A 56,166-nucleotide genomic window follows, 5' to 3' on the forward strand; every position below is an offset into this window, starting at 1 on the left:
AGCCTTACCTACTATTGTCTTTTCCAATCATTCAAAGAACGTGTGCTTTCTTCCTATCGAAGAAAACCGTGTGCCTGTGTTACCAGGCCAAGTGTTTCGTTTGCTCAGCTTCCGTTCGAAGCGGGTTGCAAAGGTAACACCGTTTTGTTGTTTCGCAAGCAACAGAAGAAAACTTTTTTTCGAAGTGTCTTTCCCTTGTCGTGCGCTGCTCGCTTCCGGTTGAAGCGGGGTGCAAAGGTAACAACTCGTTTTGCACTTTCCAAGTTCCGAAGCAAAAAAACTTTTTCGTTGTTTTCGCTGCTCCTGTGCTTAGAACCCTGTTTCTATGGAAGAACCGGGCTGCAAAGATACGTTACCGAAGTTGACTTTTGCAAGGATCTAGAAAAGTTTTCTTTTCCGTTTCCGGCCCCTTCCTCTCGAAGCGGGGTGCAAAGGTAGCACCCTTTTTCTGATAGAAGCAAGACGTGCTGTCAACTTTTTTTCAGCCGTGTCTTTCTTAAAAGAAAGCTGGGGGCTGAACCCCTGCCGCGTTCCGGTTTGGGAGTGCAAAAGTGCACGGTCGAAAGTTAACTTCCAAACCTACGTTCCATCTTTTTCGTTTAAGGCCGCTCAACATTTTTGAGCAGGCTACTTAGACATCAGTTTGGCAAACACTTAGCCTCCAAAAAAATGTTCCAGTGGAAACAAAAAAAGACTCCTGCTACAGGCAGGAGTCTTCGGTATTGCTCATAAACCTAGTTTAGGGCCTGTATGACTCTACATACTGCTGTACTTCCCGAATGCTTGAAGTATACTGCAAGGCTTCATAGACACGGTAGAAGTTCTGGCGGTCAGCAACGCGGGAATACATGAACTTGGCTAGCTCAATCTTATTCCGATCAAAGGCAATGGTAGAAACTAAACGGCGAGCATCATCAGCGGGGAGGCTGGTTTCACGCAATGCTTCGCGGATAATAGCCAGTTTGCCATCATCGAACGATTGGCGCTGAACCGCCTGGAGGAGTCCTTCTACATCGCGAGGCGACATTACATAGGAGTCGGCTGGATAGGCAGGCTCAACATCATATACTCCCTGGTTGGGGTAAGGGGCATCATAGACGGGAGCGGGCGGAGGCGAAACGGGCGGATAGTTTCCGCGGGGGCCGTTGCCGTAGCCGGAGCCATATCCTCCTCGAGGCAGTGGAGACGCCGACACTTTGCGTAATACAGGAGGGTAGCCATTGCGGGTCACTAACACGAAGTTCGTTTCGAGGCCACCATCTAGGAAAACCCGGGTGCGGTAATTGATGCTTCGGCCGTATCCGGTAGGAATTAGAAACTGGGCTGAATGGTAACCGGGGGCTAGGCGGTCGAGGTAGACTTGGCGAGCACCATTGCGGGTGAGAGCCCGGCCATCGAACACCAACTGGAAGATTACTCCACGCTCAGACGTGAAGGTGGCATTGGCGGGAGCAGCCTGAACTTGGCCGGCTAGCAGCAAGAAGAACCCAGCGCAAAGAAGTAGAGCCTTTTTCATGGCGGTAGTAGATAAGACGCCGGTCATCCGACGGCTGAGATGCTAAAGCCAAGGATTGTGCCAATTCTATATTTACTCCTCTCCTACTCTATATAGAGTAAGCGCTTACGCGACACGTATACTATGAGCGCTCTACTTACTAGGTAGGAGTAGGGGCCAAACCGACGTGAGTGGGGTGCCCACTACCCTACTGAAAAGCAAAAACCCAGGCTATGCTAGGCACAACCTGGGTTTTACTAGTGCAAGAGCACTTACTCAGCAATCTTGGTCACTTTGAATTCAGTGCGGCGGTTGCGCTGATAATCTTCTTCGGTCTTGGCTCCTTTTATGACGGGGCGAGACTCACCGTAGCCTTTAGCTGTAATGCGCGACTTGTTGATGCCTTTCGAGACAATGTACGCTACTGCCGACTCCGCCCGACGCTGCGAAAGGGCCATGTTGTAGGCGTCTTTACCGCGGGAGTCGGTATGGGAGCTAAGCTCAATGGTGATTTGCGGATTGTCGTTGAGGGTTTGCACGAGTTTATCCAGCTCTAGGGCTGCATCCGGTCGAATGTTCGCCTTATCGTAATCGTAGAAGATGTTGTCCACGACGATAGCCTTGTTCTTCACGATTTTGGTGAGCGTAAGGGTTACGGGTACCCGAACGTCATTCATAAAATCGGGCAGGGCCTCCTGGGGCGGACGACGCCCGATGGTGCTTAGGGAATTGCGCGCCGTGAAGTAGCCGGCACGGTTTGCAATGAGAGAATAGGCTGCCGTGGCCGTATCGAGCTTGAAGCTGAACTTGCCATCGGGGCCGGAAGTGGTTTCCTGCAGCTTCTGACCGGTGCTGCTGAAGAGCGTTACTAGCTCACTGCCGACGGGAGACGTCTGGCCGGTTTTGTCGTTGCGCTCTACTAGCGTGCCATCGGCGTAGAAGGTCACGAACTTGTGCGGCCGCTCACGGAACAGGTACAGGTCGTCGGAGCCTTTGCCGCCGGCGCGGTTAGAAGCAAACACGCCCATCTGTGGGCCCGTGAAGAATGGGGCAAAGTCGTCGCCGTTACTATTAATAGGAGCGGCTAGGTTAACTACTTTTCCTTTCTGCACCTTAAAGATGTCTAGCTTGCCTAGGCCCGGGTGCCCGTCAGAAGAAAAATACAGGGTGCCATCGGGGGCAATAGCCGGGAAGTTTTCGTTGCCGGGCGTATTGATTTGGTCGCCTAGGTTCTCCGGAGCCGCAAACCGACCGGGGCTTTCCATGGTGGCTTTGTACAGGTCGTTGCCGCCTAGGCCACCCTTACGGGTAGAGGTGAAATACAGCGTCTGGCCATCGGGCGAGAAGACTGGCGAAAACTCATCGGCTGTACTGCTGTTCACGCCGCGCAGAATTTCGGGCTCCGTCCAGGCGCCGTTCCGGAAGTACGATACCCATAGGTCAACGCTGAGGTAGCCTTTCTTGGAGCCGTCGTTGGAGCGGGCAAACACCATCATCTTGCCATCGGGCGAGTAGGTAGCGCTGGCTTCGTGACGGTTTTCGGAGTTGAAAATGGGCTCCAGCTTCCGAACGGTGCCGCCGGTCAGCTTCTGCTCGTCCTCAAATTTGATAGCGTACAGGTCGTTGAACCCTTCGCCGTTGCCGGAAAACACCTTGCCTTCGCGGCCGGAAGCAAATACAAGCTCCTTGGTGTCGGGCATACGGGTGGCGCTGAACTCGGCGGCCGGCGTATTAATCTGGTCGAGGGGCGTTACCTCGTCGTTGGTGCGCAGAGTGAGTAGCGCCGTGGAGGCCTTGGCCGTTTTGGCTTCAAACTCGGCTTGGTCGGCTAGGGTACGGTTGCTCCCCGCTTGGGCGTAGGCTTCAAACTGGGTAGCGGCTTCATCTGTCTTACCGGCGGCGCGTAGTGCCTGAGCGTAGCGGAAAGCCGCATCCGTGCTTTTTACTTTTCCATCCAGCGCCGCTTTATAGTACGACTCGGCCTGATCTAGTCGATTGGAAAGCCGAAATGACTCTCCGATGCGGTAATTGGCTTGGGCTATATCCTTGCCTTTGGCCACATCCTTCTTATATAAGGCTATTGCTTCTTCGTATTCGCCTTGCGTAAATCGTTTATCAGCCTTGCTTAGTTTGCCTGATGTAGCACAACCGCTCAGCAGAACGGTTGAGCCAGCAAGGGCACCTAGTAGTATATAGGTTTTCATGGAGAGCAGGAATGGATGGGTGCAATACCAAAACGAATAACGAACATTTTGGCATCAAGTATATCAAGATAAAACGGCTCGGTGAATTTGCCGCCCTAGGAAGCTACCACTTTGAAGTACTTAGCCAGCCATGTTGAGCTAGCCGGCGCCGGACAGGCCGTGCGCAGTTGCCCCACAGTACCAATGGTGTTATCGAAATACAGAGTTTCCGGAAGCAGCGTGCCGGCTGCTACGGCCGCCCGCAGCTCTAAGCGGTCGAGCAGCTTCACTTCGTCATTGATCAGAAATGCTAGCTTGGCTTTTTCAAGCAACTGCACGCCTAGGTGTTGCTCTACTTCGCGCACAAACCGAACGGAAGCATCAATGGAGCAGCCGCTGGCATCGGCTACGGCTTCATCCAGCCCAATTACCAAAAACTGCTGGTGTCGTATTTCTGCTGAGGCCGCCAGGGTGCGGCCGTGGCTGGTCCAGTCAGTGGCGAACTGGCGAAGGGCGGGTTGCAGCGCAGTTACCTCAGCTTCGGTGAGCGGGCGTTCGGCTTGGTAAATCCAGAGGCGAGCTGAGTCAGGCAGTTGGGAGAAGGGAACGTACATACAGGTCAGAAGAGGAACGGGAAAGCTAGCACATTGCTTCGCAGACGAAGCTAGTGACTACGTATTATCTACAAAGAAACAGCCCCACCCGGAAGTTCCGGCGGGGCTGTTTCAGTTGTTACTTTTAAACGCTGTGGCAGGCTAGGCATTCAAGCCTTCGGCGGAGGCGATCAGCTCGGCCAGGTCAAACACCTGCACGTCAGATTCGCGCTCTTTGTTTTTCACGCCGTCGGCCATCATGGTCATGCAGAACGGGCAGGCTACGGCAATAACGCTACCGCCGCGGTTAGAGCCAGCCGGCATAGGCGGCGCGGTGCTTTCCACTCCCTGTAGATTCAAGAGCACATCGGCTTCGCCATCGAGAGTAGCTAGGGCTTCTTCGGCGCGCTCAATGTTAATGTCTTTTTTGCCGGGCTCGGGCTCTTTCCACATTTGGGCGCCGCCAGCACCACAGCACAAGCCGTTGGTTTTGCAGCGTTTCATCTCCAACAGGTCGGCGTCCAGCACTTCCAGCACGGCGCGGGGTGCCTCATAGATGTTATTAGCGCGACCCAGGTAGCAGGAATCGTGGAAGGTAATGCGACGCCCTTTGAACGACTCCCCACCCTCGGCCTTCACTTTGCCCTCATTGATGAGCTGCTGCAGGAAGGTGCTGTGGTGGATTACCTCGTACTCGCCTCCTAGGGCCGGGTATTCGTTCTTAATGGTGTTAAAGCAATGCGGGCAAGCCGTTACTACCTTCTTGATGCCGTAGCCATTGAGGGTGGTAATGTTCTGCATGGCCTGCATCTGAAACAGGAACTCATTGCCGGCCCGCTTGGCCGGGTCGCCAGTGCAGCTTTCTTCCATGCCTAGTACGGCATAGTTTACACCTACGTGCTCCAGAATCCGGACGAACGCCCGCGTTACGCGCTTGTACCGGTCATCGAAGGCACCGGCGCAGCCTACCCAGAACAGTATTTCCGGCGTTTCGCCCCGAGCAGCCAGGTCGGCCATCATCGGAACATTTACTTGGCGCTTGGCAGTTTGCTCAGCCATTATATCAGTCGACAAAAGTCAGTTAGAATTGAAAGTTGCTAGGGTACTGCCGGGCTTGAACCGCTTTGCCCCCTAGCCAGCTTAAGCTACAGTGGCCGTGGCTTTATCCGCCACGAACAAATCATCAGCCCAATTGAAGCGGTCGGAAGGCGAGAAAGCCCACGGTGCTCCGTTATTTTCGATGTTGCTGAACATAACATTCAGCGAGTTGGGAGCAGCCGATTCTTCCAGTACCAGGAAGCGGCGCATTTCTACAATGCTCTCTAACGGGTTAATGTTCACGGGGCACGCCTCTACGCAGGCATTGCAGGTGGTGCAGGCCCACAGCTCCTCGGGCGTTACGTAGCCACGCAGCAGGGTATGGTTTTCTTTATCCAGCTGCTCCTGCTCGCTATGCTTGGCTTCCTTACCGTACAGGTTAGGATTGAAAATCAGTGGGGAGTTATACTTCTCCTCTACCCTGTCGCGGGTATCCATGATGATTTTACGGGGCGAAAGCAGCTTGCCGGTAAGGTTAGCCGGACAAACGGAGGTGCAGCGGCCGCACTCAGTGCAAGAGTACGCATTCAGCAGGTTCGTCCAGGCCAAATCATCCACGTCTTTGGCTCCAAAGGGGGTAGGCGCCATAGCGGAACCATCGGGCTCGGTGGCCGGAGCTGGTACCTGGTAGCTAGGGTCCATCATAGCTTTCACCTCGTGGGTGATGCTTTCCACGTTCGAGAACTGTCCCTGCGGTACCAGCCGCGAGTAGTACACGTTCGGGAACGCCATGATGATGTGGAAGTGCTTGGAGCTGGGCAGGTAGTTCAGGAACAGCAGGATACCCACAATGTGCGCCCACCAGCCAATACGCTCCAGCACGTGCAGTGCCGCGGGGCTATCGGGCAATAGGCCCGTCAGGAACTGGCTAACCGGAAAAGCGCCGGGTAGGCTGTCTCCATGCAACTTCAGGTCGGCCGCATTCATCGTGAACAAGGCTACCATCAGAATCACCTCTACATACAGAATGATGTTGGCATCGAGCCTAGGCCATGCCCGCAGCTCAGGCCCCGTGAAGCGGCGAATGGTGTTCACGTTGCGGCGCCACCAAAAGGCTACAACGGCTAGGACTACCAAGGCACCTAGTACCTCGTTGGTGGCGGTAAGCGCTGAGTACAACGGCCCGAGAAACTGCAGAAACCGGTGCGTACCAAACAGGCCATCGACCATGATTTCAATGACTTCAATGTTGATGACAATGAAGCCCACGTAAACGATGAGGTGCAGAAAAGCCGGTGTCAGGCGCTTAAACATTTTCTGCTGTCCGAAGGCAACTAGCAACGTCTTCCACAGACGCTCGTTCACGTTGCCGCTCATATCCCGGTCGCGCCCGACGAGAATATTAGCCCGGATCTTCCGCGCTTGCCAGATGAACAGGCCGAAGCCCGCCACTGCCACTAGCAGGAAGAGGAGGTTTTGAATAGAGAAGTGCACGGGAATTGGGTAGGTTTGGGGTTTAGGCCGAAATATAGTCGTTATGCATAACAAATTTTACTTTTTGCGCTGCTATGTTTCCGGCCGAAAGATTTTTTTGAGATACGTCTTGCAGGTTGAAAATGGTTTATTACTTTTGTGCTCCCCAACGGACAAAGCGCCCAAGGGAACCAAGAGCTGGTAATGTAGCTCAGTTGGTAGAGCACAGCACTGAAAATGCTGGTGTCGTTGGTTCGATTCCAATCATTACCACAGAAAAGCCCCTCAGTAACACACTGAGGGGCTTTTTGTTGTTTTAGGGTTTTGGTGGCGCAGTGGGCTAGTAAGCACAGTCGTGGTTGGCAGTAGTAGCATGAGGCAAAGACACTACGCCGCCTCGCTTCCGAAAGAAGGCCTCAACCGCTTGCTGCAAATTGGCAAAGTCATCGGTTTCTAGCTCCGCTACTAGCTGCCCCATCTGAGCAATGTGCTGTTCCGTGCTAAGCAAATAGCCCGGCTCCTGCACCCAAGAGTAGGCATACAGGTATGCGCCATCAGGAGCCTGCTGCTCATGCTGATAACGGACATCTACAATAGGCGTGAAAGCAGCTTCGGCGGTATTGAGAGGATAATCCCAGGAACGATAAGAAGCTAAACGGATAAAGCCAAGCTGCCGTAGGTAGGCATCTTTTACATCAGAGGGAAGCATAATAAAGCAGCATAGGCACCGAGAGGAATGAGCCCTGACAGCGCCTGCAAGTTCGGTTACTGTTGAGCATGCGACAAGGAAGGAACAGCCCGATTTGTGACTCGCCTATACCAGACCGTGCACGCTAAAACAAGGCCCTACTACACGGAAACACCGAAACTCCGGCAACTGCTCCTTCCTTTTGTGACTTATCGCCGGACTCCTTTGGGTAGGTCAACTGGCATAGGCCTGCTGCAAGCGACAGGAAGCAGCGCTAGTAAAGCATAGGCTGCATGAGCTGCACTACCCAGTATCAGCTAGGGGCGGCAGGTAGTATCCCGGGCGGCTTCGGCAAACCGATACCCCTGCACCACGGCCCGCCGGAAAAACTCGCAGGCCTCTTGGCGACTTCCCTCTTGCTGCGCCACCCGGCCTAGTAAAAAGTAAACCCTAGCCTGATTTGGGTAAATAGCCAGCACCTGCCAGTAGTCGGCGCGGGCGGCACGATAGTCCTGTTCCTTGAAGTTAACTAGGCCCCGATAGAGCAGCAACCGAGCGATGATGAAGGAGGGGAAAGCTCGAGCATGGCGCAAGCCCGCTTCAAACTCGCGGTGCGCCGGGGCATATTGATTGCTAAAAAGCAGTGTTTCGCCCTTAAGCAACCGCGCCTGCGCCTGTGTAGAGTCTAGCACTAGTGCTTGCTGTATTGCCTGCTGGGCCAACTCCGGGCGTTGCATCGCTTGATAGCACAAACCTATTCGGACCAGCAAGTTGGCGCGTTGCTTAGGCAGAGCGGTTTCGGCTAAGGCATCTATATAATCCGTAACGGCAGCCTGAGGCCGCTGATACCCTAGTTCCTCTACCTCACCGCGCCGCCAAAACGCCTGCGTATATCCGGAGCGCAGCCGGATAGCCTCCGAAAAAAAGCTGTGTGCGGCGCTCCACTCCCGACGAGCGTAGGCGCCTAGTCCGCTCTGATAAGCTCGGCTGGCGGCCATTCGGTCAAGCCCTAGCTTCACTACCCAGCCAAACAGTAGCATAGTCAGCACAATGAGAGCAATGAGCTGAAAGTCGCGGCGGGTAAACCGGGCCCGTTGGCGCGGAATAGTGCGGTAGTGCCGCTCGTGGGAGCCGGCCGGCCGGCGGGTTCGGAGCGGTGCGGGCGGCGGCATAGGCACTCCGTATACCCGCTGGCCCTGCTGCCGAAACTCCTGCTGGCGCCGTACTTCTGCTGCCCGCCGCACTGCCACTTGTAGTTGAAAGTCGTACTGGGCCCTACGGCCTGGGTCGCTGAGTACGCGGTACGCAGCGGCTACTGCCTTGAACAGTTCTTCGTGAAGCGCACTGCCGCCGTGCTTATCCGGATGGTACTGCACGGCCAGCCGCTTGTAGGCTTGCTTTATCTCGCGGGCAGTTGCGGCAGCGGATACCCCTAGTACCTGGTAATGATTCTGACTCAAGATATGGCCGTGTGAAGTAAAAGTAAGGCAAATTTCAGACACGATGTCGCCTTTTCCGTAAGAAAGGGCTACCTCAAAAATTAACGCTACCGCAGTTTCATTACTTGCGAACCTGTAACATTGTTCCCTGCAAAAACTCTCCCCTATGGGCCTGTTCTCCACTGAAGACGACGCAACTAAAACGCCTGCTTCCGATTCTCTCATCGGAAATCTGAAAGGCTACCTTGACACGCGCCTGGACCTAGTGCGTCTGGAAGTCCAGGAGAAAGCCAAAACTGCTTTCGTCGGGACCCTGCACGGCGTTACACTGGCCACCATTGGCCTGATGTTCTTCCTGTTTTTGAACATCTTCCTGGGACTCCTGCTCAACGATGTACTTGACAGTAGCTACTGGGGCTTTGGCATTGTGGCTGGCTTTTATCTGGTGCTGCTTATCATCTTCCTTGTGGGAGTTGATAAGAAGCTGTTCCAGGGCCTGGCTGATAAGATGCTGAACAATACCATCTATAAATCCGACAAACGTCAAGCCTAACCGTTATATGGCCGATCTGCATAACCCGCTGTTTGAAGACGAGAAAGAGTTTCTGGAGCACCAGAAACTGGAATATGAACGCGCCTTGCTCGGCGACGTCGAGGAAATCAAAGCCAAAACTCAGGAAGTTGGCAAGTACGTAGCCATTGGTGCCAGTGTACTAGGTGGCATCTGGTTGCTTTCGAAAGCCTTCGGCGGGAAAAAAAAACACGCCCTTAACAACGACCAGGAGTACCAACGCCACCTAGCGCCTAGCCCTAGCCGCCCCCGGCGCCCTACCGTCCCAACGGGTGTGGATACTGCCGTAGCAGATGACCTGGGCTTTGGCACCGGACACTTCTCGCGGATGGAGCGCCGTCCCAAGAGCAAACGCGCTGACATTGCCCCCGACGTATACCACACCGACGCGGATCCGTTTCAGCCGCTAGGTTATGAGGCTTCCACAGGACAGCATCCGGTTCAAGCCTATCAGGCTGCTGGCCAGCCACAATCCGACGCTTCTTCTATTGTAGCCTCGGCCTTCCGGGCGTTTCTGCAGTCAGATACCGGCAAAATGCTGGTGGCACAGGTTTCGGCAGTGTTAATGGCTTATGTAGCAAAGAAGGCCAGCGAGTATTTGCCAATGCTTAAAAATCCCGACCTTGCATCTTCGGCCGCAGTTCATACTGAGCCCGAGACCAAGGATATCGAGTTTACTTATCACCACGACGACGCGGATGCGCCTCACCAGCCTGTATGATGCCCTGAGCAAACGCCGGACGCACGGCCAGAAGTCTCTGGCTGTATTGCTAGATCCCGATACTATCGATGAGGCCAGCTGCCGGCACTTGCTTGGGTTAAGTGAGCAACACGCAGTAGATTACTTTTTTGTGGGCGGCAGCTTGGTGATGAATACGCGCCAAGCTGCCCTCATTCGTTTTATCAAGAGCCACTCCAAGATTCCGGTGTTGCTTTTCCCTAGCCATAGCCTGCATTTAGATGACCAGGCCGATGGAATTTTGCTGTTGTCCTTGATTTCCGGCCGCAACCCCGACTTCCTGATTGGCCAGCACGTTATTGCGGCTCCGTTGCTACGCCAAAGCAACCTCCAGATTTTGCCCACCGGCTATATGTTGGTAGACACGGGCCGGCAAACCACGGCCAGCTACATGAGTGGCACTACCCCCCTCCCCTACGACAAACCGGCCATAGCCGCCTGCACGGCCATGGCCGGCGAGCAGCTGGGCCTACGCCTAATGTACCTGGATGGCGGTAGTGGCGCTATGTACCCAGTAGCGCCCGCCATGATTAAGGCCGTTCGCCAAGCCGTAGAAGTGCCCCTCATTGTAGGCGGCGGCATCAACACCACTGAAAAAGCACAGGCTGCCCTTACCGCTGGCGCCGATGTTATTGTAGTAGGTAACCAGATTGAGAAAGCGCCGGAGTTCTTGGCTGAAATGTCGAAGGTCGTGAGCAGCTTCAACAGCGTGCTACTTACCGAATAACAATTACTACCCCTACACCAACAGAAAAGGCCACCTGAGTAGGTGGCCTTTTCTGTTGGTGTAGCTGAGCGGTTTGCGAGAAAACGGCCCCTAGTCTTTGTATCTCCTTACAAGATTAGATATTCATGGCAGACTCCCGACGGCGCATTTTGCCAGCCGGAATACCAAACATCATCTTAAAGCGACGGCAGAAATACGCAGTGTCTTTGTAACCCACTTCTTTCCCAATGTCGCGGATGCTCTTTTTGGTGGTGCGCAGCAAGAACACGGCGCGCTCCATGCGCTGGTACTCGATGTAGTCTTGGGGGTTAATGCCAGTCAGCATCTTAAAGTACTGGCCTACGTAGTCTTCGCTCACATTAGCCACGCCCGACAGCACCTTGTTTGAGAGGTCGCCGCCAATGTTCTCCTTGATGTAGTTGAACAGATCAATGAGGCGTGGATCTTTGAAGTACGTGCTGTTGGTGGCCAGTTGCTCCACAAACATCTTGTTTTTCAAGATGTAGCGCACGATTTCCACCACAATGTTTTCGGTGTAAATCGTGATAAGCCGCTCACGGCCGGGCAGTTCCTGCAGGCTTTCCTCAACCACCTTAATGACCAGGTTAGCTAGCTTAGAGTTACCGGTGATTAAGAAAGCCGGCACATCCAGAGAAGCAAAGAAGTTCACCGAGTCGAACACCTTGGCCTCAAAGCTCACGAAGGAGTGGCTCTCCTCGGCATCTCCAATCAGGTCTAGGTCAGAGTTCGAATGGAAGAACTTGTCCTTATTCGTGATAAGGTCATCGTTGGTGATGCTCTTATTGGAGGTTTCGCCGTAGGTTACTTTAGTAGCCCGACCACCTGGAATGAAGAGCATTTCGCCTTCTTCAACTACCTGATCTTCATCGCCAAACGAAATACGCCCTTTGTGGAGCAGGATAAGGTTATTGCCTACGTCATAGGAATTGCGAACCGTAAACGGCTGTTGCAATACTAGGTTCTTTGCCTTGATGTACCGGACACCCAGGGACTCTATCACTTTATTATAATCTTCCATCTTCGGCGGGCGGTTAGCTAGTACGAGTGTTGCCGGGAAATGGTACCCCGGACTTATCTAATGCAAAATAACATATAAAAATTCACACAAACACAAAACCCAACCTAAAAAAGGCTGGGTTTTGTGCAATACTTCTGACTTTTAGGCAATTCGTTATTTATTTCAGGATTTCCCGCGAGATTACAATTTTCTGAATCTCGGAAGTTCCCTCATAAATCTGCGTGATTTTGGCATCACGCATGAAGCGTTCCACATGGAATTCTTTCACGAAACCATAGCCTCCATGGATTTGAACGGCCTCTACAGAGGCGTCCATGGCTGTTTTGGAAGCGAACAGCTTGGCCATTGCGCCTGACTTGGCGTAATCGGCGTGTGCATCTTTATCGGCAGCAGCCTGCAAGCACAGCAGACGAGCCGCATCAATGTTAGTAGCCATATCAGCCAGCTTAAACTGAATGGCCTGATGCTGAGCAATTGGAACACCAAATGCCTTACGCTCTTTCGAGTACTTCAGTGACAGCTCGTAGGCGCCTGAAGCAATGCCCAGCGCTTGCGCCGCAATACCAATGCGGCCGCCGGCCAGCACCTGCATGGCAAACTTGAAGCCGAAACCGTCCTCGCCGATGCGGTTTTCCTTGGGCACTTTCACGTCGTTGAACATCAGGGAGTGCGTATCAGAACCCCGAATGCCCAGCTTATTTTCCTTCAGGCCTACTTGAAAACCAGGAGTATCCTTGTCCACGATGATGGCGTTGATCCCGCGGTGCTTCAGCTCTGGGTTAGTTTGCGCAATAACGATGTATACCGAGGCCGAAGAGCCATTGGTAATCCAGTTTTTGGTGCCGTTGATGAGGTAATGGTCGCCTTTGTCCTCGGCAGTGGTGCGCTGCATGGTAGCATCGGAGCCGGCTTCGGGCTCAGAGAGGCAAAAGGCGCCGATGATTTCACCGGAGGTTAGGCGGGGCAGGTACTTGCGCTTCTGCTCCTCGCTGCCATATTGCTCTAGGCCCCAGCATACCAGCGAGTTATTCACTGACATAATTACCGAGCAGGAGGCATCTACCTTGCTGATTTCCTCCATGGCCAGCACGTAGCTTACCGTGTCCATGCCGCCGCCACCGTACTCGGGGCTAACCATCATGCCGAGGAAGCCTAGCTCCCCCATCTTCTTGATTTGCTCAGCAGGAAATTTTTGATGCTCGTCGCGCTCGATTACGCCGGCCCATAGTTCAGATTGAGCAAAGTCACGGGCGGCGGCCTGAACGGCTAGTTGTTCTTCGGTGAGCTGAAAGTTCATGCGGTAAGAAAAGGGGGTGGGATGGGAAATGCGCAAAAAATGCTGAGCGTAAATTCGCTGGTGCCTCAAAATTAACCACTGCCATTGCAGAATGCGCAGATAGTACCATTTTTTTCTGGCAGGCTGGCTTAGTAAGGCTTTTGACCAGCTTTTTGTTTCAACTGGAGCTAGTATTCTCTTCTTGATATACAGTGCTAATCTGAGGTTTAGGAACTGAGCCGACCCAGTAAGCACTTGTCATCGGCTACTAGCCCCTGGCTAAAAGCAAACCGCCACCTTAACTAGTAAGGTGGCGGTTTGCTGGTTTTCGGTCAAAGGCCGCAACGGTTTAACGACGGTCGCGGCTTCCCATAAAGATGCTGACATAGTACAGCAAGGTAGCCAGGGAGCTAAGCGCCGCTACTACGTACGTCATAGCAGCCCACCAGAGGGCGTCTTTTGCCATAGCGTGCTCCTGCGTCGTCACGATACCACGCTTGTCAATCCAGGCCAGGGCGCGCTTGGAGGCGTCGAACTCAACCGGCAGGGTCACAAACGAAAACAGGGTAGTAAGCGAAAACAGCACGATGCCTAGGCCCAGTGGAATAAGTGTAGTGCGAATCATGAGCACCCCGGCTAGCAGGATAAACGGCATGAACTTCGAAACGGCACTGAGAGCGGGCACCATGGCCGAGCGGAATTGCAGCGCACTGTAGGCCGTAGCGTGCTGCACAGCGTGGCCGCATTCGTGGGCAGCTACTGCGGCGGCGGCGGCACTACGCTCCGCATATACCGCCTCACTCAGGTTTACCGTTTTATCAGCGGGGTTGTAATGGTCGGTCAGGCGGCCTTCGGTGCTGATAACGCGCACATCGGTAATACCGTGGTCGGCTAGCATTAGCTCGGCAATCTGTTTGCCGGAAAGCCCCGACTGCAATCCGATTTGGCCGTACTTGGTGAACTTGCTCCGTAACCGCCATTGAATCAACCAGCTGACAACCATTGCCAGGATAAGGATGAAATAAATGGGGCTTGAGTTATAGTACATGATCGTGCGTGATTAAGTGAAGAGAGAGGCCAGCAAGTGCAGAAAGAACCAGAAGGTCGGGTAGCACACCTACCGTTTCTCTACTCTTTCCTTACCGTTCCGTACCCAAAATTCGCTCGACGATGCGCGTGGTGCTATAGCCAGCTACTAGGGGTACGGTCAGGACTTGCCCGCCATGTTGTAACACTACCTCGTGGCCTACAATTCCACTAATCTGATAGTCGTCGCCTTTCACCAGAATATCGGGCTTCAGGGCTTCAATCAGAGCTAGAGGCGTTTGCTCGCCGAAGAGGACTACGGCATCTACAAACAAAAGAGAGGCCAACACCCGTGCGCGTGACACTTCGTCTTGCAGCGGCCGGCCGGGCTTAAGGCAGCTTACTGAGGCGTCGGTGTTGAGCCCTACTACCAGGCGGTTCCCTAGGTGCCGGGCTTTCTCCAAGTAATCAACGTGGCCCAGATGCAGCAGATCAAAGCAGCCGTTTGTGAATACTACTTTCTCGTGGGCCGCCTTCCAAGCTTCCACTAGGGGTAGTAGCTGGTCAAGCGGTAGTATTTTATCCTTCGTCCACATGGGCTTCCTTGTTTAGGTTACGGCAACCTGCTCAACCTTTTTACCCGATTTCGTCATGCTGGCCACGAAGCTGATGCCACCCATCAGCACCACAAGTAAGGTTTGAGAGCCGTGCACTACTAGGGCATATGCAATGCCAGCCTCTTTGCTGATGCCATATACCAGTAAGGTGCTTTGCACCATCAAGTGAAACGCACCAAAGCCGCCTTGTACGGGCGCGGCCATACCAAACGCCCCAAACGTCAGAACTGCTAGGCCCGCCCCCAGCCCCAACCCCGATGTAGCAGGGAAGGCAAAGAAAGCTAGGTAATCCATCAGGTAATACACCAACCAGGTAAAGGCCGTATGGAGCAGAAACAGGCCGGGGTTGCGGAGCTTTCGTACGCTGAACACCCCATCCAGCATGCCGCGCACAAAGTTTTCAATTTTCAGAAAAAAGGTCCGCTCGCGCAGCTTCTCCAGATTCTGAAACAATAGGTAGCCTGTTAGGGCCAAGAGCAGGATGGCTACTACCGCAACGGACAACAGCAACTGCCTGTGTTCAGCCACAGAGTTGTAGCGGTCAGAAAACAGGCTGACCACAAAGGCCCAGAACTTATGCAAATCCAGCAGTAATGTCAGGCCCAGTAGGCACACCAGCACGAGCACATCAATTACCCTTTCCGTAATAACGGCCCCTAGTGATACCTGTACTGGTACTCGGCTTGTGCGGTGCAACACGGAGCACCTGATAACTTCTCCCATTCGGGGCAGTACCAGGTTGGCCAGGTAGCCCGCCATCATGGCATGATACACATCCCAGTAGCGCGGATTCTGGCCGCTGGCTTCCAGCTGCATCTGCCACCGGTGCGCCCGGCTAAAATACCCCAGCGCTGAAAGTACCAGCGTGAAAGCCAGCCAGCCGTAGCTTGCTTGCCGTAGATAGCCGCCAATAAGCGCCAGGTTCTGGCCCCGTAGCGCGTACCACATCAGCAACCCCGATAAGGCTAGTAACAGGCCGTATTTCAGAACGTTTAGCAGTTGCTTCATGCAATAAAGGAATAAGCAGATGGCTGGTTGCACCGCAAAGCATGGGGCAGCGAGCAGCTGAAACCCTCCTTTTCGGCGCAACCAGCCACCAATATATACCCGAGTCTAGCTGACCCGATTGTGTTGGTCAGGAAAGATAACCGTAGGCTTGTGCGTTTTGGCCTCCGCGAAATCAATTAAGGCATAGGAGATGATGATAATAATGTCGCCAACGGCCACGCGCCGGGCAGCCGGGCCATTCAGGCAAATCATGCCCGAGCCTCTTTCCCCCTTGATAGTATAGGTTTCGAACCGCTCGCCGTTGTTGATATTTACGATGGTCACTTTCTCGTTTTCCACCATATTGGCTGCATCCAGCAGGTCTTCATCAATAGTGATGCTACCCACATAGTGCAGTTCCGCCTGCGTAACCTTAACGCGGTGAATCTTGGACTTGAGAATCTCGATATGCATGAGCTGAAAAAGCCGGTGAATTTTGGGCCCTAAAGATACGGAAGCCTAATTTGGGAGCCGGTTAAACGAGTTGCACCTTTTCCGTACCTAGTGGCGCTTCATCAACTGCTGCTGAGCTGCCTTGGATTTGCCGCTCTACCACTACGTTATCTATCAACCGCACGCCCCATAGGTGCGCCGCTAGGCACAACACCACGGCGCGATCGGGCTGCCACTCCGTAAAAGGCTGTAGCGTTTGGGCATCGGCCACCTCCAGGTACTCTAGCTCGATGGCCGGCACCGCGCCCAAGAAATCTGCTACAGCGCTTTTTACTTCATCAACCGTTGCTTGCCCACTTTGCACCAGCTCAGCAGCTAGCTGCAAGGCACGGTACAGATGGGGAGCCACGGCACGAGCATCAGCGGGAAGACGGCGGTTTCGGGAGGACATGGCCAGCCCGTCTGCTTCGCGTACTGTTGGAAAAGCCACGAGCTCTACATCAAAGGAAAGGTCTGCTATAAGCTGGCGCACCACCGCCACTTGCTGGTAGTCTTTCTGCCCGAAATATGCCCGGTGCGGGCGGCTCAGATGAAACAATTTGCTTACTACCGTGGCTACTCCGTTAAAGTGTCCGGGCCGGTGTGCGCCTTCCATTACCTGCTCTAGGGGGCCAAAATCAAAGCGCAATACGGTGTTGCGCCGGTACATTTCCTCCACTGGGGGCATAAAGAGGGCTGTGCAGCCGGCAGGGCCTAGTAAATCGGCATCCGCCTCAGGCAGACGCGGATACAGCCGAAAATCCTCGGAGTTATTGAACTGGGTAGGGTTTACGAAGATGCTCACCACCACAACATCGCATTCCTGCGCCGCGGCCCGGACCAGTTGCAGATGTCCTTCGTGCAACGCTCCCATGGTGGGCACTAGCCCAATGCGTTTGCCTTCGCGGCGCCAATTCTCTGTTTGGGCTTGCAACGCCGCGGCGGTATTTAGTATCTGCATAGAGGTTAAAGGCCGATTCGACGAGTAGCGGACCGGGTTAGGTTGAAATTTCCCTCAAAAATGTTTAATTTTGTGCATCCCAAAGTGTTGCCCTTTCCTAATCACCCCAACTGACTCTATATGTCCAAGTTGAGAATACTCTACGCTGCCACGGAAATCAACCCGTTTTTGCAGACCACCAAGGTAGCGGAGTTTTTGCGGCGCCTGCCGCAGGGAATGCAGGAAATGGGGATGGAAATCCGCATTTTCGTACCGCGTTTCGGCATTATCAATGAGCGGAAAAACCGCTTGCATGAAGTTGTGCGCCTCTCCGGAATTAATATTGCCGTTGGCGAGGATGAAAAGCCGCTCATTATCAAAGTTGCCTCTATTCCGAACGCGAAGCTACAGGTATACTTCATTGATAACGAAGATTATTTTCACCGCAAGTCCGTGTTGGTAGACAAGAACGACAAGTTCCACGCCGACAATGACGAACGGGCCATTTTCTTCTGCAAAGGTGTGTTGGAAACGGTAAAGAAGCTAGGCTGGGCTCCGGACATTGTGCATTGCAATGACTGGATGACGGGCCTGATTCCGATGTATCTGAAAACGACGTACAAGAAGGATCCGATTTTCAAAGATGCCAAATCGGTTTTCACCATCTACAATAATGAGTTCGACTTCAAGTTTGAAGGCGACATTATTGAGAAGGCGAAAATGCTGGACATTGACGATGACATGCTGGCTGCGCTGAAAACAGCTGACTTTGGTGGCTTCATCAAAGTAGGCATGGAGTACGCTGACACGGTAGTGAAATCTGATGAAGATTTTAGCGAGAATCTGAAAACTCTGTTTTCGGAATATACCGGCAAGAAACAAATTGAGCAGGTCGGCGCCGACGACAACCTGCTGACCTCATACTACGCTCTCTATAATGAATTGGCCAGCTAGCGCCAGCCGACTCGCTTCGGTTTCCCTTATTGCCGCCTCTTTGCTTGGTATTGCTACCAGCTGTGAGGAAGCCAACGACCTTGGCCTCGAGTTGCCCGGCACTTCTCCTATTACCTCTCAGTACCTTGATATTCCGGTAACGGCCTATACGGTTCGTCAGCAACCGGTAGAAACAGCGAAGGCAAATCACCTATTGTTGGGTCGGCTCCGCGATAACCTCGTGGGTACTACTACCGCGCGGGCTTACACGAACATTCAGGTAGAGCCTTATCTGACTACTTCGCTGCCTGATTCGTTGCCGGCCAAGTTCACCAATGTCAAGCTCGACTCAGTCGTTTTCAGCATGGCATTTGACGAGGTATATGGTACCGCCGCGCAGCCATTCCGGTTTGATCTTCATACGCTTCAGGAGCGTATGGATGACCGAGCGGTATTCAACTCTAGCTCATCGGTAGCTACCAGCACTACATTGCTCTCTAACTTCTCGGCCCCGCTCAACCGCGACCGAAAAGTCAAGGTGCCGCTCTCTACCAATACCACTACCACCCAAGATAGCGTATTAGTAACGGTGCCAGATCGGGTAATTCGGGTACGCATGCTGAAGTACCCGGGCACGGCAGCACTGGCTAATTCGGTATTTGCAGCCATGCAAGATGCCGGCTTCAACCAGGAAAAACTGAATGCTGTGTGGAAGGGCATTGCGATGACTCCCGCAGCGGACTTCTCCGGCACTATTGTTGGATTCAACCGGACTGTAAATAGCCGGGTAACCTTCTACTTTACTGGAGCCAATAGCGCTGGCAAGACCGGTAAATATCACGTTTACTCGCTTTACTTCGGGCATATTCCTACTACGCCGCTCGTAACGGATTCAAAGTTCTTCACCCAGCTCACTACTGATTTTAGCGGCTCACCACTTGCCACGCTCACTGACCCTAGTCAACAGCTGCCCGCTAGTGCTACCAATGGGTATACGTATATGCAGGAAGGCACTGGCTTGGCTACGCGCATAGAGTTTCAGGGCCTCGAAAGCATCCGTAACAACAACGACTTAGTAGTTAACCGCGCTGAGCTGCGGATTCCAATCAAGCCGCTAAGTAATGGCCTGTTTCCATACCCTAGCAACCTCTATCTATATGAGGTGAACAGCAACAACCAAGTACTGACCCGTACTGTTGGGCCTACGGTATACGAGCGTTTGGTACAGCGTGAAGGCAGTAACCAAGCTGGTCCTATCAGACCTACCAGCGTAGGTGAGCCAACCTCAGCAGTATTCCCAGCTGATCAGGATCCGGCTCAGGAGTATCGCGTTTCAATAACAGAGTATCTGCAGGCTTACCTGCAAAACCGTCTGGAGGGGGAACTGCCTACGGGTCTGCTTCTGTCGCCAATACTGCGCAGTAACTTTGCGCTAACTCTGAACCGAGCGCAGGTTGACGCCAATAAAATTACGTTACGCGTATACTACTCCAAGTTACGCTAGCGAGAACAGCCTAGTCTTACTAGCTTTTAAGGGCGGCACAGCTTTTGCTGTTGCCGCCCGATTTTCTTTCCTTTTCGGAGGTTTCTGCTCTGCCACAACTAACTAAATTATGTGCGGAATTGTCGCTTACATCGGACACCGTGAGGCTTGTCCTATCATCATCAAAGGCCTGCGTCGCTTAGAGTACCGCGGCTACGACTCTGCTGGCGTAGCCCTGCTGAACGGCCAGCTTAGTGTTTACAAGAAAAAAGGCAAGGTAGCTGACCTCGAAGCCTATATAGCTGAAGAGGATACGCACGCCAATATTGGCATGGGCCATACCCGTTGGGCTACCCACGGCGAGCCAAACGACGTGAATGCACACCCGCATTACTCTACTTCCGAGCGAATTGCCATCATCCACAATGGCATCATTGAGAACTATGCGGCGTTAAAAACGCACTTGCAGCAGCAGGGCCACCAGTTTCATTCTGATACGGACACCGAAGTTTTCGTTAATCTGATCGAAGAAGTACAGAAGCAAAACAACTGTACGCTGGAGGAAGCTGTTCGTCTGGCATTGCATGAAGTGGTGGGTGCCTACGCTATTGTGGTGCTAAGCAAAGACGAGCCTGGCCAACTAATTGCAGCTCGTAAAGGCTCACCTCTCGTAATCGGGGTGGGTAAAGACGAATTTTTCTTGGCTTCAGATGCCACGCCTATCATTGAATACACCAATGAAGTAGTTTATGTAAATGACTACGAAATTGTTGTTATCCGGAATGGCAAGCTCGAAATCCGCACTAAGGAAGATGTGCAGCAGACACCTTACATTCAGAAGCTGGAGCTAGAGCTCGACAGCATCGAAAAAGGTGGCTATGAGCACTTCATGCTGAAAGAAATTTTCGAGCAGCCCCGCTCTATCCTCGACTCGATGCGAGGCCGTTTGGAACTCGAGGCAGGGCACCTGAATATGGGCGGCGTGCGGGCTTACGAGCGTAAGTTTGTTAACGCTGAACGCATTCTGATTGTAGCCTGTGGCACTTCGTGGCATGCTGGCTTGGTGGCTGAATACCTGCTAGAAGACTTGGCTCGCATTCCGGTTGAAGTAGAGTACGCTTCGGAATTCCGCTACCGCAATCCCATCATCACGGAGCGCGACATCGTAATTGCAATTTCACAATCCGGTGAAACGGCGGATACGCTGGCGGCTATTGAGTTGGCTAAGAGCAAAGGTGCTACCATCTTCGGTATCTGTAACGTGGTAGGTAGCAGCATTGCACGTGCTACCGATGCAGGTGCCTACACGCACGCAGGCCCCGAAATTGGCGTAGCTTCAACTAAAGCCTTCACGGCCCAGGTAACGGTTCTGACGTTGCTAGCCATGATTGTTGGCCATAAGCGCGGTACCCTAACGGATACTCGTCTGCGCGAATTGATGGTGGAGCTCAGCAGCATTCCGGCTAAAGTTGAGAAAGCATTGCTGTTGAATGATGAAATCGAGAAGATTTCTGAAATCTTCAAGGATGCTACTAACTTCCTGTACCTAGGTCGGGGTTACAACTTCCCGGTAGCTTTGGAAGGCGCGCTTAAGCTGAAGGAAATCAGCTACATTCATGCCGAAGGCTACCCGGCTGCCGAAATGAAGCACGGGCCTATCGCCCTCATTGATGAGAACATGCCCGTAGTAGTTATTGCTACCAAGGATAGCTCGTACGAGAAGGTGGTCAGCAACATCCAGGAAGTGAAGGCCCGCAAAGGCCGCATCATTGCCATTGTAACAGAAGGCGACGATGTAATTCCGGCTATGGCTGAGTTCACGATTGAAGTGCCTGCTACGAGCGATGCGCTGATGCCTTTGGTATCGGTGGTACCGTTGCAGTTGCTGTCGTATCACATTGCGGTTCTGCGGGGCTGCAACGTCGATCAGCCACGTAACTTGGCTAAATCGGTAACGGTAGAGTAAGCGTTTGCGAGAATCAAAAAAGGCCGCTTCGAGCAATCGAGGCGGCCTTTTTTAGTTATTGTTTACTGGTACTAGCGGTCAGCATAAACGTTTCGCCCCGCAGATGCATCCTTTTAAGTAAAGAACACGGCTTATAGCGCTGCTCATGGGTATCCTGATATACGCGTTCTAGCGTCTGATACACACGGCTTATTCCAATATAGTTCGCCCAAGTGCATGGGCCGTATGGATTACCTGCCTGCAGCATAAGATCTATTTCCTGGGCCGACGCTACCCCTTCTTGCAGCGCAAAGCATGCCTCATTGATACTTTGGCACACTACGCGGGGTAGCAGAAGCGCCACGCGGTCCTGCACCACGCAATAGCGGGTACCGAGGGCAGCACAGACAGTCGCTAACTGGGGAGCATCCTCAGCACGGTACCAGGCAACCTCCATGATGGGTCGGTTTACTAGGGTGGGCAAGCCGCTAAACCCAAAAACAGGCCCGAATGGTGGGGCCTCGTTGTGGAAGAGTTCGGCCAGGCTATGGGAAGTCGTACTATAAAAGAGGGGCTGCCGAGGCTGCTCGTAATGTAGTTCAGGCCATTCACGCAGATCAAAGGCAACATCGGCGGCACCCAAGCGGGTGAGCAGATCGGGAGCCGATGCCAGGCAGAAGTCGTAGGTATGGCCTGGCCCGAACTTGCGCCGGAACTCCTGCTCTAGGTGCTGGCCCTCAACAATAAAGAGATGCATCTTTTTTCAACTTACTTTCGCTGAAAGATACTGGTTCCTCTCCCACCAACGACTTCGCCCTTGCTATGGCCAACTCAATCGTTTATTCCGACCAAGCCCCTGCTCCTATTGGCCCATACAGCCAAGCCATTCAGGCAGGCAATACCGTGTACGTATCCGGCCAGATTGCCCTAGACTCCACCACCGGTCAACTAGTTGGTGATGGCGACGTGGCGCAGGAAACCCACCAAGTAATGCGCAACATTGAGGCGGTATTGCAGGCTGCCGGCTTCACGCTGCGTGATATCGTGAAGTGCAGCATTTTTGTGAAAGACCTCGGCAACTTTGGCCTTATCAATGAAATCTACGGCAGCTATTTTTCTGCTGATTATGCCCCTGCTCGGGAAACGGTGGAGGTAAGCCGCTTGCCCAAAGATGTACAGGTAGAAATATCCTGCATTGCGGTGAAATAGCAAGGAAAGGCCGCTCGTTGCGGCTTTTCTACTCTTCCTTCTTACCTCATCATTCTACTTCTTATCCTGTATGAAAGAGCTGGGCATATTTCTGTTTCTGGCGGGCCTACTTTCCATGCTGGCGCCGTTACTGCTGCCGGCTAATTTCCGGTTTCCGTTACTGGACTGGATTACAACCTGGGGCCCGACTACGGCTTGGCTAATCCGGGGCGGCATAACCTTGCTGGGGCTGGTGCTTTGGCTTCGTTTCAAGAATCAGGAGTAGATGCGGCGCCCTACGACTCGCAAGCCGATTAAGCTCCTTGCTAAGCCTAGTAATTTTCCGCCGCAAAACGTGCTCACGCGCGCCATGCCTCCGGAGCTAGTGGGCCAGAAGGAGTTTGAGCACTACCACTTCATTGGGTTTGATTTAAGTCAAGCTGATTTGGCCGGCCGCCTGTTCAGCGACTGCCTATTTGAGAACTGCAACCTGGCAGGCAGCACTATTGCCAATGCTTCGCTTCAGAATGTAGCCTTTGAAGGCTGCAAGCTGCTGGGCGTGCAGTTTGAGGTGTGCCGGGATATGCTGTTCGGAGTACACTTTGATAAGTGTCAGCTCGACTATGCCTCTTTTCACGGTAAAGTCATGCCCAATACCCGCTTCGTAGGCTGCTCATTACAAGAAGCCAATTTCACGCAAACTGACCTTTCCGGAGCCGTTTTTCATAACTGCCAGTTGCGCCGCGCCGTGTTTAGCCGGACTCGCCTGATTGGCGCCGACTTTCGAACGGCACAGGAGGTACTGCTAGACCCGGAACAGAACGAGATGAAACAAGCTCGCTTCAGCTTGGAAGGCCTACCGGGGTTGCTCAGTAAGTACGACCTAGTGATTAGCTAAGCAATGCCGCATCAGGAGGTGGAATAGCTTAGGCATTCTGCTTCTAATGCCAATTTTATATCCTGTTAGCTCCCCTGCTAATTACCTACCTTTGCGGCGCGTTTCGGACCTGAATCGGACGTGAGAATTAGCTGTTTGTATGGAAAGAGAAGTACGGGTACGTTTTGCACCCAGCCCCACCGGGCCGCTGCACATTGGCGGCGTGCGCACTGCGCTATATAACTATCTGTTGGCCCGCAAGCTGGGTGGCAAAATGCTGCTTCGCATTGAGGACACCGACCAGAACCGCTTTGTACCCGGCGCCGAGGATTACATCCGTCAGAGCCTGGAGTGGTGCGGCATCACGCTGGACGAAAGCCCCTGGAACGGTGGCCCGCATGCCCCCTACCGCCAGAGTGAGCGTAAGCCCATGTACATGCAGTATGCCCAGCAGCTGATTGACAGCGGCCATGCCTACTATGCCTTTGATACCCCCGAGGACCTAGACGCCATGCGCGCGCGCCTCACGGCCGCCAAGGTGCCTAACCCACAGTACAACAGCATCACGCGCGCCCAAATGCGCAACTCGCTTACCTTGCCCGCCGAGGAAGTAAAGCAGTTGCTGGACAGCGGTGCGCAGTATGTTATCCGCCTGAAAGTACCCCGCAAAGAGGAAATCCGCTTCAACGACCTCATTCGTGGTTGGGTGGTAGTGCACTCGTCGTCGGTAGATGATAAAGTGCTGATGAAGTCTGATGGCATGCCAACCTACCATTTGGCCAACATCGTCGATGACCATCTGATGGAAATCACCCACGTAATTCGGGGTGAAGAGTGGCTGCCTTCCGCGCCTTTGCACGTGCTGCTGTACCGCTACCTGGGTTGGGATGACACCATGCCTCAGTTTGCCCACTTGCCGCTGCTGCTGAAGCCCGATGGTACCGGCAAGCTCAGCAAGCGCGACGGCGACCGACTAGGCTTCCCGGTATTCCCGCTGGAGTGGCACGGCAAAGATGCCGAAACCGGCGAGCCAACCGTGAGCAGCGGCTACCGCGAAAGCGGTTATCTGCCCGAGGCCTTTATCAACTTCCTGGCTTTCCTGGGCTGGAACCCCGGCTCGCAGCAGGAACTGTTCACCATGGACGAGCTGATTGAGGCTTTCTCGATTGAGCGCGTGAGTAAGTCGCCGGCCCGCTTCGACCAGAATAAAGTGCGCTGGTACAACGAGCAGTATCTGCGGGCGAAACCGGATGCTGAACTAGCAGGCTACCTCACCGCCAGCCTGCAGGCCCAGGGCGTGGAAGTTGCCGCCGACAAGGCCGAGCAGATTGCTGCCCTAGTAAAAGAGCGCGCTACCTTCCCCGCCGACTTGGCCAAGGAAGCGCAGATTTTCTTCCAGCGCCCCACTAGCTACGATGAGCAGGTAATCAGCAAGAAATGGAACGCCCAGGTGGCCGCGGCGCTTGCCGAGTTTGCCCAGGAGCTACCCACCACCTCTGACACAACCCCCGAAGGCATCAAGAACCTGCTGACGCAAGTGCTGGAGCGCCAAGGCATCAAAATTGGGCAGGTGCTGCAAGCACTACGTGTGGCCGTAACGGGCGCCGGCGCCGGCCCCGATCTCATGCACATCATGAGCATTTTGGGTACCCAGGAAACGGCAGCCCGCCTACAGCAGGCATTGGCTCAGCTGCCCGCCTAGGCTCCGTAGCTTCTTAAACTGTTGGTGAAAGGCCTGCCCGACCGTATGTGTCGGGCAGGCTTTTTTGTTGGTGGCGTGCGGTTTAGTATCTGGTTCTGAGTCTCCGCATCAACCGGCTGGCGGGTGGCCTCGTACTACCATCTTCAGGCCTGCTTGTTCCGTAGGCCACCTGCTGTTGAACCGACTATTGCCTATACTATCATGGCCAAAAAACCAGTCAACCCCAAAAAGAAGAAAAACGACCCCGAGAAAAAGGCTCGGGTGCATAAGGAGCTGGAAGGCTTTGAGATTAAAGTAAATCCGCTCGGCGAAATCACCTCAAATTATTCCATCGAGGATATTAATCTGTTTCTGAATCGCCATGTGCGGGATAAGAAACTGGTAAACCGGGATGGGCAATTTGGCGAAAAGGACGAGGAAGAAGACTTCCCGCTGGAAGAAGGCGTGCAGGAGCCCGAAGAGTCGGATGAGGACTTTATGCGCCGCACCAGCCGCGAGGCTAAGAAAAAAGGCCCAAAAGCAGAAGCTGAGCCCGACGTTGACTTACCAAAAGACGACGACGAGGAGTAGGTTTACGCCCGTTTGATACCTAGTACCAAGAGCCTTTTCTTACCTCTGTGCCCACCGGAATTATTGGGTGCTATAGGTAAGGAAAGGCTCTTTATGCTGATTGGACGGTGGCAGCCGCCCATTTCTATGCGGCTTTTGCTATACTTGGGGGTAGTATTTCATCCTTCATACCTCAGGTCCTTTTATGCAATCCCACGACGTTGACTACAAAATCCTTGGTACGGATATTCAGGTATTGGAAGTAGAGCTTGACCCCAACGAAACCGTTATTGCCGAAGCAGGGGCCATGGTATACATGTCGGAAGCCATTGCCTTCGAAACTAAAATGGGGGACGGCTCCGAGCCCGATCAAGGCCTAATGGGCAAACTTTTCTCGGCCGGTACACGCCTGATTACCGGCGAGTCGCTGTTCATGACGCACTTTACGCACCGCGGTGGCTATGGCAAAGCCCACGTAGCCTTTTCTGCCCCTTACCCCGGCACCATCATCCCCATTGACTTACGCGAGCTGCCGCAGGGCCTGATTGTGCAGAAGGACGGCTTTTTAGCTGCCGCGAGGGGCACCAAAATGGCCATTCATTTCAATCAGAAACTGGGTGCCGGCCTGTTTGGGGGCGAAGGCTTTATTCTGCAGAAGATAACCGGCGACGGCAAGGCCTTCATTCACGCCGGTGGCACCATCATCGAAAAGCGCCTCAACAACGAACTGCTGCGCGTTGATACGGGCTGTGTAGTAGCCTTCGAGCCGGGCATCGACTTCAACATCGTCCGGGCGGGTGGGTTGAAATCAATGATATTCGGGGGCGAAGGCCTGCTGCTGGCTACGCTGCGGGGCACGGGCCGCGTATGGCTGCAGTCGATGCCCGTGAAGAAGCTCATTCAGGCCTTGGCTCCTACCGGCGGTAATGCCCGCAAAGAAAGCGGTGGGCTATTTGGCAATCTGGTAGGCGGCGTTATGGATCAATAGAAAGCCAGGGTTCCGCACCTTGCCTACCCTAGTAAACGAATGGCCCTGCCGGTGGAGCAATTCCGCTGGCAGGGCCCTTGTATTATAACAGGCTGACGAGAACTAGCCGCTGAAGGAGGCTGCAATAACCCCGAGGCTGGCTAGGAGCGCCAACAGCAGCAGCCCCAGTATGCCTACGGCGAAGCTGGTACCGCGCTCAGATTCCTTATCATCGGTTTGTGACCGTCGCCGGCGACGTCTACCGTCGCTGGAACGGTAAGAGGGAGAAGTAACTGACATAGGTGGGATTGTGAGATAGAACGGATGGGAAAAGATAATCTACTTTCTATTAAAAATCCAGTATTTGAAAAGTATTTTTATGCAAATAAGCCAAGTACTGCACTAACCTATATATCCTTACTCAGTTGATGGAATAGCTAAATTTCCCAGCCCCAAAAAGCAAGTAGCAGCAGCCCCAATCCAATTTGGGCAGCACGCATGTACTATTTACGATTTTGAATCTTATCTAGATTGGGGTGTGCGGAAGTGGCCTGCACTTTCACGCCTTCGTGGTACCATTCTGAGGGGAGCCGCTGACCGGTTGTTGAGTAGCATTTCCATTCGCCAAACCAGAAAAAACGTGCGCCACTAGGCTCAGCTCGGTACCGGGCCTGGCCTTGCTTGGCTAGTTGGTTATTGGGGTGGAAGTAGCTGATGGTTACCAGCCCGTACGGACGGCGGTAGAATTTCTCGGTGCGCTCCAGGGAGCCGCTGGGCTGGTACGTGCGCCACTTTCCTGCCGGTAGCCCGTGCCGGTATCGGCCCCGGGTAGCTAGCTGCTGTTCCTCTTTATCGTAGTACTCGCGCCAAGGCCCGTGCCGTTGCTCGCCACCACGGTCGAAGCGGTTACGCGACCAGAAACCGACGGGGCCAGACCGCACGTGTACGCATCCGGAGCCCAGCAAGCCTAGTAACAGCAGCATTACAAACGTTACCTGTCTGTTCAGGTAAAGACCAAGGTATCTGTTTAGTACATGCATCGGAGATAAGGATTAGTTAGCTCCGGAATGTATAACTATTTTTTTAGTTGTTCCAGAATTTCATCCAGCAGCTCCCTGGAATTGCTAAGCCGGGGAACCTTGTGCTGGCCGCCTAGCTTGCCTTTGAAGGCCAACCACCGCTCAAACGTGCCGCTTGGCGCTACGGTGAGTTGCGGCGGTGTAAGAGCAAGGTCGCGGTGGCGCTTGGCGTCGTAGTCGGAGTTGAGTTGGCGCAACGTATTATCGAGCACAGTGGCGAATGCCTGCACATCGGCGGGAGGTTGCGTGAACTCCACGAGCCATTGGTGGCCCCCGCGCGAGGCACCATCATCGGAGGAAAAGTAGATGGGGGCGGCGGTATAGTCGCGGACGGTGGTGCTGGTAGCCAGGCAGGCGGCGGCAATGGCGGCATCGGCGTTTTCTACCACCACTTCTTCGCCAAAGGCATTGAGAAAGTGCTTGGTGCGGCCGGAAATCCGGATGCGGTAGGGTGCCAGCGACGTGAAGCGCACCGTGTCGCCGATTTTGTAGCGCCACAGGCCCGCGTTAGTACTGATGATGAGGGCGTACGTTTGGCCCAGCACCACGTCTTCCAGGCCAATGGCTTGTGGTTCGGCTACATCCCATTGGTCGGGCGGCAGAAACTCATAGTAAATACCGTGGTTGAGCAACAGCAGCAACTCCTCGGAGTTGGGTTCGTCCTGCAGGGCGAGATAGCCTTCGGAGGCGTTGTACACCTCCAGATAGTTCATCTGTGAGCTCGGAATCAGCTGGCGAAATAACTCCCGGTAGGGCCCAAACGCCACGGCTCCGTGCAAAAACAGACCTAGCTTGGGCCACACCTCCAGAATAGAAGCGGCGCCAGCCAGCTCCGTCACGCGGCGCAGTAGCACAATCATCCAGGTAGGTACGCCGGCCAGCACGCGCACATCTACGTCCTGCACGTGGCGGGCAATACGCTCAATCTTTTCCTCCCACTCATCCAGCAGGGCCAGCTCCAGCGGTGGCGTACGCACAAACTCGGCCCAGCCCGGCAGGTTCTGCATAATTACGGCCGATACGTCGCCGACCCGTGAACCGGCATCGGGGGTACGGAAGGGGTTTGGGCTGTGCGTACCCCCTAGTGAAAGGGTTTTGCCGCCCAGAATATTGACCTCGGGGTAGTACAACGTGGCTAGCGCCGTCATATCGCGACCGGCGCGATAGTGGCCTTCCTGCAACGACTCGCGCGTGACGGGAATAAATTTGCTGCGGGCGTTAGTGGTGCCGCTGCTCTTGGCAAACCACTGCACCGGGCCGGGCCACAGCACATCAGCCTCTCCGCGCAGCACCCGCTCTAGTTCCGGGTACAGTTCTTCGTAGCTGCTGATGGGCACGCGCTGGGCAAACCCACGGGCCGTAAGGCCATCTGCAAAGCCATACCGTTGGCCCCATTCAGTGGCGCGAGCGGTGCGCAGCAGACCCTGTAAAACCTGTTGTTGCGCCTCGTGCGGATACTGTCGGATGTGCTCCACGTTGGCCAACCGCCGCTGTACAGCCCAGGTCAGAAGAGTACTAATCACGACGACGCAAGAACAGGTGGGACATAGCGAGTAAGCAAGGATGGGGTTCTCTCTACCTTAGGCAGCCGAGGAAAGTTACCGGAAATTGATGCAGCCCTGGAACAAGGGCTTTAGCCGCAGCAGCCAATGCGAGCCAACTCGCTGAGTACTACCCTTGCTTTACTCTTGAAGCCGATGCTCGGGCTAGTTACTAGCTATACTTTCCGCTTCAACTCAAAATGCTTGCCCAAGTACACGCGGCGTACCATCTCATCTTCGGCTAACTCTTCGGCGGTACCGGCCTTCAGCAGTTTGCCCTCGAAGAGCAGGTAGGCCCTATCAACGATGCTGAGCGTTTCGTTCACGTTGTGGTCGGTGATAAGAATACCGATGTTCTTGTGCTTGAGCTTGGCCACAATGCCCTGAATTTCCTCTACCGCAATCGGGTCGACGCCGGCGAAAGGCTCATCCAGCAGCACAAATTTTGGGTCGACGGCCAGGGCCCGGGCAATTTCGGTGCGGCGCCGCTCGCCACCACTGAGCACGCGGCCCAGGTTTTTGCGCACGTGCGTCAGGCTAAATTCGTTGAGAAGTTCCTCTACCTTGTCGCGCTGGGCCTGCTTTGGCATGTTCGTCATTTCCAGCACCGACAGCACGTTCTCTTCCACCGTCAGGTCGCGGAAAACAGAAGCTTCCTGCGCCAGATAGCCAATGCCCAGGCGGGCCCGCTGGTAGATGGGCAAATTGGTAATGTCCCGGTCATCGAGAAATACGCGGCCGGAGTTCGGCTTCACCATGCCCACGGTCATGTAGAACGAGGTGGTTTTGCCCGCACCGTTTGGCCCCAGCAAGCCCACAATCTCGCCCTGCTCCACGTGCAACGACATGTCGTTGACAACGGTGCGCGCTTTGTATTTCTTGACCAGGTGTTCAGCTCGAAGAATCATGCAAGCAAAGGTAAGAAGGTGACGGCGTGAGAAACCAATACGAGCGGAGAGCGGGTCACCTACGAGAGCATGTGGCCCGCTTGCTAGCTCCTATCCTTTCAGCAACCCATCCTGCAGCGCTTGCTGCGTAGGCGTGGGGGTATGCACGTCTTCTACCAGGTTTTTCACTTCAATATCAAACTCGCGGGGAGTGGCTTGCTTTTCCTTCTCGGGACCGGAAGCCGTACTGCGAAACTTCACGCGCACCGGATCGGCAGTTTTTGGCTCTACCAAGGGACGCAGCAGTTTTTCGGCGGACTGCATGGTGACGGCCTGGCCATTCACCGCTACAATAACGTCGCCTTCATTCAGGCCAAAGGCGTTTTCATCGGCCTTGGTTTTTACGGCCCGGAACTGGTCTTTATCCGCATCGTAGGCAAAACCCAGGCTACCGAACGCCTTCACTTTCGCCTGACCAACGGGAGCATACGTCCACCCAATTTTGCCGAGGTACTCAGCCAGCGGAAGCGGCTCCTTGCCTTGCACATAGCGCGTGAAAAACTGCTGAATCTCGGGGTTGGTGAGGGCCACGATTTCCGGAATCAGGTCTTTGTCCTCGAACGAGCGGGTGGGACCGTACTTCTCACGCAGGGCCAGCAGCACGTCGCGCAGGGTTTGACGGTTCTGGCTGAGCTCCCGGATGCGGATATCGAGCAGCAACCCAATCAAGGCGCCTTTCTCGTACACATTGCCATACATGTCTTTGTACGGAGGCTCCAGAATCAGGCGGCTCATTTCCGTAAACGACACGTTTTCAAACTTGTCGGCCTTATCAATCTTGTCCTTGATGCGGTTGCGGAATTCTTCGGGGGTAGTAATTCCGCCGCGCACCTGCACCAGCTGCGATACGTACTCTGTTACGCCCTCATATAACCACAAGTGCTGCGACATTTTGGGGTTGCGGAAGTCAAACTCCCCGATTTCGCGGCTGTGGATGTTCAGCGGGGCCAACATGTGCAGAAACTCGTGCGAAGCCACTTCCAGCACCATACTGCGCAAGCGCTCGGAATCCGGAATTTCGGGTAGGAAATAGAGCGAGGAGTAGCTGTGCTCCATGGCACCGTAGCCGCCGTTTTTGCTGTTGAGCGGCGAAGTCAGGCTAGGGAAGTAAAACAAGAACTGGTAGCGGGGTACCGGCATCTTGCCAAAGAACTTGGTGAGGGCCTCCGACATCGGCCGCAACATCTGGCTTACGTCCGCGGCTTTCACCACCCCGCTTTCCGACAGCACCGCCACCGAAATACGCGCACCACCCGTGCTGAAGCTGGCCGTATCGGGCTTGGCGTACAGAATGGGGCCATCGGCCAGAGTCACGTAATCGGGGGCCGTGTATACGTCCTGCGTTGGCGACTCGCGGCGCACCGTGAGGGCCGTGGCGCCGTACAGTTCAGTGGGTTTCTGCACGGTTACCTGGTAGGGCTGCATCTTGTAGCCTTCGAGGTAGCCATAAAACCCGTAGTGGTTGATGGTAAAGTTGCGGCCGGCATCGATGTTGGTGCCTCCGGGCTGGAAGATAAACGAGTCATCCTGCTTGGCGTCCCAGGTGTCATCTACTAGGTACTCTAACCGGGCTAACTTCTGGGCTCCGTCAATGATAAATAGGTTGGGGCCGCTGTTGCGCACTTTCAAGCGCTTGCCTTGCTTGTTGAAGGCTTTGAAATCGGTAACGAAGCGGCCGTAGTCTTTCTTGGAGTACGAGCCGGGCACTACTGAGGGAATGACATACGTAGCTTGTGGCTCCTTCACGTCCGGCGTGTTGATTACTACCCGCACCCGGTCGCTCTGGACGTTCTGTAAGTCGAGGTTAATTTGATAGCCAGCGGGCTGCTGGGCGGCAGCCGTGCCGGCTGCAGTTAGTCCTAGCCCTAGGGCCAGATAAAACGTCTTCATCGAAGCAAAATAGATAGTTGAATGGCAGATAACGCCGCGACCAAGGTACGCATTGCTGCGGGGCCTTCGGCTACGCTTATTTGTTAGAAGACCTTGCGTATAGTTGGGCTACCTTGGCACCCTAGGCCCTTCTGGCAACCCAACTGTGCCCTAGCTCACCAGAAAAGATATATGCCTAGCCTCCGGAACATCAGCTGCTACGTCTTGGCCTTCCTGTTTATTGGGGCGGGCATCCTGCATTTTGTGGTTCCTGCCGGTTTTCTCCGCATTGTGCCTCTCTACCTGCCAGCGCCCCTGCTGCTGGTGTACCTGAGCGGAGCCGCGGAGCTAGCGGGCGGACTAGGCCTGCTGCTACCAGCAACCCGTCGACTGGCCGGCTGGGGCCTGATTCTCTTGCTGATAGCGGTATTTCCGGCCAATGTGTATATGCTCCAAACGCACGGCGCGGGCCTGCCAGTGCCAGTGTGGGCGCTGTGGCTGCGGCTACCGTTGCAGGCAGTGCTCATGGCCTGGGCGTGGTGGAGCAGCAACGAAAAGGGAGAGGTTACAAAGCCCGTGTAGCCACTATTGGCGCTGTTTTTGTCCCGTGGCCAACTCGACAGTCGTGCTGCGGCTGGCCGTATTCCTCTTCCTTTTCTATATCGTTACATGATTAAAAGAATTTTACCCCTTGCTATGCTGCTGGCCGGATTTCAAACCTCCGTGGCCCAGGTAATTACGGATCAAGCCCGGGCCACCACTGCCCGCGACTCCCTGATGCAAGTTGCGGCAGCTACCCGCGCCGAGCTGTTGCAGCGCACTGGATTTATCGTGAAAGCGCCTCGCATGGGTGCCCGCCGCCACATCATCAGGGGCTACGTGATTCCGGCGTACGCGCAGAATCTCCCAGAAAATCGGTCAAAACGCAATTTGGTCTGGGAGCAGAAAACAGTGTATCGTCGCAATGGCCAAGTGGCAGAGCGCTACGTTGCTCGTCTAAAAGGCCAGCCGGTTCTACGTGAGCGGCGGCTTAACGGCACTACCCTCTGGCTGAGCCTGAACCGTCCCCAGAACCTGGCTGAGGCGAACGGTGCCACATCTAATGCCATTTATGGCACCTACGTGCGCGACGGGTATTTCAATTTGGGCAGCAAGCGGTACCTAATAGCCCCGGTACGTTAGCCGCTGTTGCGCACCATGCCTAGCCTCATCTGACATCACCTCCTCTAGCGTTGGAAGGGGGTGGTGTCAGTTGTTTTTTAGGGGGTTTGGGTAAAAGGCGGAGCTAGTACCTACGCTCCATTTCTGGGAACATACCTTACTCCCAGCGAATATCCTTTACGCGCAGCTGCAGGTTTTTCACGCCTCGGAACTCGTTCATTTCCACGGTATAGCACACGCTAAAGGGCTGCCCCTGCAGAATTTGCTCGTGGTACTCCCCTAGCCCGAAGCCAATGGCATCCACGGTATGGCGACCATCTTGCGTGAGGGTAAGCTTGAGGTGCGAGTTGCCCACAATCCGCGCTGAGTCGGGGGTAACGTACACCTGCTTGGAGGCAAACACAGGGTTTGGGTTGCCGGGGCCGAACGGCTCCATCTGGCTCAGCAGCCGGAAAAACGATGGCGTGATGTCGCTCAGGTTGATGGTGTAGTCGATTTCGACGGGCGGAATGAGCTGCTCAGGCAAGATGCGCCCGGCTACAATGCGTTCAAACTTCTCGCGGAAGGCCGGCACATTCTCCACGGGTAGCGTGAGGCCCGCGGCGTACATGTGGCCGCCAAACTGGTCGAGCAGTTCCGCGCACTCTTCAATGGCCTGGTGTACATCAAACCCCACCACGGAGCGGGCCGAGCCGGTAGCTTTGCCGTTGCTTTCAGTGAGGATGATGGTAGGCCGGTAATACTTATCCAGACAGCGCGACGCCACAATGCCCACCACCCCTTTGTGCCAGTCTTCTTTGAACAGCACGGTGGTGCGGGCCGAGCGGAGCAGGTCGTCCTGCTCAATCATTTCCAGCGCTTCCTTCGTGATGCTGGTATCGAAGCCGCGGCGCTCCTGGTTGGTCTTGTCCACAACTCCGGCCTTCTCTACAGCTTCGGCGGTGCTTTCGGCTAGCAGCATGGCCACGGAGCGCTTGGCATCACCCATACGGCCAGCGGCATTAATACGCGGCGCAAACCCGAATACCAAGCTGCTAATATTCAGCTCGGCCATTTGTAGGCCCGCTAGCTCCCGCAGCGCATCCAAGCCGGGGCGCTGGGGCCGGGTGCGGTCGTTGATGAGGCGCAGGCCGTGGTAGGCCAGCGTTCGGTTCTCGCCATAGATGGGTACGATATCAGCGGCAATGCTTACGGCTACTAGGTCCAGCAGCTCGTACAAGTCATCTTCGGGCAAGCCTTGGTGCTGCGTAAACGCCTGCATTAACTTGAACCCCACGCCACAGCCGGAGAGCTCCTTAAACGGGTAGGCACAATCAGCGCGCTTGGGGTCCAGTACGGCTATTGCGGCCGGCAGCTCGGCCCCGGGCAAGTGGTGGTCACAGATGATAAAGTCGACGCCGCGCGTGTTGGCGTAGGCTATCTTCTCCACGGCCTTCACGCCGCAGTCAAGCGCAATAATCAGCTGGTAGCCGTGCTCCGCCGCAAAGTCGATACCCGCGTCAGAAATGCCGTAGCCTTCTTTGTAGCGGTCCGGAATGTAATAGTCGATGCGCTCGGGGCCGAAAAACTGACGCAAGTAGCTGTATACCAGCGCTACAGAGGTAGTCCCGTCCACGTCATAGTCGCCAAACACGAGAACCCGCTCGCCTAGGTGCAGGGCCCGGACCAACCGGTCAACGGCGCGGTCCATGTCACGCATCAGAAGCGGATCGGGCAGGGTATCGAGGGCGGGGCGGAAAAAGGCACGCGCCTCCTCGAAGGTGCACACTTTTCGCTGGCAGAGCAGGGAAATGATAGCCTCGTTGACGCGCAGGGCGTCGGCCAGGTGCCGTACTGTTTCAGCGTCGGGCGCAGGCTTGCGAATCCACCGTTTTTCCATAATCTGACAGGTACCCACAGTGGGCTATACCTTCAAAAGTACGAAGAAAAACCGCGTTTGCCGCCGTATTTCCCCTCCCATATTCCTATGAATTTATCAGATCGGCTGGGTACTCAACGGTTTGAATGGCCGTTAAAACCTTGCGGCGGGCGGCTACTTCTACTAGGCCTGATGCCGGCCCAAACCGGTAAAGCACGGCCATACTACCCCATTGCGTTGGCTGAAGCTAACTATGCCACTACTTTAATTTACTACGTCGCCGCGCAGCTTGCGGAAGCGTTTGCGGGCTTCGGCCACGTAAATACTGCCGGGGTACTTGGTTAGCACTTGGTTATAGAGCTGCTGCGCTTTTTCGGAGTCGCGCAGATTTTCTTCCTGAATGCTGGCGGCCAGAAACAGCGCGTCGTCGCTGAGAACATCGTACTTCGGGTTGCCGGTTATGCGCTCCAGCGTACCTAGGGCGCCAGCGTAGTCGCCGGTGCGGCGCTGCAACTGTGCTTTCAGGTACCAGGCATCATCCTGCAGCGCGTGGCCGGGGTATTTCTGCAGGAGCGCATCCAGCCCACGTAAGGCTTCCGGAATCTTGTTCTGGAACACCTGCTGCTCCACCATAGCATAATCGCGCAGGGCTACGCCGGCGGTGTCCATAGCGGTATTGTCAGTGATGAGCAGGCTGAGCTGCATGGCATCGTTGGCTATTTCGCGGCTGGTTGCCTGCTTGAGAATGTCCAGGTGCGACTGGGCTAGCTTAAAGTCGCCGGCAAAGTAGCTCAGGCGGGCATTGCGTAGCTTGGCATCGTAGCCCAGGGGCGTATCCTTGTGCGACTTTTCTACTTGCGAGTACAAGAGAGTGGCCTCCCATGGCTCACTGCGGAGCAGGAAAATATCGGCTAGGTCAATTTTGGCCTGATCCACCACATCAATACTGGCCCGCGGCATGTCAATCACCTCATTCAGAAGCTTGATGGCGGCCTCTTTCTCATCGAGCTGGAATGCCTGCAACGCGGCCATGCTACGTAGCACCGGCGCAGTTTCCGGCGTCCGGCCCAAGTCAGTTAGCACCTGTTGATATTCCTGCAGCAAACTCCGCAACTGCGCCACCTGCACCGGATACGTGGTACGCACTTGGTCTTCCCGCGTTTGCACCAGGCGCTGGCGGGCCAGGGCGTAGAACGGTTTGCCGCGGTATTCGCGCACTACATACTCATAGCCACTGATGGCGCTTTCGTAGTCTTTGTTGCGGCGGGCAATTTCGGCCACCTCCAGCACGCGTTGCCCTTCCGAACGCTCTCGGCGGTCGAGGGCTTTGGCTTGCACCAGCGCCCCTGTGAAGTCGCGGCGCTGCACTTGCAGCCACAACAGCAGTTCACTGTACACGGTGCGCTCGGGGTTTTTCTGCACCAGCCCTAGCAATTCCTTCTCCAATACGGCAAAGTCCTTGTCGTCTTGCAGACTGTTCTGGAGCATGTTGCGAACGAAGGGTAACTGCTGCTCATCCTGCTGCACTAGGCGCAGGGTTTCGGTCATGAGCTTATCGTTCTGCCCGCTTTGGGTGTAGAGCTGAATAAGCTGGGGCGCAAACTCATGGTCGTTTTTGGCCAGCTCACGGCCTCGCAGGTAGGTCCGCGTCGCCCACTCCGGCAAGTTCAGCTTCTGAAACTCTGTAGCAACCTGTACCACCTGGGCGCTGGTTAGCTGAGCCAAGGCTTTTTCCCATTGCTTTTGGGCGTTGCTTTGTTCACCGGCTTTGGCATACACCTGGCCTAGCATCACTCCTAGTGCGGCATCATCGGGGCGCTGGCGTTGGGCACGCTTCACTAGTTTCTCTGCTTCCTTATCGCGCTTGAGGGCCTGCAATGCGGCTACATAGTCGGGCAAGATAGTGGCCGCTACCTGCTCATCGGCGCGCAACCGCCCAAACAGAAAGGCCGCCTTCTCATGCTCCCCCTGCCGCTCATACTCGCGGGCCAGCTTAATGCTGCTGTCTTCATTTGTCTGTGCTAGGGCAGGCGTAACCTGCACCCCTCCAACTAGCAGTAGCGCCAGGCTGCCTAGGCGCACAACCGAACCCAACGATTTCTTCATAAGCGGATAACGGAAAAACCCGGGGCAGAGTGCCGGAAGCAGAGACACTAGAAAGATGAGTTTGATGCTTAGCAGGACCTAGTGAGATAAGCGAAACAACAATAGCTGTTATTTCGCTGGCCCTCAGGAGCACAAAAAAGGGCCGCACCCTAAGGTACGGCCCTTTTGCATTTACTAGGAGGCCGCGCGGCTTAGAAGAACTTCGTGCGGTTGTCCTTGATGTTGGCTTGCCGCTTGATGGCTTCGTAGGTGAGGCCGTCGGTGCGGGCTACGCGCTGAGCGGCCAGCTGCTGACGCACCGCTTTCACATCGGTAGCGTTGGTAGCAGGCTGCACGCTTACAGGCTCCACAATCAGCACGCCTTGCTCACCGGCAAATGGCGCCGATTTCTGACCGGGCTTCAAGCCGAAGGCTTTGCCAACAGCAACGGGCTCATTGCCGAGGCCCGGAATCAGGCCCTGACCAATGGTAACGCCATCAGCAGTTTTTACCTGTGCCCCGTTACCGTATGCCTGAGCAATCTGCTCCAGCGTGCCTTTCGATGCGTTTAGCTTCTTCATGATCTGCTCGGCTTTCAGCTCGTTGCGAACCAGGGCCGTGATTTCAGGCTTAACGCTGGCTACATCGGCGGTGCCTTTGCTGCGCTCACCGGTCAGAACCGCAATTACGTACTGGTCACCGATTTCGAACACCTCTGAAACGTCACCTACTTTGGTAGGCGAGCCTTCTGGGTTGATGCCGTAGGCCCAACGCACCAACTGGCGAGCACCTTGCAGGTTATTTACAGCTTGGTCGCCGCGGCCAAGGCCTTTGGCTTCTACTTTCTGCAGGCTCTTGTCTTTCGCTACAGCGCTGCGGAACGAAGCCAGATCGGTAGCGGCGCCTTTCAGCTGCTGAGCTTTCTGGTAGGCCGCGTCGCGGGTAGCGTCGGTAGGCTGAATGCTCTTTTGCACGGTAGCCACCTGGTAGGTCTGCGCGGTTTTAGGAGCCGTGATTTTCACAATGTGGTAGCCAAATGAGGTCTTCACCAGGTTCGGCAGCAAGCCGGCCGAGGTAGCCCCAAATACGGCTTTCTCAAACTCCGGTACCATACGGCCCTGCTGGAACCAGCCTAGGTCGCCGCCGGTAGCCGTAGTACCATCTGTACCGTATTGGCGTGCCATTTCCGCGAAATCAGCACCGCCTTTGATTTTGTTCAGTACTTCCGTTGCCTTGGCTTTGGCCGCGGCATCGGCCTCCGGCGTAGTAGCATCCGCCTTAATTAGAATGTGGCTGGCACGAGCGGCAGCCTGTGCACCGGCTTTCTGGCTCGATACTTTGTAAAGCGAGTAGGTGCCGTTTTCGGCGTAGGGGCCATACACTTTGCCTACCTGCAGGGGTAGCTGAGCACGCAGCTTCTCAGGCATATCAGCCGGCGAAAGGAAAGCGGGGCTGGCAGGAGCATCCGAGTTCAGCTTCACGAAAACCGAATCAACCGGCGCCGAAGCAAACTGGGTGGCTAGCTCGTCAACCGTTTTCTTGATGGTAGTGCTGTCTTCTACGGAAGCCGTTACCGGAATCGAAACGTACTCAATGCTCCGGCCGTCCTCTACCTGGTAGCGGCTTTTGTTTTTGTCGAGGTACGCCTGCAGTTGCTCGTTGCTCACTTTCACGCTCGAGTCAGAAACCGAGAAGTAAGGCACAATCAGGTAGCGCACATTCGCGCGGGTGTTCTGCGCCTGATCGAAACGCTTGGCTTCAGCCGAGGTAACGTAGGTGCTCAGCTTGAGCAGGTTGTTGTACTTCACAGCCAGACGCTCTGGGCCCAAGTTGGCTTCAAAGTTCAGGAAGGCTGCCTTCGCCTGCGGATCTATCTTGTCGAGGTTGCGCAGGTACTCAATTACTTTGGTGCGGTTGAACTGCCCGGTCTGAGGGTCCGTGAAGGCCTGCCGAATGCTAGGGTGAGGATTTTCACCCTGCACCATCTCCGTCAGCTCCTCGTCCGACACTTTCAGGCCCAACCGATCAAACTCTTTCTGGAATGCAATGCGGTAGATGATCTGGTTCCAGGCCTGGTCGCGCAGGTAGCCTTGGGCTTGATCGTCGGGCTGACGCTGCTGCTGGGCAACAAAGGCTTGCTTAGCCTGCTCCAGGGTGTTGTTGAACTCATCGTACTCCACCTTTTCACCAGCTACTTCGCCAACGGTCATATCGTTGCTGTTGAAGATGCTGCTACGGCCATACAGGAAGTCGCCTCCCAGCATAAAGAGCAGCAGGCCGATGATGATGGCCCCGACCGCCCAGCCCGATTTTTCTCGAATCGTGTTGATTAATGCCATTTACTTGAAGAAAAGCGCAGTAGAAAAGTGGAAATGAGGTGCAAAATAACCAAAAAAGATGGGCATTAGATAATGAAATGCAAAGGCCTTGAGCAGATAGATTGACCTAGGAGCGGTAATATTCCTCACTGAAGTGCGCCTTTGAGTACTACATGCATCGTGAAGAAGCACAAAAGACCTCCTGGCTCCAAAGCAGCCATCCGGTTCGAACAGCTACCCAGACGCAGAAGGTCCTTCGGTTTGAGCCCGTTGAAGGGCTAGTATTCTCTAGCGTTTTTTCTTGGGCTTGGCGGGTTTTCGGGTGGTGGCCTGTGTCGCTTTGCGGGCAGCTTCGGCTTCAGCAGCAGCCACTTTATCGCGCTGGCGGAGGTAGCGCAATCCTATAATAAAGCCAAAGGAAAGCATATACAGGGGGTAGTTGGCATATAACCCTTCCATGCCGCCCGTGGCCAGCGTCTGATAGGTGGCAATGACAAAGGTCACTACCCCCAAGACGAAAAGAATGGTGCGGCTGATGCCGGGGTCCCAGAATCGTTTCATGGTGTGATGGTTAGCGGCTAGGTGGTGCGGGAGTAGCCGTCGGTGCGTTTTGCAGCGTAAACACACCGGTAGGCGTCAGGATACGGTAGCGCGAGAAATCCTGGTTGGCCGTGAGCCCGCGGCCAGTTAGCACTTCCGTAGGGGTAGTAACCCGAATGGCCGTCTGCTCTTTGGTGTAGATAGAAGCTTTCTGCTTGTCATAGAAAGCTTCCTCCGTGTTCATGCGCTGCTGCTTGGGCACATTCATTACCTGCACGCTGCCACGCATGGTATACAGGTTTTTGGCCTTCTCGAACTTACCGTAGTTGCCGATGATGGTGTTCACTACCTCCTGTCCGTCTTCTCCCAGAAAAGTCAGCTTCACCCCTTTCGGGTACACCATATCGCCGCTTTCAAACTGCTGCTCCAAGGGAGCCGTCAGACGGATACGCAGTTTGGCTGAGTCACTGACCAGCATCAATACGTTCTGGGTTTCAACCAGCGGCCCTTTGTAGGTGATTTTTTTGGCCACCAACTTTTCATCTTCCTGTTTATGACAACCGGCTAGCGCAACTGCCCCCGCAAGAGTGGCAGCCAGAAAGGAAAAGGGCATCACCTTCATAGCAGCGGTACTATTCGATGCGACGCTTGATAAACCACCGGTTGTTTAGGCTCACGCCTAACTGCATCCGAACGTAGTTTTCTTGCACGTTGCGCTCCGTTACGCCGCTAGGGAGTTGCTGCACATCCGTGTTGCCGCGCTTACCATAAGTAAACGCTAGGTTAATGGTTGTAGCATCCAGCGGGGTGGCGGTAGGCAGCGGTAGCGCAAAACCCCAGCTAACTGAGCGGTCGTAGAGTGTATTGCCTCCGGGGCGGTAAGGCTGCTGCGCGGCACTCAGGCCAACGCGGTAGGTTACGCGCTTAAAGTAGTTATCTACGGAAGTAGCATCGGGAGTTAACTCCCCTCCTATTCCGCCGCGGTAGGTATCACTAAGCAGCACCCCGGCGGTACCGCCCTGATCCCCGAAGGCCTGGAACTTCGACCACTGCTGGTGCGACCCTTCCAGATTAAGGCTCCAGCTGCGGTTATTGTCGAGGCTGATACCAATTTGGGTGAGAGCTGGCACGCGTGCTTTACCACCCGTTTCAGTTTCTAGCGCAATAGAGGAGGTTTGCACACCCGTTGCGTCTTGGCGGAGTAGGTTTATGTCCCGTTCGCCGTCGAGGTTAGAGCGGAAGCTGTAGGTGCCACCCAGGTTATAGTTGAGCTTATCCGTGAACTTACCCCGGTAGTGCGCTCCGGCCCGGAAAGCAAAATCGGAGTAGCGCACGTGCTGCTGATAAATATCGGAGTTGGCAATTTCCAGTGCAGTGGCGCTAGAGGCGATGCGCGTTCCTGCTTCCTGATCGATGCTGCCAAATATGTAGCCCGCTGAAACACCCGCTGAAAAGCCTTTGGCCAACCGGACGGCATGGCTCATATAAGCTTCGGCTAGCCCGCCACTACCCTTGTACGTCTTCTCAACCAACGCCGTAGGGTCACCAACTACGCTGTTGTCGCGCGTTACGGATTCGTAATCGACGGTGCTGTAGGGTTTCAGACCAATGGCGCCGGCCCACCGCCGCGTGATGGGCACGGCTAATGCTAGGTAGCTCAGGTTTGCCGAGCCCGTCCGCTGGCGGCTAACCGAGTTGCTGAGAGTTTTGAACTGAGCAGAATAGCCGCCTTCAAAGGTTGTCCGGACGGTGTAGTACAGCAACGCCGGGTTCATCTCGTTTACGTTTACACTGTTGGGGGCTGCCACCCCCACGCCACCCATGCCCATCTGCCGCACACCGCCGGTGTTGAGGCTGGCATCGCCGAGGCCGAGGCGTGAGTAGGGCGAGTTGCCGAGGCCCTGCCCCTGCACAGTTGGCGCAGCCGCCAGCAAACCCAGCAGCGAAAGACCACCGGCCAGGCCGGTGAAGTTAGGTTGAGACATGGTGTACTAAAATTCGGTGGAGCCCAATCAGCACGAGCTCCGGAACAACAAAGATAGGGCCTTTCAGCCGGGCTTGGAAAAAGCGGGCGTCGCCACCGGCCAGCACTACGGCCAGCTGCGGAAACTGCGCCTTATACTCGGCCAGCATACCGTTTACTTCTGCCACCGCGCCGTTCAGCACGCCGCTACGAATAGCCGCCTCAGTAGTATCGCCGGTAAGCGGCAGAGTAGCGGCTGAGGCGCCCTCTGGCATGGCAACCAAAGGAAGCCGACCCGTAAACGTATGAAGCGCCTGAAAACGCATGCCTAGGCCCGGCGCAATACTTCCTCCCCGGAAAACAGGTTCGCGTTCTACTAGATCACACTTGATGGCCGTACCGGCATCTACAATAACCACGTCGCGGCCAGGCAAGAGCCACGCAGCTCCCACGGCGGCAGCCAGCCGGTCGGCGCCTAGGGTGTGCGGCGTAGCATACCCATTGCGAATAGGCAGCGAAGTGCTAGCCGGCGCAAACTCCAGAACCGTCCCGGGCACCATACTGCGCAGTTTTGTAGCCCACGCAGCTGTTGGTTCGGCCACCGAAGCTACTACCCCATGCTGAGGCTGCAACCGTGTTACGGCTTCCCACACCTGCTCCGGCGTTTGGCCCACTGCTGACTCCAAGAGTACATCTGCCTCAAAGCAGCCATACTTAACTGCCGTGTTGCCAATGTCAAGAGAAAGTGTGCGCACGAAATAAGGGAGGGTCAGGTAGAGAAGTGCAAGGTAGGAAGCAAAAAATGATGAGCTGTACTTGAGTCAATGACCAGCAGCTCATCATTTTTTGCTTACGCCGTACCGCTAAGAGCCGCCCGCTAGGCAGGCGGTTGCGTTCCTACATAAAATACTTCAATCGAATCACTTCCTTTTCATTGAGGAAGCGCCATTTGCCGCGGGGCAGGTCTTTCTTGGTCAGGCCCGCATACTGCACCCGGTCCAGGGTTACTACATCGTAGCCCAAGTGCTCAAAAATGCGGCGCACAATGCGGTTACGGCCAATATGGATTTCTACACCCACGAAGTGCGGGTTACCGGCCACTACGGCCACGTCATCCACTTCGGCTTTGCCATCTTCCAGCTCCACACCGGCCGCAATCTGCTTTAGGTGCTCCTCTGTAAGCGGCTTGTCCAGCTCTACCTGGTAAATCTTTTTGTTGCGGTGCGACGGGTGCGAGAGTTTCTGCGCTACCTCTCCATCGTTGGTGAAGAGTAGCAGGCCCGTCGTGTTGCGGTCGAGGCGGCCTACCGGGAAAACGCGCTCCTTAGAAGCGTTCTTCACCAGTTCCATTACTGTACGGCGACCTTCGGGGTCATCGGTGGTGGTTAGGTAATCCTTGGGCTTGTTCAGCAGCACGTACACCAGCTTCTCCCGATTGAGGTTGGTCTTACCATACTGCACCGTATCGGAGGGCTGCACTTTGTAGCCCATTTCCGTTACTACCTCACCATTTACCTTAATCTCACCCGCAGCAATCAGCGAATCAGCTTCGCGGCGGGAGCAGATGCCAGCGTTAGCTATGTAGCGGTTCAGCCGTACTTCGTCGGCGCCTCCTTCTTCCTCTTCCCGACGGCGCTTGTTGCCACGGTTTTTATCTTCCTCGTAGAATTTGAGGTTCTTGTAGTCAGGTGCGACCCCTTCCACTTCACCATACTTGCGCTTGCCAGCTTGGTTCGAGTTTGGAGCCTGCTCACCACGGCCTACAAACTCATCGTGGGCCCGACGAGGGCGCTCCTGAGCACCACCGCGGCTGTCCCTACGGTCAGCTCCGAAGCTGCGCTTGTCGCCAGCACCGCTTTCCCGGCGGTCGGAGCCGAACGAGCGGCCCTCACGCTTATCCCCGCTAAAGGAACCGGGGCGTGCAGTGCGCTTCTCGCCGAAGCTGCCACCACCAAACCCGCCTTCGCGGCGCTCGCCACCAAAGCCTTGGGGCTTGCGGCTACCAAACTCGCGCTTCTCTTCCCGGTCATCGCGGAAGTTGCCTTCGGGGCGCGGAGCACGCTCAGGGCGTTGGTCTTCCAAGCCTTCGGGGCGGCCCCGGAAGTCGAACGGACGAGCTGGTCGAACCTGCCGGTCGCCTCCAAAGCTTTCGCGCTCCGGGCGTTCCTCGTTGTCGCGGGGGCGTAAGTTGCTGGGGCGCGGCTGTTCTGGCTCGTTAGGGTTCTGCTTTACAAACTTACGGTTCCGCTCGCCGGGCAAGCCGCGAGGAACGGCTGGCCTACCCTCCTGACCGCGGTAAGGCTGACCACCCCAGGTTTGCTTGTTTTCAAAGTTCTGAATAGGACGCTCATCACGACGCTCTTCCCGGCGTTCATCTCGGCCAAAACCCGATGACCGACGGTCGTTGCGGTCATCAAAACGACGCGAGTCGTTGCCACCGAAGTCGCGGCCACCACGCTGGCCAAAGCCACCAGGACGGCCTTCGTTACCACGGGCAGCACCACCACCAGTAGCTCCAAACTTCTTAGGGCCGCCAAAGCCGCCGGCGCTGCCGAATTTCTTGGGACCACCAAAGCCGCTGCTGTTGCCAGTACGCCCAAAGGATGGACGCTCACCACGCGCATCGTCATTGCCGAAGCGGGGGTTGCCGCCTGTGCGCTCGTTGCGCTCACGGCCAGGCTGCGTGAATTTGCGGGGGCCATCAGGCCCATTGAAGTTGCCGGATGGACGGCCCGTAGTACGGCCGCGGCGGTTTGGCGTGTTGTCGCCGGAAGAGTGTTGCTTGCCCATGTGGATTAAGCGTGTGTGCCGTATCGCTACGGTACGGTTAAAAAATCAGGATGTACTAGGGGGTTCAAAGCAGCAAACGACCTAGCGCTGAAAACAGTGCCCGGACCAGCAACACGGCCCCAATTGTGGGAGCCGGCTACAAGTCCGGGCAGTAAGCAAGGCAGCGCGGTTTTAGTCGCGGCGAGCCATTTTGGCTTCAATGGAGTGCTGGGTGTGCGGTACTGCACGCAGGCGTTCCTTCGGAATCAACTTGCCTGTACCAATGCACACGCCGTAGGTACCATTCTTGATACGAATCAGGGCATTCTCGAGCTGCTGGATAAACTTCATTTGGCGCGAGGCCAACTGGTTTAGGCTTTCCTTTTCAGCCGTATCGGCACCGTCTTCCAACACCTTCGAAGAAGAAGCCGTGTTATCAGTACCCGTATCGTTTTTACGGCTTAGCGTCTCTTTAATGAATGCCACTTCCTTGCGGGCCGCGGTGAGCTTGTCTTGAATGATTTGCTCAAACTCCGCGAGTTCTTCCCTGGAATAGCGTAGGGATTCTTCACTCATGTTGGTGCAGGGAAAGGTTAATATGAATTATTGATTGGCTAGAATGCCTGCTCTCGAAAAGTCCAAACATTACAGTTAAAACCCAACAGCCTGTCGCGCAAATAAGTTTATCTCATTGAGCGGGCTGCCTTTGTGGATGCTTCCAGTTATGCTTAGCTACTCTTTTCCTTCAGGCTATTTCGGGCGCAAAGCTACAGTTTTGTCTGATATTCAATACCAGGTGAAGTTAGAAGTCGCTTTATGCTCAGCAGATTGCTTGTTTAACCACCTTGGCTTACAGCTGGCGGGTACTATCACTGGCTGTTTGCGGAGGGTTTAGCTTCCCAACCTGCCTAGTACTGGCACCTCACGTCTGATAGTAGTGGTGCTAGAACCCGAGCATATGGATGGCTGCTACCGCGCCCTCTACCCCTTTGTTGCCATGCTTGCCGCCGGCCCGGTCCCAGGCCTGTTCCAGCGTATTGGTCGTTACCAGCCCGAAAATAACGGGCTTGTTGTACTTCAGCCCCACGTTAGTGACGCCGCTAGCTACGGCATGGCAGATGTAGTCATCGTGCTTGGTTTCGCCCTTGATGACAACCCCTAGGCAAATGACCGCATCAATTTCTTCGTGCTGGGCCAGCAACTGGGCACCCAAGGTTAGCTCGAAGCTGCCGGGCACGGTGTTGCGGAAGATATTCTCGGGCTTGGCGCCGTGCTTTATCAGGGTTTCGTAAGCGCCTTGGGCCAGCGTGTCGGTTATTTCTCTGTTCCACTCGGCTACTACCAAGCCAAAACGCTTGTCAGTTATATCGATGAAGTTATCAGAGGTGTAGTCACTCAGGTTTTTGAGGGAAGTGGCCATGAACAGGAAATTCGCTGGTGAACGCGCTGGGTGCGCCTAATACTGCGAGCAAAGATACGGGCTTACGCCACTCCGCTCCTGCCTGAAGTAAACAAGAAGAGGCAGCCTAGGGCTGCCTCTTCTTGTTTGTGCTACTAGCTGAAACACTTGATGGCTATTTGCCAGTTAGTGCTTCGGCGCGGGCTTTATATTGTTTGGCTTCGTTAGCCTCTGCGGACACCGGATACTCTGTGAGAATCTTGTCGTAAGCAGCAACGGCTTCGGTATACTCCTTGGCTAGTTCGCGGGCTGTAGCTTCCTTAAGCAGGTAACCGGGCGAGAAGTACTCGTTGGCTTTGTAGTTGGCAGCCTTGCTGTAGAAGTCAGCTGCTTCCTTTGGCTGGTTCAGCTCCAGGTGTGCGTCGCCGAGCAGCGAGTATGCCCGGGCCTGTACTAGGTAATCGTCGGAGGTGAAGTCCTCGAGGTAATCAATAGCCTGCTTGAACTGCCCTTGCTTTAACGCGGCCGCGCCGGCATAAAAGTTGGCTAGGTTGCCGGCATGGGTACCACTGTACTCCGAAGCTACGCGCTCCAGACCAGGGTTCCGGCCGTCGCCTTTCATGGCCTTCTGCAGCGAGTCGGCTTCCCAATAGTTCACGGCCTGTACCAAGGCAGCCTGGCCTTTGGTGTCCTGCGAGTCGCGCCACAGGTAGTAGCCGAAGCCACCTACCACTGCCAGCACTACCACTGCCAGCAAGCTGAGCAGAGCAGTTTTGTTACGACGCACAAAGTCTTCCGACTCCACCAGGCGCGTGGCCAGGGCATCGGGGTCTTCCAGCAGCGGATGCTCGGGGTTGTAGGCTTCGGCCGGTTGTAGCGGATCCGAGGATACTACGCGCTGCTGTTGCTGCTGGCGGGCCTGAGGACTTTTGCCCGTGAAAGGAATCTTCGACATGGAATTACTCTGGTAGAGGCCCGTATTTGGCCGGGTATGCTTCCGCTAGGTTAGTCGCGGATGTAGGGGTAGTCCTGCTGAACGTACACGTCCTTGTACAACTCATCGGCTGTTGGGAAGGGCGAGTTCTCAGCAAACTCAACTGACTCCTGTACCTGCGCCTTAATCTTCTCATCAATTGCTGCCAGCTCCTCTTCCGTTGCCATGTTGTGGGTCAGGATGGTGTGCCGAACAGATTCGATGGAGTCGCGGGAACGGTAATCTTCCAGCTCCTCTTTGGTGCGGTACTTGGCGGGGTCACTCATGGAGTGGCCTTTGTAGCGATACGTCTTAAACTCCAGGAACGTGGGGCCTTCACCGGCACGGGCACGCTCGGCGGCACGGGCCACGGCGTTGTGCACATCTTCTACGTTCATGGCGTTCACTGGCTCCGATGGCATGTCGTAGCTTTCACCCATAGTGTATAGCTCCGTTACGTTGGAGCTGCGCTGTACCGAAGTACCCATGGCGTAGCCGTTGTTCTCTACCACGAAAATTACGGGCAGCTTCCAGAGCATGGCCATGTTGAAGGCTTCGTGTAGTGCGCCTTGGCGTACGGCACCGTCGCCCATGTAGCAGATGCACAGGTTACCGGTTTTGTTGTACTTCTCAGCAAAGCCAATACCAGCACCCATGGGTACCTGCGCACCTACGATGCCGTGGCCACCAATGAAGTTCACTTCTTTATCGAAGATGTGCATGGAGCCCCCTTTGCCTTTCGAGCAACCGGTGGCTTTGGCATACAGCTCAGCCATGATGGCGTTCGGGGAGGTACCGAGTGCCAAGGGGTGGGCGTGGTCGCGGTAAGCGGTAATCCACTTATCGTCTTTGGTCAGAGCCGATACAGCTCCGGCTACGCACGCTTCCTGACCAATATAGAGGTGGCAGAATCCTTTGATTTTCTGCTGGCCATAAAGCTGGCCGGCTTTCTCTTCAAATTTACGCATGAGCTGCATTTGCTCATACCACTGCATATAGGTCTCCTTCGGAAATTCCGGGTTGGCCGGAGTAGTTGCTTTAGGAGCGCCGGTAGCTTCCTTGGCCTCGCCATTGGCGGGGGGTAATACCGGATCAGGCTGTTTTACCGTATCGGTAGCAGCCTTGCCCTTAGAGGCAGCTTTCGGTGCCGACGATTTTTTCGTCGAATTGGAAGCCTTCGGGGCAGCCTTTACTTTCGTCTCCGCCATCTTGCTTTCGGTTGTTCGCGTTTGGGATGCGAAAGTACGTAAAAGGATTGCAATTCCGAACCCAAAGCATGATACTAGAAACCCTTCACCTGCTCTTCTTTAAAAACTACGAAGAAGCCAATCTGGGACTCTCGCCGCATATCAATTGCTTTATCGGGGATAATGGCAGCGGCAAAACCAACTTGCTGGATGCCATCCATTACCTCTCGCTCACGAAAAGCGCTTTCACGTCTTCCGATACTCAGACAATAAAGCAGGGAGAAGAATTCTTTGTGGTGCGAGGTAAATTCAGGACGACGCCTGCTGAGAAGGCTGAAGCCATCCAGTGCAGCCTGCGCCTAGGCCAGAAGAAAGTAGTAACCCACAACAAGCAACCCTACGACCGAGTCTCGGACCACATCGGGCGATATCCGGTGGTGCTCATTTCTCCTTACGACACGGACCTGATCCGGCAGGGCAGTGAAGAGCGCCGCAAGTATTTCGATAGCCTGATCTCTCAGCTCGACCATGAGTACCTAGAGAACCTTATCCGGTACTCGCATCTATTAAAGCAACGCAACTCCGTTCTGAAGCTAGCCGCCGACCGCCAAGCAGGGTACGACCGTGACTACCTCCTCGTGTTAGATGAGCAGTTGGCTCCGGTTGGTGAGCAACTCGTAGCTAGGCGGCTGGCTTTCCTGGCTGAGTTTGAGCCCGTGTTCCAGCGCCACTATGAGCAGTTAGCTGATGCCCGCGAGCAAGTGACGCTTACCTATAAGAGCGACTTGCCGGGCGCCGACTTCCTTAAGCTGCTGCGCTTACAGGAGCGCAAAGACATCACGTTGCAGCGCACTACTATGGGGCCGCACAAAGATGATGTCACGTTTCTGATGGATGGTTTAGCCGTGAAAGGCTATGGCTCCCAGGGTCAACAGAAGTCGTTTGCTATTGCTCTTAAGCTGGCCCAGTTTGAAGTACTAGCCCACCACAAGCAGCACAAGCCCCTGCTCCTACTCGACGATATTTTCGACCGCCTCGATGAGAAACGCATTACGCGCCTGATGCAGCTGGTAGCCAACCACACCTTCGGCCAGATTTTCCTGACGGATACGCATCTGGAGCGAACTGACCGGGTATTGGCTTCCTTGTCAGAAGATATCCGCCGGTTTCGGGTTGATTCTGGGGTAGTAACGCCGCTTTAGCTGTTGAGGTAGGTACCTTTGTAACTACTTACCAATAGCGAGTTTCTTCGCGCGTTAATTACGGCAATGGCAATAAAAAAACCTTATTCTTCCGAAAATTCGCGTAAGTCTGATATTGTACCGCTTAAGGATGGAATTACTGCTTTGCTCCGCACCTATCGGCTGCAGGGTAAGCTAAACGAGGTGACGGTAGTGGCCAGCTGGGAGCGGGTAATGGGCAAAGCCGTAGCCATGAAAACCCAGCAGATTTACGTGAGCAATAGCAAGCTGTTTGTGCGCTTGTCCTCGGCGCCCCTAAAGCATGAGCTTGTGATGGCGAAGACGCGGGTGTTGGAAATCCTTAATGCCGAGGTAGGAGAAGACATTATTCAGGAGGTAGTATTCCTGTAGGCTCACTTGCCTTTTGCGGCTTTAACACTTGTCGGCCCATAGGCATCTAGCGCGTGTTGCTCCTCCTTGCTGTTGCGAAAGCAGTTGAACACCGTTTATCTCTGGGAGCCCATCTGTTGCTTCATCCTATCAGTATCCAGGTTCAGCTAAACGATTACTTGGTGCTCTAGCATGAACCTCACTTTAGGTCATGCCATAGGCACTACCTCGGAGGACCTAATCCTTGGGCATTGGATTGACTTCATTGCTCACTTTATTCAATAGGCCTCCTTGCTTGTTGTGGAAGTACTGGGTTTGCTCTGCTCTTTATAGGCAGGCCTCTTCTGGCTATTATTACTACCTCTACTCAAGCGGAGGCTGGAGTGCCGCTTCTTCCTCTTCTTGCCCTTAGTACCCCAGCTGGCAACGCTCGTCTTGTAGCAGATGCAGCTGTTGCTCTGTGGCCAGCTCCGTCCGGATAGTATCGAACTCCAAGCGGTACTGCTCCTTGAACTCCCGGCGCTTGATAGCTTCCACAAAGCGGCGCGTATCATCTGGAGTTTCCAAGAGCAAGCCGGGCACTCGCGTCGGCTTGCCGTCATCATCCTTGGCCACCATAGTGAAGTAGCAGGTGTTGGTATGCTTCACTATTCCGGAGCGTACATCCTCCGCAATTACTTTGATACCTACGAGCAGCGAGGTGCGGCCCACGTAATTCACGGAGGCCAGTAATGATACCAGTTCCCCTACCTCCACTGGCTGCAGAAAATTAACTCCATCTACGCTTACCGTCACGCAGTAATTACCGGCGTGTTTGGAGGCCGCAGCATAAGCCACCTTGTCCATCAGAGAAAGCAAAATTCCACCGTGGATCTTACCACCAAAGTTGGCGTACGACGGTATCATGAGCTCGGTAAGAGTAACCCGAGAGTACGACACTGCTCGGAAATCTGGGAGGCTAGTATTGGTCACGATAAGGGTAGTTGTGTTGAGTGCGAGAGCTAGGGTGGTCTGTCTTCTACCCTACCCTCCCGTGGCCAGTTTGGTCATTGTGCCTGGGCCGATAGATCGGTGTTCAAACTACCTCTCCCTCTTTCCACAAGCCCGACTGTTCACTTTTGATTTAGGTGTTCAGTAGTGGGATACAAGGAGCAGCTTAAAGGCTCAGGTGGCTACTTACTAGCGAACAAAAATGTTTCACGTGGAACACTTTTGTCACTTAGGGCCATACACTTTTAATAAAAGCTCATTATAAGCCTCTAGAAGGGCAATATACTTCTGTTGAAGAGCCATAAGCTGCTTTAACAAGTCAGGTTCTGTTACAGCAGACACTGTGTTACGTGGCGTTACAACACGATCTGGCATTACAGATACAACGTTTGTAACACTGTTGCTTGTAAATGGCAAAGTTGCCTGCTGTAACACAGTAAAATCTTGAGAAAAATCGTGTGATATAATTTCACCAACTCGTTTTACAAAACCGTAATCAAGTGTCTCCTCTTTGAATTTACGGTAGATGGTAGGACGTGTAATACCCAGCTCGTCCACGATACGCGTAATAGATATTCCGCTGTTTTTAATGGCTTCCTGCAGTATTTCGCCCTGATGAGACATATAGCAATGAGTAACATGAGATGGGTCTGTAAATATAAGAATGTGTCACATGTAAGCAATACAGGTGGTGTAACTGACACAAAACATACTAGCCGTTACACTCAGTTCAGTGTAACTATAATACACTTTACACAAGATACACATAATTACATAATACACATTGTATCACGAAACTTGTAACACAAAACATTGTAACAGCTGTACGCTGTAACAGACAGAGGTATCTATGCTACTATGGATATCTAAAAGACTAGGCAAAGCAGAGTAGCAAACCGCAGCTCTGTACAGACATGATGATACAAGCCACAACAGCAGTTGCAGCTTGTATTATGGCAAGTGGCAGGTGATCTAAACAGACCGAAGCGCCAGCAGCCGATCGGGGAAATCAGTGGTAATACCTGTGGGGTTGTAGGACAGAATATGGAGCAGATCGGCAGGTTCATTTACCGTCCAGGGAACTAGGCCCACGTCTAGGCGCTGCAACTCGCCCACCAGCTCAGGGGTGAGCAACCGGAAGTTTGGGCCGTAGATGGAGGGGTGAAATCCAAGCTCAGAAAGGTGAGCAGACAGAGGCCGCTGGTCTTCTACCAGAAGGCAAACGGGAAGCTGCGGCACGACCTGCTTTGCTACTTGGAGTACCCGCTTATCAAAGCACAACAAGGTAGTGCGAGGCAAGGCGCCTATAGCCTGCAGCTCGCCTAGCACTAACTCCAGGAAACGAGCAGGAGCAGGATGGAAAACCCCGTCAGTGGAAGGTTCGCTTTTGAGCTCTATACTGTAGCGAACAGGAGCCCGACCAAGCGTGTGGGCTAAGGTGTCAGCAGCCAGAATGACCTCCCGGAGCAAGGGCTTGTAGGCCGGCTCAGAAACTTGCTCGGGGTAGAGCGGATGACGTGTGAGGCCGCAATCAAACTGGCGGGTTTCAGCGTAGGGCAAGGCGTAGAGGTTGTAGTAGCGTTGCTGCTCCGTTGCAATGGGCAACCCTGATGGCAACCGGCAAATAGTAGCCGACATCCAGGGCTCATGCGATACGACGACCTGATTATCGGCGGAAATCACCACGTCCATTTCCAGTACATCAACCCCTAACCGCACTGCATGCAGGAAAGCTGGCAGGGTGTTTTCGGGCCGGAGCCCGCGGCAGCCACGGTGGCCATGTACTTCCGGAAAGCGAGAGGATGTTATCATACAAAGCGGGAAACCAACGTACAGAGACAAGCGACGGCGCGTGGCATGATGACACGAGCATCATCTTTGCTTTCCACAGATCACCATCCGTTTTACCCGTGTACGGCATTAGCCTACTTACTTCTGCATACCATGAAAAAAACCATCTTGGCGCTACTCTTACTTGGGCTGGCGCTAGCCGGCTACCTCTACTACCGTAAGCTGAGCACCGGACCCGAGTACTCACTTCTGCAAGCGGCCAAAGCAGTTAAAGATCACGACGCGGCCACTTTTGAACGCTACGTAGATGTGAGCAGTGTAACCCGGAACCTAGTAGACCAAGTGACCGAACAGGAAGCGGTACTAGGGTCACTGGACCTAGGAGGCTTAGCCCTGAAAGGAACCCTAGCCCTGCTGAAGCCGCAAATAGCGCAGGCTGCCCGGGCAGAAGTACGGCGCTACGTTGAAACCGGCTCAGCAGAAGCAGCCGTGGCAGCAGCTCCGAACAACCTACTGGGTGTTTCAGTACTGGGGCTGGCCGGCAAGGTAGTAAGCTCCGATAGCAAGTTTAAGGGGCTGAAGTATACCCGCGAGGAAGGCGAACAAGCGTTCATCGGGTTGGAGTTTACACAGCCTCGCTACGACACTACCCTGGTACTGGAAGTGAAGATGCGCAACCAAGGCGACCACTGGCAGGCAACAGAAATCACCAATACGGCTGAGATTCTAAAACACGTAACCCGGCTAGAGAAGCGGCGACTGACAGGCCGCTAGAATTTACTAGGCCAGCTTATAACACAAAGCCCCGCTACTCATCGTGAGCAGCGGGGCTTTGTGTTATTAACAAGTGGCTTGCTTATCTCCGTCCGGAAAACAGGAAGTAGATGATGGAACCACCGAAGGGGAAGAACCAAATGATCAGACCCCAGATAATCTTTTTGCCGATTGACCAGTCTTGCTTAATCAGGCTTAGAAAAGCAGCTATTGCTACGATCAAGTAGATAACACCAAATATGGATAGTGAGCCGTTAGCGCGACGACCACTACCACAAGCTGTCAAGAAAGGCATGGCCAGCAAGGAGAGCATGATGGCCATAGATGGAATCCGATTCGAAAGGGCAAGGAGCTTATTCATGGTGCAGGGAGTGTGTAGAATGGTGGAGAGTAATGCCAATCTGTACGCACATCGCCTGAAATGGATATTTACTCAACCCTTGTATAGCCGCAAGTGACTGTTAATCAATAACTTAATTAATATATTGCTGGATTTGGTCCCAGAAAAGAGGCGCTGCTCTTGGCACTAGCAGCAACGTGACGACAACTCCATACAATGCACCGTAGAAGTGGGCATCGTGGTTGATATTATCGCCCCGGCGCCGGCCCATATAGTAAGAATAGGCAAGGTACAGGAACCCGAAGATGAAGCCCGGGATATCGACCGGAATAGGGAAAATGCGAATACCACCAATCGGGTTGAACACGATGGCCGCGAAGATGACCGACGCTACCCCTCCCGAAGCGCCTAAGCTTCGGTAGCTCGGGTCGTCGCGGTGGCGCATGTACGTAGGGATATCAGATACCACAATGCCCCCGATATAGAGCAGTAGGAAGTACAGGATGCCCGTGCTATCACCAAACTCACCCCGAAAAATGGATTCCACTACTTGGCTAAAGGAGTAGAAGGCAAACATGTTGAACAGCAGGTGGCCCCAGTCGGCGTGCAAAAAACCGGACGTGACGAAGCGGTACCAGTCGTTGTTGCGCTTTACGCGGTAGGGCTCCAGAATCCAGCTGTCCATTAGTTGCGGATTCGACCAGGCGTACATGGAAATGGCGCAGGTCAGGCCGACCAGCAACAGGGTTGGGCTTAAAGAAAACATCAAGGGAGAGGGTAAAAGAGAAAACGAAACTGACCGGGTGATACGCCCGGTCAGCACTAGTATACCAATTGCCTGATAACCAAGGCCAGCTCAGCCGGGCTACTGCTGCCGATCGAGGAGTTGCAGAGCCAGTTCACGAAGGGGCGTTTTACGCATTTCGGGGGCCTCTACACGATCCAGATGCTGCAGAGCATCCAGGAAGTAGTCATTGATGAGAGCCTCCGTCTGAGGGCGAATTTCGAGCTCATCATAGATAGCGCGTACCGCTAGCACCTTGGCATCGGCATCGGGCACGGTTTGGCCGATGTGGCGGACTAGTACGGCGCGCTGCACTTCGCTGGCCTGTGCCTGGGCCGTGAGCAGCAGAAAGGTTTTCTTATCACTCACGATGTCGCCGCCTACGCGCTTGCCGAAGGTGGCCGCGTCGCCGTACACGTCCAGCAGGTCGTCGCGGAGCTGAAAGGCTAGGCCAATACCAACTCCGAACTGGCGCAGATGGTCGGCATCAGCACGCGAGGCGCCACCGAGCAGGGCACCTAGCTCCAAGGCAAAGCCCAGCAGCACGGCCGTCTTCAGCCGAATCATATCTAGGTACTGCGCAATGCTGACCTCGGTTTCCGTCTCGAAGTTCATGTCCCACTGCTGGCCTTCGCACACCTCGGCGGCGGTCTGGGAGAAGCGGCGCAGCACGTGGGCCAGCAGCTCTGGCTTCACATCGAGGAACATCTCATAGGCGCGCACCAGCATCACGTCGCCGCTCAGAATGGCCACGTTAGGGTTCCACTTCTCATGCACGGTGGCCTGGCCGCGGCGCAAGGGCGCTTGGTCCATCAGGTCGTCATGCAGGAGGGTGAAGTTATGGAAGACCTCAGTGGCCAAGGCAGGCTTTACGATGCCGTCTAGCTCATCGGTGAAGAGGTGGGCGCCAAGCAGCGTGAGCAGGGGCCGAATGCGTTTACCGCCCAGCCCCATGATGTAGCGAATGGGCTCGTAGAGGGCCTGGGGCTGCTCGCCGTAAGAAAGGCCAGCGAGGCCGGCCGAGAGTTTATTGCTGAAGAAAGAAAGGTCCACAGAAACGGCTAAAGGTTCAGGTAGGCAAGGTACGGAGGAGCGAGTTGGGAAGGCAGCATACTGCCCGAAGCAGTACTAGCCCCGCTAGAAATACAAAGCCCCTGACGAATGTTCTACCGTCAGGGGCTTTACGTTTCTAGCGGGGCTAGGGAAGGCAACTAGGAAAGACTAGGCCATTACTGGGGTCAAACCTACCGTTACCGGCGG

General features: G+C 54.7%; 55 protein-coding genes and 1 tRNA gene (1 of these 56 only partly in view). 18 read left to right on the forward strand and 38 right to left on the reverse strand.

What is annotated here, in order from left to right:
• Positions 1-739: 739 nt before the first annotated feature.
• From ACYVHC_RS07850 to ACYVHC_RS07870, 5 genes are all read right to left on the reverse strand, one after another.
• Positions 740-1,516 (reverse strand): DUF4476 domain-containing protein, encoded by a 777-nt coding sequence (locus ACYVHC_RS07850; RefSeq protein ID WP_460613139.1) that lies wholly within the window; start codon positions 1,514-1,516, stop codon positions 740-742.
• Positions 1,517-1,767: 251 nt separating this feature from the next.
• The gene (locus tag ACYVHC_RS07855; protein ID WP_460613140.1) at positions 1,768-3,699 is read right to left on the reverse strand and encodes an OmpA family protein; all 1,932 of its coding nucleotides are present in this window, start codon (positions 3,697-3,699) and stop codon (positions 1,768-1,770) included.
• Between the two features lie 95 nt (positions 3,700-3,794).
• Positions 3,795-4,292 carry a hypothetical protein gene (locus ACYVHC_RS07860; protein ID WP_460613141.1) on the reverse strand — a complete coding sequence of 166 codons (498 nt, stop codon included), beginning with the start codon at positions 4,290-4,292 and terminating at the stop codon, positions 3,795-3,797.
• Between the two features lie 141 nt (positions 4,293-4,433).
• The gene (locus ACYVHC_RS07865) at positions 4,434-5,288 is read right to left on the reverse strand and encodes a (Fe-S)-binding protein (protein WP_460614300.1); all 855 of its coding nucleotides are present in this window, start codon (positions 5,286-5,288) and stop codon (positions 4,434-4,436) included.
• A 123-nt stretch (positions 5,289-5,411) separates the two neighbouring features.
• Complete coding sequence (locus tag ACYVHC_RS07870; RefSeq protein ID WP_460613142.1) at positions 5,412-6,803, reverse strand: (Fe-S)-binding protein; 1,392 nt, start codon at positions 6,801-6,803, stop codon at positions 5,412-5,414.
• 179 nt (positions 6,804-6,982) lie between these two features.
• Between ACYVHC_RS07870 and ACYVHC_RS07875 the strand changes: the two genes are divergently transcribed.
• Positions 6,983-7,055: transfer RNA gene (locus ACYVHC_RS07875), tRNA-Phe, on the forward strand.
• A 67-nt stretch (positions 7,056-7,122) separates the two neighbouring features.
• On the opposite strand, the gene ACYVHC_RS07880 is transcribed toward ACYVHC_RS07875, so the two are convergent.
• Together ACYVHC_RS07880 and ACYVHC_RS07885 are read right to left on the reverse strand one after the other, a co-directional pair.
• Positions 7,123-7,491 carry a hypothetical protein gene (locus ACYVHC_RS07880; RefSeq protein WP_460613143.1) on the reverse strand — a complete coding sequence of 123 codons (369 nt, stop codon included), beginning with the start codon at positions 7,489-7,491 and terminating at the stop codon, positions 7,123-7,125.
• 296 nt (positions 7,492-7,787) lie between these two features.
• The gene (locus ACYVHC_RS07885; RefSeq protein ID WP_460613144.1) at positions 7,788-8,930 is read right to left on the reverse strand and encodes a J domain-containing protein; all 1,143 of its coding nucleotides are present in this window, start codon (positions 8,928-8,930) and stop codon (positions 7,788-7,790) included.
• Positions 8,931-9,075: 145 nt separating this feature from the next.
• Here ACYVHC_RS07885 and ACYVHC_RS07890 point away from each other — a divergent pair, with 145 nt between their 5' ends.
• The 3 genes from ACYVHC_RS07890 to ACYVHC_RS07900 are packed head-to-tail and all read left to right on the forward strand — an operon-like array spanning position 9,076 to position 10,946.
• The gene (locus tag ACYVHC_RS07890) at positions 9,076-9,462 is read left to right on the forward strand and encodes a phage holin family protein (protein ID WP_460613145.1); all 387 of its coding nucleotides are present in this window, start codon (positions 9,076-9,078) and stop codon (positions 9,460-9,462) included.
• A 7-nt stretch (positions 9,463-9,469) separates the two neighbouring features.
• On the forward strand, positions 9,470-10,201 hold the full coding sequence (locus ACYVHC_RS07895; RefSeq protein ID WP_460613146.1) for a hypothetical protein: 732 nt from the start codon (positions 9,470-9,472) through the stop codon (positions 10,199-10,201).
• Positions 10,179-10,946 carry a geranylgeranylglyceryl/heptaprenylglyceryl phosphate synthase gene (locus ACYVHC_RS07900; RefSeq protein ID WP_460613147.1) on the forward strand — a complete coding sequence of 256 codons (768 nt, stop codon included), beginning with the start codon at positions 10,179-10,181 and terminating at the stop codon, positions 10,944-10,946. Before ACYVHC_RS07895 ends, ACYVHC_RS07900 begins: the two co-directional genes overlap by 23 nt.
• 115 nt (positions 10,947-11,061) lie before the next feature.
• On the opposite strand, the gene ACYVHC_RS07905 is transcribed toward ACYVHC_RS07900, so the two are convergent.
• The 7 genes from ACYVHC_RS07905 to panC all read right to left on the reverse strand — a co-directional run bounded on the left by ACYVHC_RS07905 (position 11,062) and on the right by panC (position 17,344).
• Positions 11,062-11,985 (reverse strand): helix-turn-helix domain-containing protein, encoded by a 924-nt coding sequence (locus ACYVHC_RS07905; RefSeq protein ID WP_460613148.1) that lies wholly within the window; start codon positions 11,983-11,985, stop codon positions 11,062-11,064.
• Between the two features lie 157 nt (positions 11,986-12,142).
• Complete coding sequence (locus ACYVHC_RS07910; RefSeq protein WP_460613149.1) at positions 12,143-13,282, reverse strand: acyl-CoA dehydrogenase family protein; 1,140 nt, start codon at positions 13,280-13,282, stop codon at positions 12,143-12,145.
• Positions 13,283-13,610: 328 nt separating this feature from the next.
• The gene (locus ACYVHC_RS07915; protein ID WP_460613150.1) at positions 13,611-14,309 is read right to left on the reverse strand and encodes a zinc metallopeptidase; all 699 of its coding nucleotides are present in this window, start codon (positions 14,307-14,309) and stop codon (positions 13,611-13,613) included.
• 91 nt (positions 14,310-14,400) lie between these two features.
• Positions 14,401-14,883 carry a nucleotidyl transferase family protein gene (gene rfaE2 / locus ACYVHC_RS07920; RefSeq protein WP_460613151.1) on the reverse strand — a complete coding sequence of 161 codons (483 nt, stop codon included), beginning with the start codon at positions 14,881-14,883 and terminating at the stop codon, positions 14,401-14,403.
• 12 nt (positions 14,884-14,895) lie between these two features.
• Complete coding sequence (locus ACYVHC_RS07925; RefSeq protein ID WP_460613152.1) at positions 14,896-15,912, reverse strand: lysylphosphatidylglycerol synthase transmembrane domain-containing protein; 1,017 nt, start codon at positions 15,910-15,912, stop codon at positions 14,896-14,898.
• A gap of 105 nt (positions 15,913-16,017) precedes the next feature.
• Entirely contained in the window at positions 16,018-16,365 is a 348-nt protein-coding gene (panD, locus tag ACYVHC_RS07930) for an aspartate 1-decarboxylase (RefSeq protein WP_460613153.1), read from the reverse strand.
• A 61-nt stretch (positions 16,366-16,426) separates the two neighbouring features.
• A complete protein-coding gene (gene panC, locus ACYVHC_RS07935) occupies positions 16,427-17,344 on the reverse strand; it encodes a 4-phosphopantoate--beta-alanine ligase (RefSeq protein WP_460613154.1) in 918 nt (305 codons plus the stop codon).
• Positions 17,345-17,464: 120 nt separating this feature from the next.
• On the opposite strand from panC, the gene ACYVHC_RS07940 reads away from it, so the two are divergent.
• From ACYVHC_RS07940 to glmS, 3 genes are all read left to right on the forward strand, one after another.
• The gene (locus ACYVHC_RS07940; RefSeq protein WP_460613155.1) at positions 17,465-18,277 is read left to right on the forward strand and encodes a glycogen/starch synthase; all 813 of its coding nucleotides are present in this window, start codon (positions 17,465-17,467) and stop codon (positions 18,275-18,277) included.
• Positions 18,261-19,760 (forward strand): DUF4270 family protein, encoded by a 1,500-nt coding sequence (locus ACYVHC_RS07945; RefSeq protein ID WP_460613156.1) that lies wholly within the window; start codon positions 18,261-18,263, stop codon positions 19,758-19,760. Before ACYVHC_RS07940 ends, ACYVHC_RS07945 begins: the two co-directional genes overlap by 17 nt.
• Before the next feature lie 109 nt (positions 19,761-19,869).
• On the forward strand, positions 19,870-21,705 hold the full coding sequence (gene glmS, locus ACYVHC_RS07950) for a glutamine--fructose-6-phosphate aminotransferase (protein WP_460613157.1): 1,836 nt from the start codon (positions 19,870-19,872) through the stop codon (positions 21,703-21,705).
• A 55-nt stretch (positions 21,706-21,760) separates the two neighbouring features.
• On the opposite strand, the gene ACYVHC_RS07955 is transcribed toward glmS, so the two are convergent.
• Complete coding sequence (locus tag ACYVHC_RS07955; protein WP_460613158.1) at positions 21,761-22,441, reverse strand: 3-hydroxyacyl-CoA dehydrogenase family protein; 681 nt, start codon at positions 22,439-22,441, stop codon at positions 21,761-21,763.
• 65 nt (positions 22,442-22,506) lie between these two features.
• On the opposite strand from ACYVHC_RS07955, the gene ACYVHC_RS07960 reads away from it, so the two are divergent.
• The 6 genes from ACYVHC_RS07960 (at position 22,507) to ACYVHC_RS07985 (ending at position 26,988) form a co-directional block, all read left to right on the forward strand.
• Positions 22,507-22,893 carry a RidA family protein gene (locus ACYVHC_RS07960; RefSeq protein WP_460613159.1) on the forward strand — a complete coding sequence of 129 codons (387 nt, stop codon included), beginning with the start codon at positions 22,507-22,509 and terminating at the stop codon, positions 22,891-22,893.
• Positions 22,894-22,963: 70 nt separating this feature from the next.
• Positions 22,964-23,158, forward strand: a complete 195-nt coding sequence (locus tag ACYVHC_RS07965; RefSeq protein WP_460613160.1) for a hypothetical protein — start codon at positions 22,964-22,966, stop codon at positions 23,156-23,158.
• Positions 23,159-23,770, forward strand: coding sequence for a pentapeptide repeat-containing protein (locus ACYVHC_RS07970; protein ID WP_460613161.1), 612 nt, complete (start codon positions 23,159-23,161; stop codon positions 23,768-23,770).
• Between the two features lie 139 nt (positions 23,771-23,909).
• Entirely contained in the window at positions 23,910-25,451 is a 1,542-nt protein-coding gene (gene gltX / locus ACYVHC_RS07975; protein WP_460613162.1) for a glutamate--tRNA ligase, read from the forward strand.
• Positions 25,452-25,652: 201 nt separating this feature from the next.
• A complete protein-coding gene (locus ACYVHC_RS07980) occupies positions 25,653-26,021 on the forward strand; it encodes a hypothetical protein (protein ID WP_460613163.1) in 369 nt (122 codons plus the stop codon).
• 184 nt (positions 26,022-26,205) lie between these two features.
• Positions 26,206-26,988, forward strand: coding sequence for an AIM24 family protein (locus ACYVHC_RS07985; protein ID WP_460613164.1), 783 nt, complete (start codon positions 26,206-26,208; stop codon positions 26,986-26,988).
• A 482-nt stretch (positions 26,989-27,470) separates the two neighbouring features.
• Here the strand turns inward: ACYVHC_RS07985 and ACYVHC_RS07990 are convergent, their stop codons facing one another.
• The 4 genes from ACYVHC_RS07990 to ACYVHC_RS08005 form a co-directional block, all read right to left on the reverse strand.
• The gene (locus ACYVHC_RS07990; RefSeq protein WP_460613165.1) at positions 27,471-27,950 is read right to left on the reverse strand and encodes a toxin-antitoxin system YwqK family antitoxin; all 480 of its coding nucleotides are present in this window, start codon (positions 27,948-27,950) and stop codon (positions 27,471-27,473) included.
• Between the two features lie 92 nt (positions 27,951-28,042).
• A complete protein-coding gene (locus ACYVHC_RS07995; RefSeq protein WP_460613166.1) occupies positions 28,043-29,569 on the reverse strand; it encodes a GH3 auxin-responsive promoter family protein in 1,527 nt (508 codons plus the stop codon).
• A 194-nt stretch (positions 29,570-29,763) separates the two neighbouring features.
• Complete coding sequence (lptB, locus tag ACYVHC_RS08000) at positions 29,764-30,495, reverse strand: LPS export ABC transporter ATP-binding protein (RefSeq protein ID WP_460613167.1); 732 nt, start codon at positions 30,493-30,495, stop codon at positions 29,764-29,766.
• Between the two features lie 90 nt (positions 30,496-30,585).
• Positions 30,586-32,424, reverse strand: a complete 1,839-nt coding sequence (locus ACYVHC_RS08005; protein ID WP_460613168.1) for a M61 metallopeptidase family protein — start codon at positions 32,422-32,424, stop codon at positions 30,586-30,588.
• Between the two features lie 171 nt (positions 32,425-32,595).
• Here ACYVHC_RS08005 and ACYVHC_RS08010 point away from each other — a divergent pair, with 171 nt between their 5' ends.
• Entirely contained in the window at positions 32,596-32,985 is a 390-nt protein-coding gene (locus tag ACYVHC_RS08010) for a DoxX family protein (protein WP_460613169.1), read from the forward strand.
• An 87-nt stretch (positions 32,986-33,072) separates the two neighbouring features.
• Positions 33,073-33,585 carry a hypothetical protein gene (locus ACYVHC_RS08015; protein ID WP_460613170.1) on the forward strand — a complete coding sequence of 171 codons (513 nt, stop codon included), beginning with the start codon at positions 33,073-33,075 and terminating at the stop codon, positions 33,583-33,585.
• A gap of 136 nt (positions 33,586-33,721) precedes the next feature.
• Here the strand turns inward: ACYVHC_RS08015 and recJ are convergent, their stop codons facing one another.
• The 12 genes from recJ to pdhA all read right to left on the reverse strand — a co-directional run bounded on the left by recJ (position 33,722) and on the right by pdhA (position 48,464).
• Positions 33,722-35,443, reverse strand: a complete 1,722-nt coding sequence (gene recJ / locus ACYVHC_RS08020) for a single-stranded-DNA-specific exonuclease RecJ (protein WP_460613171.1) — start codon at positions 35,441-35,443, stop codon at positions 33,722-33,724.
• A gap of 243 nt (positions 35,444-35,686) precedes the next feature.
• Entirely contained in the window at positions 35,687-37,528 is a 1,842-nt protein-coding gene (locus ACYVHC_RS08025; RefSeq protein ID WP_460613172.1) for a tetratricopeptide repeat protein, read from the reverse strand.
• Positions 37,529-37,719: 191 nt separating this feature from the next.
• Positions 37,720-39,846: a SurA N-terminal domain-containing protein gene (locus ACYVHC_RS08030; RefSeq protein WP_460613173.1), complete on the reverse strand. Its 2,127-nt coding sequence runs from the start codon at positions 39,844-39,846 to the stop codon at positions 37,720-37,722.
• A 267-nt stretch (positions 39,847-40,113) separates the two neighbouring features.
• A complete protein-coding gene (locus tag ACYVHC_RS08035; RefSeq protein ID WP_460613174.1) occupies positions 40,114-40,386 on the reverse strand; it encodes a hypothetical protein in 273 nt (90 codons plus the stop codon).
• Positions 40,387-40,396: 10 nt separating this feature from the next.
• A complete protein-coding gene (gene lptC / locus ACYVHC_RS08040) occupies positions 40,397-40,978 on the reverse strand; it encodes an LPS export ABC transporter periplasmic protein LptC (protein WP_460613175.1) in 582 nt (193 codons plus the stop codon).
• Positions 40,979-40,997: 19 nt separating this feature from the next.
• Positions 40,998-42,350, reverse strand: coding sequence for a hypothetical protein (locus tag ACYVHC_RS08045; RefSeq protein ID WP_460613176.1), 1,353 nt, complete (start codon positions 42,348-42,350; stop codon positions 40,998-41,000).
• A complete protein-coding gene (locus ACYVHC_RS08050) occupies positions 42,337-43,083 on the reverse strand; it encodes a type III pantothenate kinase (RefSeq protein ID WP_460613177.1) in 747 nt (248 codons plus the stop codon). The genes ACYVHC_RS08045 and ACYVHC_RS08050 overlap by 14 nt, the downstream gene beginning before the upstream one ends.
• Positions 43,084-43,225: 142 nt before the next feature.
• The gene (locus ACYVHC_RS08055) at positions 43,226-45,118 is read right to left on the reverse strand and encodes a pseudouridine synthase (RefSeq protein ID WP_460613178.1); all 1,893 of its coding nucleotides are present in this window, start codon (positions 45,116-45,118) and stop codon (positions 43,226-43,228) included.
• Between the two features lie 171 nt (positions 45,119-45,289).
• On the reverse strand, positions 45,290-45,673 hold the full coding sequence (locus ACYVHC_RS08060) for a TraR/DksA family transcriptional regulator (protein WP_460613179.1): 384 nt from the start codon (positions 45,671-45,673) through the stop codon (positions 45,290-45,292).
• A gap of 367 nt (positions 45,674-46,040) precedes the next feature.
• Positions 46,041-46,517 carry a 6,7-dimethyl-8-ribityllumazine synthase gene (gene ribH / locus ACYVHC_RS08065; protein WP_460613180.1) on the reverse strand — a complete coding sequence of 159 codons (477 nt, stop codon included), beginning with the start codon at positions 46,515-46,517 and terminating at the stop codon, positions 46,041-46,043.
• Between the two features lie 154 nt (positions 46,518-46,671).
• A complete protein-coding gene (locus tag ACYVHC_RS08070) occupies positions 46,672-47,451 on the reverse strand; it encodes a tetratricopeptide repeat protein (RefSeq protein ID WP_460613181.1) in 780 nt (259 codons plus the stop codon).
• Between the two features lie 50 nt (positions 47,452-47,501).
• Positions 47,502-48,464: a pyruvate dehydrogenase (acetyl-transferring) E1 component subunit alpha gene (pdhA, locus tag ACYVHC_RS08075; RefSeq protein ID WP_460614301.1), complete on the reverse strand. Its 963-nt coding sequence runs from the start codon at positions 48,462-48,464 to the stop codon at positions 47,502-47,504.
• 281 nt (positions 48,465-48,745) lie between these two features.
• Between pdhA and recF the strand changes: the two genes are divergently transcribed.
• Together recF and ACYVHC_RS08085 are read left to right on the forward strand one after the other, a co-directional pair.
• Positions 48,746-49,858, forward strand: a complete 1,113-nt coding sequence (recF, locus tag ACYVHC_RS08080; RefSeq protein ID WP_460613182.1) for a DNA replication/repair protein RecF — start codon at positions 48,746-48,748, stop codon at positions 49,856-49,858.
• Positions 49,859-49,924: 66 nt separating this feature from the next.
• Positions 49,925-50,248, forward strand: a complete 324-nt coding sequence (locus ACYVHC_RS08085) for a DciA family protein (protein WP_460613183.1) — start codon at positions 49,925-49,927, stop codon at positions 50,246-50,248.
• Between the two features lie 387 nt (positions 50,249-50,635).
• On the opposite strand, the gene ACYVHC_RS08090 is transcribed toward ACYVHC_RS08085, so the two are convergent.
• From ACYVHC_RS08090 to ACYVHC_RS08100, 3 genes are all read right to left on the reverse strand, one after another.
• A complete protein-coding gene (locus tag ACYVHC_RS08090; protein WP_460613184.1) occupies positions 50,636-51,133 on the reverse strand; it encodes an acyl-CoA thioesterase in 498 nt (165 codons plus the stop codon).
• 309 nt (positions 51,134-51,442) lie between these two features.
• A complete protein-coding gene (locus ACYVHC_RS08095; protein ID WP_460613185.1) occupies positions 51,443-51,841 on the reverse strand; it encodes a helix-turn-helix domain-containing protein in 399 nt (132 codons plus the stop codon).
• Between the two features lie 348 nt (positions 51,842-52,189).
• On the reverse strand, positions 52,190-53,029 hold the full coding sequence (locus tag ACYVHC_RS08100; RefSeq protein WP_460613186.1) for a glycerophosphodiester phosphodiesterase family protein: 840 nt from the start codon (positions 53,027-53,029) through the stop codon (positions 52,190-52,192).
• A gap of 132 nt (positions 53,030-53,161) precedes the next feature.
• Between ACYVHC_RS08100 and ACYVHC_RS08105 the strand changes: the two genes are divergently transcribed.
• A complete protein-coding gene (locus ACYVHC_RS08105) occupies positions 53,162-53,782 on the forward strand; it encodes a DUF2939 domain-containing protein (RefSeq protein WP_460613187.1) in 621 nt (206 codons plus the stop codon).
• Positions 53,783-53,864: 82 nt separating this feature from the next.
• On the opposite strand, the gene ACYVHC_RS08110 is transcribed toward ACYVHC_RS08105, so the two are convergent.
• From ACYVHC_RS08110 to rnr, 4 genes are all read right to left on the reverse strand, one after another.
• Positions 53,865-54,143, reverse strand: coding sequence for a PLD nuclease N-terminal domain-containing protein (locus ACYVHC_RS08110; RefSeq protein ID WP_460613188.1), 279 nt, complete (start codon positions 54,141-54,143; stop codon positions 53,865-53,867).
• A gap of 112 nt (positions 54,144-54,255) precedes the next feature.
• Positions 54,256-54,888: a rhomboid family intramembrane serine protease gene (locus tag ACYVHC_RS08115; RefSeq protein ID WP_460613189.1), complete on the reverse strand. Its 633-nt coding sequence runs from the start codon at positions 54,886-54,888 to the stop codon at positions 54,256-54,258.
• Between the two features lie 99 nt (positions 54,889-54,987).
• A complete protein-coding gene (locus ACYVHC_RS08120; protein ID WP_460613190.1) occupies positions 54,988-55,959 on the reverse strand; it encodes a polyprenyl synthetase family protein in 972 nt (323 codons plus the stop codon).
• A gap of 197 nt (positions 55,960-56,156) precedes the next feature.
• Positions 56,157-56,166 carry the end of a ribonuclease R family protein gene (gene rnr, locus ACYVHC_RS08125; RefSeq protein ID WP_460613191.1) on the reverse strand. 2,492 nt of this gene lie beyond the right edge of the window, so only the last 10 of its 2,502 coding nucleotides appear in the window; the start codon falls outside the window, past its right edge; it ends in the stop codon at positions 56,157-56,159.

The sequence above is a fragment of the Hymenobacter seoulensis genome, from assembly GCF_054780535.1.

Coding starts and splice junctions, on each gene's coding strand:
- ACYVHC_RS07850 (WP_460613139.1), bottom strand. CDS start 1,516: ATGAAAAAGGCTCTACTTCTTTGCGCTGGGTTCTTCTTGCTGCTAGCC.
- ACYVHC_RS07855 (WP_460613140.1), bottom strand. CDS start 3,699: ATGAAAACCTATATACTACTAGGTGCCCTTGCTGGCTCAACCGTTCTG.
- ACYVHC_RS07860 (WP_460613141.1), bottom strand. CDS start 4,292: ATGTACGTTCCCTTCTCCCAACTGCCTGACTCAGCTCGCCTCTGGATT.
- ACYVHC_RS07865 (WP_460614300.1), bottom strand. CDS start 5,288: ATGGCCGACCTGGCTGCTCGGGGCGAAACGCCGGAAATACTGTTCTGG.
- ACYVHC_RS07880 (WP_460613143.1), bottom strand. CDS start 7,491: ATGCTTCCCTCTGATGTAAAAGATGCCTACCTACGGCAGCTTGGCTTT.
- ACYVHC_RS07890 (WP_460613145.1), top strand. CDS start 9,076: ATGGGCCTGTTCTCCACTGAAGACGACGCAACTAAAACGCCTGCTTCC.
- ACYVHC_RS07895 (WP_460613146.1), top strand. CDS start 9,470: ATGGCCGATCTGCATAACCCGCTGTTTGAAGACGAGAAAGAGTTTCTG.
- ACYVHC_RS07900 (WP_460613147.1), top strand. CDS start 10,179: ATGCGCCTCACCAGCCTGTATGATGCCCTGAGCAAACGCCGGACGCAC.
- ACYVHC_RS07905 (WP_460613148.1), bottom strand. CDS start 11,985: ATGGAAGATTATAATAAAGTGATAGAGTCCCTGGGTGTCCGGTACATC.
- ACYVHC_RS07910 (WP_460613149.1), bottom strand. CDS start 13,282: ATGAACTTTCAGCTCACCGAAGAACAACTAGCCGTTCAGGCCGCCGCC.
- ACYVHC_RS07915 (WP_460613150.1), bottom strand. CDS start 14,309: ATGTACTATAACTCAAGCCCCATTTATTTCATCCTTATCCTGGCAATG.
- rfaE2 (WP_460613151.1), bottom strand. CDS start 14,883: ATGTGGACGAAGGATAAAATACTACCGCTTGACCAGCTACTACCCCTA.
- ACYVHC_RS07925 (WP_460613152.1), bottom strand. CDS start 15,912: ATGAAGCAACTGCTAAACGTTCTGAAATACGGCCTGTTACTAGCCTTA.
- panD (WP_460613153.1), bottom strand. CDS start 16,365: ATGCATATCGAGATTCTCAAGTCCAAGATTCACCGCGTTAAGGTTACG.
- panC (WP_460613154.1), bottom strand. CDS start 17,344: ATGCAGATACTAAATACCGCCGCGGCGTTGCAAGCCCAAACAGAGAAT.
- ACYVHC_RS07940 (WP_460613155.1), top strand. CDS start 17,465: ATGTCCAAGTTGAGAATACTCTACGCTGCCACGGAAATCAACCCGTTT.
- ACYVHC_RS07945 (WP_460613156.1), top strand. CDS start 18,261: ATGAATTGGCCAGCTAGCGCCAGCCGACTCGCTTCGGTTTCCCTTATT.
- glmS (WP_460613157.1), top strand. CDS start 19,870: ATGTGCGGAATTGTCGCTTACATCGGACACCGTGAGGCTTGTCCTATC.
- ACYVHC_RS07955 (WP_460613158.1), bottom strand. CDS start 22,441: ATGCATCTCTTTATTGTTGAGGGCCAGCACCTAGAGCAGGAGTTCCGG.
- ACYVHC_RS07960 (WP_460613159.1), top strand. CDS start 22,507: ATGGCCAACTCAATCGTTTATTCCGACCAAGCCCCTGCTCCTATTGGC.
- ACYVHC_RS07965 (WP_460613160.1), top strand. CDS start 22,964: ATGAAAGAGCTGGGCATATTTCTGTTTCTGGCGGGCCTACTTTCCATG.
- ACYVHC_RS07970 (WP_460613161.1), top strand. CDS start 23,159: ATGCGGCGCCCTACGACTCGCAAGCCGATTAAGCTCCTTGCTAAGCCT.
- gltX (WP_460613162.1), top strand. CDS start 23,910: ATGGAAAGAGAAGTACGGGTACGTTTTGCACCCAGCCCCACCGGGCCG.
- ACYVHC_RS07980 (WP_460613163.1), top strand. CDS start 25,653: ATGGCCAAAAAACCAGTCAACCCCAAAAAGAAGAAAAACGACCCCGAG.
- ACYVHC_RS07985 (WP_460613164.1), top strand. CDS start 26,206: ATGCAATCCCACGACGTTGACTACAAAATCCTTGGTACGGATATTCAG.
- ACYVHC_RS07990 (WP_460613165.1), bottom strand. CDS start 27,950: ATGCTGCTGTTACTAGGCTTGCTGGGCTCCGGATGCGTACACGTGCGG.
- lptB (WP_460613167.1), bottom strand. CDS start 30,495: ATGATTCTTCGAGCTGAACACCTGGTCAAGAAATACAAAGCGCGCACC.
- ACYVHC_RS08005 (WP_460613168.1), bottom strand. CDS start 32,424: ATGAAGACGTTTTATCTGGCCCTAGGGCTAGGACTAACTGCAGCCGGC.
- ACYVHC_RS08010 (WP_460613169.1), top strand. CDS start 32,596: ATGCCTAGCCTCCGGAACATCAGCTGCTACGTCTTGGCCTTCCTGTTT.
- ACYVHC_RS08015 (WP_460613170.1), top strand. CDS start 33,073: ATGATTAAAAGAATTTTACCCCTTGCTATGCTGCTGGCCGGATTTCAA.
- recJ (WP_460613171.1), bottom strand. CDS start 35,443: ATGGAAAAACGGTGGATTCGCAAGCCTGCGCCCGACGCTGAAACAGTA.
- ACYVHC_RS08025 (WP_460613172.1), bottom strand. CDS start 37,528: ATGAAGAAATCGTTGGGTTCGGTTGTGCGCCTAGGCAGCCTGGCGCTA.
- ACYVHC_RS08030 (WP_460613173.1), bottom strand. CDS start 39,846: ATGGCATTAATCAACACGATTCGAGAAAAATCGGGCTGGGCGGTCGGG.
- ACYVHC_RS08035 (WP_460613174.1), bottom strand. CDS start 40,386: ATGAAACGATTCTGGGACCCCGGCATCAGCCGCACCATTCTTTTCGTC.
- lptC (WP_460613175.1), bottom strand. CDS start 40,978: ATGCCCTTTTCCTTTCTGGCTGCCACTCTTGCGGGGGCAGTTGCGCTA.
- ACYVHC_RS08045 (WP_460613176.1), bottom strand. CDS start 42,350: ATGTCTCAACCTAACTTCACCGGCCTGGCCGGTGGTCTTTCGCTGCTG.
- ACYVHC_RS08055 (WP_460613178.1), bottom strand. CDS start 45,118: ATGGGCAAGCAACACTCTTCCGGCGACAACACGCCAAACCGCCGCGGC.
- ACYVHC_RS08060 (WP_460613179.1), bottom strand. CDS start 45,673: ATGAGTGAAGAATCCCTACGCTATTCCAGGGAAGAACTCGCGGAGTTT.
- ribH (WP_460613180.1), bottom strand. CDS start 46,517: ATGGCCACTTCCCTCAAAAACCTGAGTGACTACACCTCTGATAACTTC.
- ACYVHC_RS08070 (WP_460613181.1), bottom strand. CDS start 47,451: ATGTCGAAGATTCCTTTCACGGGCAAAAGTCCTCAGGCCCGCCAGCAG.
- pdhA (WP_460614301.1), bottom strand. CDS start 48,464: ATGCAGTGGTATGAGCAAATGCAGCTCATGCGTAAATTTGAAGAGAAA.
- recF (WP_460613182.1), top strand. CDS start 48,746: ATGATACTAGAAACCCTTCACCTGCTCTTCTTTAAAAACTACGAAGAA.
- ACYVHC_RS08085 (WP_460613183.1), top strand. CDS start 49,925: ATGGCAATAAAAAAACCTTATTCTTCCGAAAATTCGCGTAAGTCTGAT.
- ACYVHC_RS08090 (WP_460613184.1), bottom strand. CDS start 51,133: ATGATACCGTCGTACGCCAACTTTGGTGGTAAGATCCACGGTGGAATT.
- ACYVHC_RS08095 (WP_460613185.1), bottom strand. CDS start 51,841: ATGTCTCATCAGGGCGAAATACTGCAGGAAGCCATTAAAAACAGCGGA.
- ACYVHC_RS08100 (WP_460613186.1), bottom strand. CDS start 53,029: ATGATAACATCCTCTCGCTTTCCGGAAGTACATGGCCACCGTGGCTGC.
- ACYVHC_RS08105 (WP_460613187.1), top strand. CDS start 53,162: ATGAAAAAAACCATCTTGGCGCTACTCTTACTTGGGCTGGCGCTAGCC.
- ACYVHC_RS08110 (WP_460613188.1), bottom strand. CDS start 54,143: ATGAATAAGCTCCTTGCCCTTTCGAATCGGATTCCATCTATGGCCATC.
- ACYVHC_RS08115 (WP_460613189.1), bottom strand. CDS start 54,888: ATGTTTTCTTTAAGCCCAACCCTGTTGCTGGTCGGCCTGACCTGCGCC.